The following is a 56,833-nucleotide window of genomic DNA, read 5'->3' on the forward strand; positions in this document are numbered from 1 at the left end:
CGCGACGGCCTCGTCGTGGCACGTCACCTTGCTGCAGGGTCGACCGTTCATCTGCCCGACAGACTATCGCGAGGGTCCTCGGGGCCGACCCGCGCCTCCTGGGCGGGCCTACGATGGGCTGATGAGCAGGCCCCGCCGCGCACGCGTCACCGACCGTTCCCGTCGGCGTGACCGCCATGGTCGCGGGCTGCGGTCGTCCGCCGCCGGGCCTCACCTGCCCTTCCTGCGGACGAGGGTCGACCTCTTCGACGACATCGTCGCCGCCACCGCCGACTACCTCCGCGAGGCGTGGCCCGACGAGCTCGCCGATACGTCGTTCGAGGTCGCCGGCCTCCCCGCCGAACCGGACCGCACCCGGGTCGAACGGTGGTCGGTCGACCGGGCCGCCGGCCGCGTCGTGCTGTACCGCCTGCCGATCGAACGGCTCGCCCCCTCGCACGACCGGCGGGGGGCCGCCGAGGACGAATGGAACCACCGGGTGCTCGTCGAGGGCTACGTGTTCCGGGCCGTCGCGGACCTCCTCGGCAAGGACCCGTGGGAGCTCGCTCCCGACCGCTGGCGCGACGGCTGACGCGCGACGGGGTCGTCGGGGCGTGTGCCCGCGACGTCAGGGGTACACGGTCACCGGGGTGGACGCCGGCAGCGGCGAGGTCACCGGCCAGGCGGCGACGGCTCCGGGGGCCGAGAAGCTGACGCCCGCGCGCAGGTCGTCGGCGTTCCCGAGCCGGACGGCGTCGCCCCGTTGCACGTCGACCCCGACCGTGGACCCACCGGGTACCTCGACGTCCCGCTCGTCGCCGTCGCCCACCGTGACCTCGGCCGTGACGGCGTCCTGGCCCGGGTTGGCGAGCCAGAGGCGTCCGCCCTCACCGTCGGGCACGACCACCTCGGTGTCACCGGAGAGACCGGGCGACGAGGCGGCCCAGCTGAGGTCGACGCCTCCCGCGTCCGCGGCGACCGTGGAGGTCCGGGCGGCCACGGCCACGGCCGTCGACGACCGGACGGTGGCCGTGTAGACGCCGTCCTCGAGCCCGTCGATCGGGACGTCGGTGACGCGCCCGCCTTCGACCCGGGTCTCGAACGAGGTGCCGGTGCCGTCGTCGGTGGCCAACGAGACGCTCAGCTGCGAGGGACCCTGGCCCGGGACGAGGACGCGCAGCACCGACTGGAGGTCGGAGGACGACGGGTCGGCGAGTGCTCCCTCGAGGTTGGCGGAGTCGCGGACGACGATCCCCGTGACGACCGACTCGCGAGACGGCGCGGCCGAGCCGGTCACGATGTCCACCCCACCCGGTTCGAGGGTGCGGACGACGCTCTGCTGGAGCGTGGCGACGATCTGCCCGCCGCGACTCGACACGTGGACGGCCGGCGAGACGAGTCCGGTCGCGAAGCCCGAGAGCGGGACCACTTTCTGGCTGCGGGGCGCGACGACGATCCCGTCGATTCCGGGGCCCTGCACCTCGCCGGTCTCGGAACGGATGTCGAGGTCGACGGTGGCGTTGACGTCGCTGGGGTTGACGAGGCTGATGAGCGACACGCGTCCCGTCTCGGTCGAGCCGCCGATCAGCCAGGTCGAGCTGGTGGGCTCGGTGCAGGGTGCCGAGGCGAAGCCGCGCAGGTCGCCCTCGTCGACCGATTGGCTCTGGGCGGCCGCGACGAGGGGCACGTCGGTGCCCTCGACGGGTGCCGTGACCACGGACGGTCGCGAGTCGCTGCCGTCGGCACCGGCGAGCTCGTCGACGTCGACGTCGCCCTCGCTCGATTTCCGGGCCACGGCCGCTCGACCCACCGAACTGGCGGTCGTGGCCTGCTGCCCCTCGGCGTCCGAGAGCTGCAACAGGGCACCGGTGCAGACCCGCTGCTGGTCGACGGGCACGGGCGTCACGAGCTGCCCCGCCGGCACCGTCTCGAAGGAGGGGAGGCGGACGACCGTGGCACCGCCGACGACCGCGGCGGCGACGGCCAGACCGACGACGCCGACCGCGACGCGTCCCGTCGTGGAGAAGACCGATCGCTTATTCATCTCGCTCCTCGTCGAAGGTCGTGGCGGGCTGCTCGGCCTCGGGCGTCCCGGCCCGGGATCGACGTCGTCGCGGCGACGTCGGGATGGCGAGCAACAGGGCGGAACCGAAGACGAGTCCCCAGCTGATCAGGACGATCGGTCGCAGCGGTCCCGCAGCCGGACGCGCCTCGCGCTCGTCCTGCGCCTCCACGTAACGCCAGAGGAGGCCGTTGGACGTGTCGCCCACCGGCAGGAAGTCGGCGTCGGCGTCGAGCGCCTCGCCCGCACGCTGGCCGAGTCGGTCGGCGTCGCCGTCGTCGTCGGTGGCCGTCAGCAACACGAACCCGACGCCCAGTCGACGCAGGTCGTCGGTCGGGTCGAAACCGCTGCGGCTGACGAGGTTGCCGGCCAGTACGGTGAGGTCCTCGTTGACCGAGGTGAGGCGTGGGGCGGTCGAGTCGAGCGTCGACTGGTCGTCGAGCGTCGCTCCTTGACCGTGCTCGAGGGACACGGCGAGCGAGCCGTCCGACTGGGGCGTGAGGACCAGCGTCCCGACGTCGGGTGTCGCCTCGGCCTCGGCGGTGACGTAGGCCGACAGGATGCGCCCCGAGCTCGGACGGACGTCGGCCACGGGGCCGAACGACGCGATCACGGTGGGGGCCGCTGCGGCGACCGCCAGCACGGCGACCAGGGTGCCGACCGGCGGGGCGACGCGGGGCAGCCGGTCGAGGGTCACGGCCGCGGCGCCGACGAGCCCCAACAGGTAGAGGCTCAGTCCGCTGCCGGCCCAGATCGTGGTCGTGTCGCTGCCGACGCCCGTGACGGACACGTGGGTCGCGGCGACGGCCGTCAGGTAGCCGAGCAGGGCGAGCGACAGGGCGGGGACCGCGCGGCGCTGCGAGCCGACGAACGGCGAGGCAACGGCGAGCAGCGCCAGCGGGGCGATCGCGACGGCGACCAGGACGGCGAGCGTGGCGGACGAGAAACCCGTCCCGGCGATCAGTGCCGTCCAGCCGTTGAGGCCCGTCTCGGGGGACGTGAGCAGCAGCTGCAGCGGTGAGGCCGGGTCCGACCTCGTGGGGACCCCGGGGTCGGCGAACACGGCCCACCAGGTGCCCCGCTGCAGCTGGGCGACGACGAGGGGCGCGAAGAGGGCCAGCGCGGGCAGCGGCACCGCCACGAGGCGATGGGTGCCGCGGGGGCGGCTGACGATCGACCCGAGCCAACCGACGAGGAGGGCCGGCACGAGCGAGGAGCGGCCGCCGCGACGACGGCGAACAGCAAGGAGGCGGTGGCCCCGGCCGTCCACGACCTCGCGGCCCCGATCATGGCCCAGACGAGGAACGGCAGCGCCACGTGCGCGAGGACGGCACCGAGGTGACCGGACTGCAGACCCGAGAGCAGCGGGGACGAGAGGGCGTAGAGCGCCGCGGCGACGGCCGGCACCCAGGTGCGGCGGGTCACGCGGCGGGTGGCGAACCACGCGCCCAGCGCGGAGAGCGGCAGGGCCACGAGGTAGACCCCGAGGACCGCGGTCGACGGCGACCAGGGCGTCAGGCTGCCGAGGACCGCGACGAGCGCGGCGAACGGGTCCGAGGGGCCGAGGAACCCGGTGCCGATCTCGCGCCAGCCGTAGCCCACCGACGACCAGAGCTGACCCACCGAGGTGCTGAGCGGCAGGAGTCCCCCACCCGTGACGGCCGGGTTGCCGAGCAGCGGCAGGAACGCCACCACACCGACGACGGCGGCGACCAGCACGACCCAGAGGCCGCCCGAGTGGACGAAGCTCGCCCGGGGGTCGGGTGCGTCCTCGACGCCGGCGACCTGTGCGTCACGTTCGGTGACCCGTCGTTCTCGGAGCATCGCGCGGGACGCGCGCAAGGGCTCCACCGAGCTCCAGCCGACGCTCTTGGTCCGGGCGAGGGCCCGACGAGCCGATCGCACGTGCGAGCCGCCGAAGGCAGCCCGGAACGCGCTGGCGAACTCGCCCACCACGGCTCCCGGGTTCTTGGTGAGCAGGTGCCAGACGCTGCGCACGACCGCCAGCGGCACCAGGCTGAGCCAGTGCAGCGGCAACAGGGCGGCCGCCGAGTAGACGAGGCGCCGGTGCAGTTGGGCGGCACGGTGCAGGCGCGCCCGGCGGGCGTGCCCGACGGGCCCGTGGCCGAACTCCTCCGGCGGCCCAGCACTGTCGACCTTCGCGTCGGGGACGAGGACCACCCGGTGACCGGCGAGGCGGGCACGGATCGAGAAGTCGAGTGCGGCGTCGACGTGCGGCAGCGCGGGGTCGAAGCCGCCCAGGGCGGTCCAGACCGTGCGACGGACGAGCATGCCCCCCGCCGCGACGCCGAGCACGTCGTCCGTGACGTCGTGCTGGCCCTGGTCGAGTTCGTTCTCGACGCGGGCGAGCGAGGCGCCGTACCGGGTGACGGTCTCGCCGAACTCGGCGATGACACCGGGCTGGCCCCACCGCATCAGCTTGGGGCCCGCGACCGCGACGGAGGGCGACACCTCGACGGTCGTCATGAGGCGCTCGAGCGCCTCGGGCGCGGGTGCGTTGTCGTGCCCGAGCAGCCAGACCCACTCGTCGGGATCTCCGTCGCCCGGGTCGGAGAGTCGCACGCCGTGCGCGGCGGCGGCACCGAACGTCTTCGCGTCGGGAAGCGAGGCCAACTGGGCGGCGCCGCTCAGCGACAGCCGACCCGCGGCCGAGTCCTTGCCGCCCGTGTCGACCACCACCAATGCCTCGGGGGGCCGCGTCTGACGCGACAGTCCGTCGAGGGTTCGGTCGAGGTAGGTCGCTCCACCAGGGGCGACGAGGATCGCTGTGACTCTCGGCTGCATGACTCGTGCAGCCTAGGTCGCACCGGCGCGGGCACCGGCTCGGCGCGCCGACGCGACGGGCGAGACGTGCCGACCCGCGCCTCCTGGTCCCCGCGGCCTCGGGCCATCACGACGGAACGGCACCGACCCGGAGGGGTCGATGCCGTCGGAAGCCGAGGAGGCGCGGGTCAGGCCCGCTTGCGGAGCTTGCGACGCTCGCGCTCGGACAGCCCGCCCCAGATGCCGAAGCGCTCGTCGTTCTGCAGGGCGTACTCGAGGCACTGGGCCCGGACGTCGCAGGAGGCGCAGATCTTCTTGGCGTCGCGCGTGGAGCCGCCCTTCTCGGGGAAGAACGCCTCGGGATCGGTCTGGGCGCAGAGCGAGTCCGCCTGCCAGGCCAGCTGGTTCTCGTCGTCGGCGACGATGGTGCGCGACGACGATCCGATGCCGGGGACGCCCAGCTGGATCGGGTCGACGTGCCAGTTGTCCGGGACGCCGGCGCGGTTCTCGTGGATGCCCACAGCGCATCTCCCCTCGTGTCGATCGCCCGTGAATGTACGCGACAAGGTAATTACACCGGTGTCATTACCCATCCGTCAAGTCGAGGGCCAATAAACCCTCCACCCCCCGATCAGGGGCAAGGGAGCCCCGGCGTGTCGGGGGACGTTTCGACGGGAACGGGTGATGTCGGGTACGTGGCGGACGGTCAACCGCGAGGCGCGGCCTGCCAGGCGCTGGTGACCATCTCGAGCAGCGTGTGCCGCATCTCCCAGTCGAGGTCGCGCGCCGCCAGGCTGCCGTCGGCGACGATGCGGTCGGGGTCGCCGGGACGACGCGGGGCGATCTCGGGCGTGAAGTCGATGCCGGTGCCCTCGCGCATCGCGGTCATGATCTCGGCGACCGAGACGCCGCCGCCCGAACCGAGGTTGTAGGCCGGCTCGACCGGCTCGCCCGCGTCCAGTCGGCGGGCCGCCGCGACGTGCGAGACCGCCAGGTCGGCGACGTGGACGTAGTCGCGGACGCACGTCCCGTCGGGGGTGTCGTAGTCGTCGCCGTTGATGCGCGGGACGCGGCCCTCGGCGAGCGCGGCGAAGACGAGCGGGAAGAGGTTGTGCGGGCTGGCGTCCCAGAGGTCGGGCCGACCCGAACCCACGACGTTGAAGTAGCGCAGGCTGGTGTGGCGCAGGCCTTCGGCCACCCCCTGGTCGCGCAGCAGCCACTCGCCGATCAGCTTGCTCTCGCCGTAGGGGGACGCGGGTGCCTTGGGCGTGTCCTCGGTGACGAGCTCGGTCGGCGGCGTGCCGTAGACGGCCGCGCTGGACGAGAACACGATCCGGTCGACGCCCCGGCTCGACATGGCCTCGAGGAGGCGGGCGGTCCCCGTGACGTTCTGGTCGTAGGTGTGCAACGGCCGCTGGACCGAGACCCCGGCGTACTTGTAGCCCGCGACGTGGACGACGCCGGTCACGCCGTGCCGGTCGATGGTCTGCTCGATCAGCTCGCGGTCGAGGAGGGAACCCCGGACGAACGGGACGTCGGCGGGCACGAAGGCCTCGAGGCCGGACGAGAGGTCGTCCAGGACGACCGCGTCGATGCCCGCCCCCGTGAGCTCGCGGACGACGTGAGAACCGATGTACCCGGCACCGCCGGTGACCAACCATGACATGGGGCCAACCTATCGGGTGCCCGACGGGTCACGGGTGCCAGCACGAGCGCCGGGTGGGGCGCGCGGAGCCGGACGTCACGCGGAGCGGACGGCTCCACCCGGCCGCTCGGCCCGGCTCAGGCCGGCGTCGCCACGTAGGCGGTGCCGCCGCCGGTCATCGCGAGTCGGACCTCGTCGGGGGTGACGAACGCGGACTCGCCACGACCGAGCCGGATGGTGCCGTCCTGACCCTTGACGTGGACCTCTCCGGCGGTGACCAGGACGATGCTCGGACCGCCGATCTCGACGACGGCCCCCGGACCCTCGGCGTCGACCCGCAGCATGGCGAAGCCCGTGCCGGGAGGCGCGAAGCGCTCGACCCCCCGGGCGACCGTGGTCGGGTCGAGACGGGGGACGGGCAGTGGTTCGAAGTCGAGCACCTTCAGCAGCTCGGGGACGTCCACGTGCTTGGGGGTCAAGCCGCCGCGCAGCACGTTGTCGGAGGGCGCCATGAGCTCGACGCCGAAGCCGCCCAGGTAGGCGTGCACGTTGCCGGCGGGCAGGAACAGCGCCTCCCCGGCACGCAGCGTCACCCGGTTGAGCAACAGCGAGACGACCACGCCGGGGTCGCCGGGGTAGCGCTCGGCCAGGTCGACGACCGTGGCGATGCCCGCGCCGTCCGCCCGGTGGGCGGCGGCGAGTTCGCTCACCGCCGCGATGGCCGCGGACGAGTCGTCGTCGCCCTGGAAGAGGAAGGCCAGGGTCGACCGCAGGGACTCGGCCAGGTGTCGGCGGAGCAGGTCGAGGCGCCCCGAGCCGTCGTCGAGGAGGTCGAGGTCGGCCAGGGTCCGGGCCGGCTCGCGGAACCCGCAGAGGGCGTCGAAGGTGTCGCTCAACGCCACGATGATCTCGGGCTTGGCCGAGGAGTCCTTGTAGTTGCGCTCGGGGGCGTCGAGCGGGATGCCCGCGGCGTCCTCGCGCGCGAAGCCCTCGCGGGCCTGCTCGGGGGTGGGGTGCGCCTGGATGGACAGCGGGCCGTCGGCCGCGAGCAACTTCAGCAGGAACGGCAGGTGGTCCCGGTCGCGGCCGAGCGCCCTGCCCGGCTCGGCGGCGAACCAGTCGGCGAGGGTGTCGGCACCACCCACGACCGCCGGGGCGACGACGACGCTCGGCGAACCCGGGTGCGCACCGAGCCACAGCTCGGCCTCGGGGCGGCCGCTCGGTCGACGACCGAGCAGGTCGGCGATGGCCGTCGTCGAGCCCCAGGCGTAGTCGCGGGGCGTGTTGGTGATGGCGAGGAACATGGCTTTACCTGCTTGTCGGAGGTCGTGCTTGGTCGCCCCCTACAAAGCGGTGAGGTCGACGACGCCGGGGCGTTGATCAAAGCTACCAACCCCTTGGCGGCGGCTGGGGCGCTGCCTAGGCTCCTGTCGTCCCGACACGAAGCAATGGAGCACGGATGTCATCAGCGACCCTCACCTCGTTCACCTCCCTCGTCAGCGACTTCTACGGTTACGAGGACCTCCTCTCGGACCGCGAGAAGGGCGTCCTGGCCGACCTTCGCCACTACCTCGAGACCGAGGTCAAGCCCGGGGTGAACCGCCACTGGGCCGACGCGACCTTCCCGCACGAGATCGTGAAGGGCCTCGCCGGCCTGGGCCTCTTCGGCATGCCGTGGGAGGAGACGCGCCCGTTCGAGAACTCCGCCGTCTTCCGCGGCTGGGTCGCGCTCGAGCTCGCGCGCGTGGACGCGTCCGTCGCGACCTTCGTCGGCGTGCAGAACGGACTCGCGATGGGCTCGATCGGCGTCGGCGGCTCGCCCGAACAGCGTGCCGAGTGGCTGCCCCGCATGGCGAGCGGTGACCTGGTGGGCGCCTTCGGCCTGACCGAACCGCTGTCGGGGTCCGACTCGGCCCAGGGACTCCGCACGATCGCCACCCGCGACGGCGACGACTGGGTGCTGAACGGCTCCAAGCGGTGGATCGGCAACGCCACGTTCAGCGACATCACGATCATCTGGGCCAAGAGCGCCGAGGACGGCCAGGTCAAGGGCTTCATCGTCCCGACCGACACCGCCGGCTACACGGCGACCAAGATCGAGGACAAGCAGAGCCTCCGCATCGTCCAGAACGCCGACATCACCCTCGAGGACGTGCGCGTGCCCGAGAGCCACCGACTGCAGCAGGCCGATTCGTTCCGCAGCACGGCGGCCGTGCTGCGCCTGACGCGGGCCGAGGTCGCCTGGGCGGCCGTGGGCAACTCGATCGGCGCCTACGAGGCCGCCCTGGCGTACGCCAACGAGCGCGTGCAGTTCGGCAAGCCCATCGCCAAGCACCAGCTGATCCAGGACCTGCTGGTGAAGTGCATCGGCAACATCACCGCCTCGATCGGCATGGTGGTGCGGTGCTCGCAGATGCTCGACGAGGGCACCCAGCGCGACGAGCACGCCTCGCTCGCCAAGGCGTTCACCACGGCCCGCATGCGCGAGACGGTGGGGTACGCCCGCGAGGTCATGGGCGGCAACGGCATCGTGCTCGAGTACGACGTGGCCCGGTTCTTCGCCGACGCCGAGGCGCTGTACAGCTACGAGGGCACCCGCGAGATGAACACCCTCATCGTGGGCCGCAGCATCACGGGCCAGGCGGCGTTCGTCTGATCCGGGAGGGGCGGCCCCCGGTCGCTCCTCCGCGCCTCCCCCGTCGTCTAGCCTGGTGCCCATGACCACGACGTTGCCCGCGCGGCCCGCCCGGACGGCGCCGACGCGCGGAGCCACGACGTTCGCGACGCTGGCGTTCCTCGTGTTGTTCGGTGGCGACGTCCTCCGCAACGGCACCGGCTGGTGGGGCTGGGGGGCGGCCTGCGTGGCGATGGTCGTCGCCGCCGTCGTCCTCGTCGTGCGGCATCCACCCCGGGTACGGACCCTCCCGCGCCTCCTCGTGCTCTTCCTGCTCTTCGCGGTCGTCTCGATCGCGTGGTCGCAGTACCCCGCCGGCTCCGCGATCGGCATCGTCCTCACGCTGATGACGAGCGTGGGCGCCCTGGCGGTCACCGTCGTCGCCTCGTGGCCGACCATCGTGACCGCCCTCGGACGGGCCTTGCGCATCCACGTCGTGGCCTCCCTGCTCTTCGAGGTCGTCGTCGGACTCGTCGTCCGCCAGCCGGTCTGCCCGGTGTACCTGGACTGCACGGATCGGCCCGCGGCGTGGTTCTGGTCGCGCGACGTGCTCTTCGAAGGCGGTCGCATCCAGGGGCTGCAGGGCAACAGCAACATCTTCGCGATCATCGCCCTGTTCGCCCTGATCGTCACGGCGGTCCAGGCGGCGGACCGGTCCATCGGTCGCGGCACGGCGGTGGTCGGTCTCGTCACCTCGCTGCTCGCGCTGGTGCTGACCCGGTCGGCGACCGTCGCGGTGGTCGCGGTGGCCGTCGGCCTCGTGTCGCTGCTGGTGGTGGCGACCCGACGCCGTGAGCCCGGCCGCCGGGGTCCCGTCTTCGGCGTGGCGGCGCTCGTCGTGCTGGCGGCCGTCACGGTGGTCGTCCTCGCCCGCGGCCCGCTGCTCGCGCTGCTGGGGAAGAGCGGCGACCTGACGGGTCGCACCGACATCTGGTCGGCCGTCTACGACCTCGGCGTCCAGCACCCCGTCGTGGGCTGGGGTTGGGTCAGCTACTGGTTCCCGTTCGTCGAACCGTTCACCGACCTCGCCGAGCGCAACGGCGTGGTCTACCTGCAGGCGCACGACGCGTACCTCGACGTCTGGTTCCAGCTGGGCTGGATCGGCCTCGCGTTGTTCGGGCTCACGATCGTCGGCGTCGTCCTGAGATCGTGGTGGTGGGCCGTCGACCGCCGCATGCTCTCGCGCGGGGTCGCGGCGCCGTGGTCGGCCCTCGACCTGTTGCCCTTGCTGCTCGTGACGGCCCTGCTCGTCCATGGGTTGACCGAGTCCCGGCTGATCGTCGAGTGGGGCTGGGCCACGTTCGTGGTCGTCGTGCTCGTGACGCGCCGCGACCCCTTCGGCTGGACGGGCCACGACCGGTGACGTCCGGCCACGGCCACGGGTTCGACCGCAGCCGCGATCCCCTGCGCCGGTACCTCTCGGCCTGGATCGGCTTCTCGGCGGGCGGGCACTTCTCGCAGGCACTCTCGGTCGCCATCGTGCTCTACGCGTTCTCGACCCAGTCGGTCCGCGCCCTGATGGGGTGGCCGGGCTCGCTCGCCGTCCTGGGCACCCTCGTGGTGCTCGCGACCCTCTCCCTGGTCGGTGGCCGACACCACATCGAGTGGCACGGCATCCTGCCGGTGTCGCTCATCGCCCTGTTCGGCTTCATGGCCCTCAGCGTCTTCTGGAGCGAGTACACCTGGGTCACCGTCGGCGGTGTGGCCTACGCGGTCGGGTTCGGCGCCCTCGGGCTGTACCTGGCCCTGGGCCGCGACCTGGTCCAGGTGGTGCGGGCCTTCGGGGACGCGCTCCGCATCCTGCTCGTCGTGTCGCTGTCGCTCGAGGTGCTGAGCGGGCTGCTGATCGACCAACCGATCGCGTTCCTCGGAATCCAGGGCAACCTCGCCGCGGGCGGTCCGATCCAGGGCATCTCGGGCACCCGCAACTACCTGGGCTTCCTGGCGACGCTCGCGGTCATCACGTTCGCCGTCGAGTTCCTCACCCGGTCGGTCCCTCGGCGGCAGGCCGTCGCCTCGGGCGTGCTCGCCCTCACGGCGCTCGGTTTCGCCCGCTCCCCCGCGACGGCGATCGCGGTCATCGTCCTGATCGTGGCGGGAGTGGCGCTCGACGCGCTGCGCCGGGCCCCCGAGTCGAGACGGTCGCTCCTGCAATCGGTCTTCGCGGTGATCGTGGTGCTGGGTGGTGCGCTGGCCTACGCGGGTCGCTCGCGCCTCCTGGACGCGGTGGACGCGACCAACGACCTGTCGGTGCGGTCGCTGCTCTGGGCGCGCATCCGCGAACTGGCCACGGTTCACGACATCGTCGGGTGGGGCTTCGTCGGGCAGTGGCCGACCGGGATCTTCCCGTACTCGACGATCATCGCGCCGAGCGGCCGACCGCACGAGACGGGGCTCAACGCGTTCTTCGACATCTGGCTGCAACTGGGCCTGGTCGGCGGGTTGCTCCTCGTCGTGGCCGGCACCCTGGCGTTCGTGCGCAGCTGGATCACGGCGTCGGGTCACCCGATCGTGGCGTACGTCTGGCCGGCGCTCGTCCTGGTGCTGATCGGGGTCACCGCCGTCGCCGAGAGCTTCGTGTTGTTCGAGGGAACCCTGATGACCTTCGTCGCCATCGCGACGATCGCCGCCCGCAAGCGGTCGTGGCGGTCACGGCTGCCGCAGGCGAACCGCCGGTAGGAGGCGCGGCTCGGTCGGGTGCCGTCGCGGACGTCGGTCGCCGGTCGCGACCCGGCGCGCCGCTTCAGTCCTCGACGACCCAGCGCGGCCCGGGGCGGTTGCCGAGCAGGGTCTGCAGGCGGCGTCGGAAGCCCCACTGCGTGACGCGCAGCATGGCCTCGACGACGATGGCCTGGCTCATCTTGGACTCGCCGAGCTCGCGTTCGCGGAACTCGATGGGCACCTCGACGACGCGCCCCCCGCCGTCGAGGACGCGGAGGGTCATGTCGACCTGGAAGCAGTACCCCTTCGAGTCGATGCCCGTGAGGTCCATCGCCTCGAGGGCCTCACGCGTGTAGGCCCGGAAACCGGCGGTGACGTCCTTGAGCTGCAACCCGAGGGCCAGGCGGGCGTAGAGGTTGCCGCCGCGGCTCAGGACCTGGCGCGACACCGGCCAGTTGATGACCGAGCCGCCGGGAACCCACCGCGAGCCGATCGCGAGGCTCGGCGTGCCGGGGCCGGACGCGCTGACCAGGGCGATCATCTCGGGCAGCTTCTCGGGCGGGTGCGAGCCGTCGGCATCCATCTCGACGACGACGTCGTAGCCCCGCTCGAGGCCCCAGCCGAAGCCCATGACGTAAGCGGAACCGAGCCCGAGCTTGCCCGTGCGGTGCATCACGTGGATGCGGGGATCGGTGGCGGCCATCGTCTCGGCCAACTCACCGGTGCCGTCGGGGCTGCCGTCGTCGACCACGAGCACGTCGATCTCGGGGGCCGCGGCGAACAGGCGCCCCAGGATGAGCGGGAGGTTCTCGACCTCGTCGTAGGTGGGGAGGACGACGAGGGCGCCGGCGCCGGTGTGCGCGGAGGAGGTCATGCGATCGGGTGGCTTTCGGTACGGGGGCGGCAGGGTGCGTCCATCATTCCACGGCTGCGCCAGGGCCTCATCCGCGCTCGTCGAGCGTCGAGCAGTCGGCTGCCACGAACCAGCCGGTCGGGGCGATCGGCACGAGGGCCTTGCCGTCGTCGAGCACGACGTCCCCGCTGCGGCACTGGTCGACGACCTGGTCGTAGTTCGACTGCCACGGGCCGTAGTCGCTGCGGAGCACGTGGTCGAGCTGTGGGTGCCACAGGACGGCCCCGGCGAAGGCGGCGAGGAGGACGGCGCCCGCGACCGTCGTCACGGCGCGGCGCCGCGCGAGGAACGCGTCCGCGGCGAGGGCGACGGCGGTCAGGAGCAGCATCGACGGCACGAGCGCGTACCTCAGGTAGCCGGACGTCGCCAGCCAGCCCGGGCCGTTCAGACCGTATTCGGTGAGCCCGCTCGCGTTCGCGACGATGCCGGCGGCCCAGAGGAGCGGTGCGTAGACGACGAGACCCAGGACCAGCCAGAGACGTCGACGCCGCCCCGCCACGGCGGCCCAGCCGGCGCAGAGGACGATGCCCGCCAGCACGAGTACCGCGATGCCCCAGGACGTCTCGACGAGCAGGTCGGAGGCCGTTCCGGATGACGCGACGAAGGTCGACATGACCGGCTGAGCCAGGAAGCTGAGGACGAGGTCGGTCAGATCGGGTGCGGGGTAGGTCGACGCCGGACGGGGGAAGGCCCACGAGGTCCACAGCTGCACCGCCACCCCCACGAGCAGGGCACCGGACACCGGCCACGAGCGTCGGTGCCGGACGGTGACGAGGACGAGGGGAACCAGCAGGAGCGACTGGACCTCGGTGAGCGCGCAGACGAGGACGACGCCCGCCTGCAGGCCGCTGCCCCACCAGGTGCGCGGCACGTGCAGCACCGCCCAGAACAAGAGCCAGAGCAGGTACCAGTGCAGGTTGGCCAGGTTGCCGGACACCTCGATCGGGGCGATCGGGGCGAGCACGGTCGCGGCGGCGATCGCCACCCGGGCGGCCGAGGACACGACGTACTGACGACTGAGGACGAAGACGAGCGCGGTCACGAGGCCGACCACCCCGCAGCAGACCGCAGCGATCACGTGGGCCACGTCCCCGAGATCGCCCACGAGAACCGCCAGGTCGGTCGCCAGGCGCGCGCCGAGGTGCTGATAGCCGGCGTAGGGGGTCACGAGGGACTCCCAGGGGCCCAGGTCGAGCCGCTGCGAGAGGAAGATCGGGCCGTCCTCCGCCCAGAGGGTCGACCTCGCCGCCTCGGGGAGGCGCCACCACGACACGAGGGCCGCCACGACACCCAGCGCGGCAGCCGTGCCGACGTCAAGGACGAGGCGGGGCGCTCGTCGCGCGTCGGCGGCATCGTCGTCGACGAAGTCCGCCGACCGGTCGGTCGTGGTGTTCGGAAGCGCTCGGGTCACCGGACGATTCTCCTGCATCCCCGTCCGGGCGCGCTCCCCCGGCGCGCCGGGTGCCGGCCGGGTCGACTGTTAGCATCACTGCATGGTCTCGTTGGAGAAGACGCTCATCGTCATGCCCGCCTTCAACGAAGAGGCCGCGGTCGGAGACGTCGTCCGAGAGGTGTTCGGCGCCCTGCCCGGCATCAGCGTGCTCGTCGTGAACGACGGATCGCGGGATCGCACCGTCGAGGTGGCCCGTGCCGCGGGCGCGACCGTCCTCGATCTGCCCTTCAACCTCGGTGTCGGGGGGGCCATGCGTGCCGGGTTCAAGTTCGCGCGGGCCAACGGCTTCGAGAACGTCGTGCAGGTGGACTCGGACGGGCAGCACGATCCGGCAGGGGTCCCGCTGCTGCTGAAGGCCCTGGAGTCCCACGACGTCGCCATCGGCGCCCGGTTCGCGGGCGAGGGCGACTACGAGGCGCGCGGGCCGCGCCGCTGGGCGATGGTCGTGCTCGCCACGGTCGTGAGCCGCATCGCCCACACGCCCTTGACCGACACCACCTCCGGATTCCGGGGGGCCGGCCCGCGGGCCGTCGAGATCTTCGCCGAGCACTACCCTGCCGAGTACCTCGGTGACACCGTCGAATCACTCGTGCTCGCCGCCCGGGCCGGCTGCCGCCTCACCCAGGTGCCGGTGTCCATGCGGGTCCGGGCCGGCGGCATCCCGTCACACGATCCCGCCAAGGCCGCCGTGTACCTCGGACGAGCGTGCCTCGCCCTCGTCATCGCGCTGTGGCGGCCGCCCCTGTCCCTGCGCAGCGACGCGGGGGTCGCCGCGTGAGCGTCACGACCTACGTCTTCGGCATCGTCTCGGCCCTCTTGGTGCTCGTCGTCGTCTTCGAGTTGTTGCGTCGTCGCCGCGTCCGCGAGCGCCACGCCCTGTGGTGGATGGTCGCGGGCACCCTCGCGCTGCTCATCGCCGTCTTCCCGCACGTCCTGACGGGCCTGGCCGGACTGCTCGGCATCGCCGTGCCCACGAACCTCGGGTTCTTCGTCTGCGTGGTCGTCCTCTTCCTCGTCTCGGTGCAACACAGCGCCGAGCTGACCATCCTCGAAGAGAAGTCGCGCACCCTGGCCGAACACGTGGCCCTCCTCGACGAGCGCGTCTCCCGTCTCGACCGCGCTGCGGACAGGAAGGCCTCGGCGGACGACGTGGGTGCCACCGGCCGTGGCGTGACGACGTCGCACCCCGAGGGCGATGCCACCGGGCACGAACCCGACGCGGGCCTGCGGACCGACGAGCCCACCGACCGGGCCGGCCGCTCATGACCGCGTCGCCCCGCGTCACGGTGGTGACGCTCGCCTATGGTGACGAGGCCGTGCTGGACCGAGCCGTCCGTTCGGTGCTCGACTCGACCGGCGTCGACGTCGACCTCGTGTTGGTCGACAACGGGTGCACGAGCGACGCCGTCCGCGACCTGCCCGATGATCCACGGCTGCGGATCGTGACCCCCCACGAGAACCTCGGCTTCGCAGGCGGTGTCAACCACGGTGCCCGCTTCGCGGAGGGCGAGTTCCTGGCCCTGGTCAACTCGGACGCCGAGGTCGCACCGGACGCCCTCGCCAAGCTCGTGGCGGTGGCCTCCCGCCCCGGCGTGGGCATCGCGACGGGCAGCATCCGGCTGGCATCCGATCCCGGACGCATGAACTCGGCAGGCAACCCCGTCCACGTCGTCGGCCTCAGCTGGGCCGGCGGCATGAACGAACCGGCGAGTGACCACGCCGCCCAGACCCTCGTGGCCTCCGCCTCCGGTGCAGGCCTCGCCCTGCGTCGCGACCTCTGGACGCGCCTGGAGGGATTCGCCGACGAGTACTTCGCCTACCACGAGGACGTCGATCTCAGCTGGCGCACCTGGCAGGCGGGACTGACCGTCGTCTACGTCCCTGACGCCGTGGTGATCCACCACTACGAGTTCAGCCGGAACCCCCTCAAGATGTTCCTGCTCGAGAAGAACCGACAGATCTTCCTGCGGACCGCCTACGGTCGACGCCTGCGCGTCGTGACCTGGCTGCCCGTCACCGCCCTCGGACTCGTCATGACCCTGGTGGCCCGGAGCCAGGGGTGGGCTGCCGAGAAGAAGCGGGCCGATGCCTGGGTACGTGACAACGCCGCGTGGATACGACAACGACGTCGGTGGGTGCAGAGCCGGAGGGTCGTGTCCGACCGAGACCTGGCCCCGCTGCTCTCGGCCACCCTGGACCAGCAGGTGTTCCCGCTCCCCGCCGGCGCCGGCCTCCTGCAGGCGTCGATGCGCCTCTACTGGAGGGTTGCGCGCTCGCTGCTCTGATCCACGTCCGGTGACGACGCCGACGGGCGACGGCCGACCGACAACAGGACGACGACCACGAGGTTGACCGTCGAGCCGACCAAGAAGCCGATGCTGCCGGACGACACTCCCGCCGTCGGGCCCGACGCGACCATCACCGTGACGCCCGCGACGAACCCGGCCACCGAACTGAGGGCCACCTCGCGGGACCGACCGGCGGCGAGCATGAGGGCCGCCGGGATGAGCGCGACGGTGAAGACGTAGACACCCAGCATCAGGAATCGCAACAGGGGTACCGCCGCGTCGCCCTCGGTCGGGTAGAACAGCGGCAGGTACCACGGAGCGAGCAGGACCATCGCTCCGAAGAGGAGAGCCGACCCCCCCGCGAATGCCAGGAACAACGACAACGGCCCACGGTGGCGGAGCGACGAACTCGTCGCCCGGTGGGCGAACGCGGGGATCACGATCTGACTGACGGCCTGGCCGAGCATGGACGCGGGAGTGGCCAGCGTGAAGGCTGCTGCGAAGAACCCGGCCGCGTCGCCCGGAGCCCAGACCTGGGCCGAGATCATGGCCAGTTGGAGCAGGCCGTTGGTCGTCAACCCGGCCACCACGTTCCATCGGGCGAAACCGAGGACGGGCGAGACCTCGAGCTCGGGTCCCGCCAGACGGTTGCCACGGGGCAGGCAGGCGACGGCGAAGACGAGGTAGCCGACGGTCAGGGGGACGAGCACCCAGGTGCCCTGACCGGTGAGGCAGACCACGATCAACAAGCCGAGCGCGCCTGCGGCCGAGACGGAGTCCCAGAGCGCGACACGGGCGGCGCCGTGACGCCCCAGCCGACCGCCGCGGGCGTAGGCGTAGAGCCCGTAGCCGACGACGAGCCCGGCGGCGGACACGGCCACGAGAGGAGAGTTGCCGAGAGCCATGGCGACGGGCACGGTGGCCGCGCCCAGGAGCAACGACGAGGCGAGCATGGTCCGTCCGAGGACACGGACGAGGGCGGCATCGGAGACGCGGCGGTGCAGGGCGAGGGCGAGGAAGCGCGAGGCGGTGTTCCCGGCCGCCGTCGGCCAGAGCAGGGCGACGAAGATCGACAGGGACAAGAGGGTCGAGGCGTGCCCGAGTGCTTCCGTGCCGAAGGTACGTCCGATCAACACCGTGTAGACGAGACGGCTGACGCCCTGAGCGCCGATCCCGACGGTCGAGAGAAGGGCCGCCGAGGCCATCGCACCGTTCTTCCGCTCCACCGTCGTCGCGGTCGCGCCCTTCACACTCATGGCGTCAGCCTACGGTCAGCCAGATCGAGGTAGCGCCCACCATCGATATCATCGTCGGGGCCGCCCGTGCAGTTCACGCCCTCGGGGTGCCTGCCGATCCCGCGATCTGAGGACCACATGAACGTCGACACCCGCACCGCCTCACAGCCCTCCCGTTCGAAGGGCAGGTCCCGGCGCCCCCTCACCACCTTCCTGCTCTCCTTCGTGGCGTTCTGCCTGCTCGGCGGTACCTGGGCCATGGCCAACCCCCTGATGTCGCTCCCCGACGAGCCGGCGCACACCATCCACGCCGCAGCCGTCGTTCGGGGTGAATGGTCCGGCACGCCCACCGGCAAGGGTGGATGGACAGACGTCGAAGTCCCCGAGTACATCGCGATAGCCCACGACCTGCCGTGCTTCGCCTTCCGCAACGCCGAGTCGGCCCAGTGCCAGATGCTCGTCCCGGACTCCGAGGTCGAGACCACCGTGACGACCTCGGCGGGTTCCTACGACCCCGCTTACTACGCCGTCGTGGGCCTCCCGTCTCTCGTCCTCGACGGGAAGGCCTCCTACTACGGCATGAGGGGCGTGAGCGTGATGCTCGTCTCCGCGTTCCTGGCCCTCGCCGTCGTCGCCCTGTCACAGCTCAGGCGACGGGGGTTCGCCCTCCTCGCCCTCGCCGTCGCGATCACCCCCAAGGTCCTCTTCCTGGCGAGCGGCATCAATCCCAACAGTCTCGAGATCGCCTCGGCCGTCATGCTGTTCTCCTGGCTGAGCCTGCTGGCCCAGAGATGGCGTGAGGACGGCGTCCCCCCGGTGCGCATCGCCATGGTCGCCGTCGCGGCCGTCGCCCTCGCGAACAGCCGCAGCATCGGCCCGCTCTACGTCCTGATCATCGTCCTGGCGACCCTGTTCGACCTCGAACTCGTCAAGCGCCTCCTCCGATCCCGCGCCTTCTGGGTCGGCGTCGTCGCGATCGGCGTCGGGACCGCCTTCAGCCTCGCCTGGACGGTCCTCTCGGCGAGCCTCAGCGTGTCGACCGAGAGCGCGGGCACAGGCACGGGCTTCGGTCTCGCCTTCCGGACCATGGCCTTCCTGACGTTCGAGAACCTGACCGGCTACGTCGGCATCTTCGGTTGGCAAGAGGTCCCCGCACCCTTCACCACCGTGGCCATCTGGGGCGGGCTGATGTTCGCCTTGGCCGTCGCCGGGCTGTTCCTCGGCCGGGGCCGACCGCGTCGCACCGTCCTGCTGCTCATCCTGGCGTTCCTGTTCATCCCGCCGCTCATGCAGGGCTACGCAGCGGCCGACTACGGCTACATCTGGCAGGCACGCTACCTGCTGGCGATCGTCTGCCCTCTCGTCATCGCCGGAGGAATCGCCCTCGACGACGCCTTCCCGACTGCGTTCACCCTGCCTGGTGCCCGCCGCCTCGCGGGCTTCGTCCTGGTCATCCTCGCCATCATGCAGTTCCACACCTACGTCTGGAATCTCCAGCGCTACGTGCTGGGAATGCCCGATGGCTGGTCGCGCATGTTCACCGATCCCGAGTGGCTGCCACCGGGCGGGTGGTACATCTGGGCTGCGGTCCTGCTCGTGACCCTCGTAGGCGGTGCCGTGCTCCTCGGCCGGGCGGCGTTCTCGCCGATGGACGACGTTCCAGCGACCGACGCCCCGTCGCTCGGAGCCTCGGATCGTGCCGACACGCGGCTGGCGGAACCCGCCGTCGATGATCGCGCCTCCTCGGTGGGGCCCCCCTCCGCCTGACGCCGCGAGGCGATCCACCCCGGCCGGGTGGAAGCACGAACGGGTGGCAGCCTCGTCGGCTGCCACCCGTTCGTGGTCTCGCCCCAGGGGGCCTCAGACGGTCAGGGAACGGTCACCGTCCGGCAGCCGAGGTTCAGCTGCCCCACGCCCGACGAGTCCTTGGCCGTGCCGCACACGGTCCGAGAACCGGGAGCGGCGGGGACGACCACCCCGAAGCCGTGCAACGGACCCGAGGTCGGGTACGACCGCGCGACGTCGGGACGGCTCTGGTCGGCGACGACCGTGGCGGCGGCGGCACCATCCACGGTGAACGCGACGGGCAACGGCGCAGCCGTGTCGGGATCGACCACCCAACCGTTCACCCGGACCCCTCCGGTCGTCCCGACGGCCGACTCGAAGTTGCCGACCGGCAGCGCGCCGCCGACCACGACGGTCCGGCATCCCAACGTCGTGTTGCTCGTGCCCGCGCCCTGGTTGATGGCGTAGACGCAGACCGAGTGGGACCCGGCCGACGCCGTCACGGTCGAGCTGAAACCGTGCGCTGCTCCGTAGGCGGGGTAGTTCCGGGCGATGTCCGGGCGAGCGTTCGACGCGGTCGTGACGCGTCCGACGCCGTCGACGTACACGTGGACGGGGATCGACGCAGTGGTGTCACCGTCGAGGGCCCATCCGGCGACCGTGATGGCGTTCGCCGAGGTCGAGACGACGTCGAGCGCTCCCACCGGTGTCGAGCCGACCGCCGTGACCGTCTTGCAGCCGAGGTTCGAGTTGCCCCCCGCGCCCTGGTTGATGGCGAAGAAGCACACCGAGCGCGCGCCCGCCGAGGCGGGCAGATCAGCCGTGAAACCGTGTGCCGCCCCGTTCGCCGGGTACGCGCGCCCGATGTCGGGTCGTTGCCCGGAGGCGCGTAGGGGGTACCCGACGCCGTCGACGTAGGCGTGGACGGCGATGGAGGCGGTGCTCTCGGGGTCGAGGGCCCATCCGTTGACGCGGACTCCGCCAGGAGCGGCGACGACCGAGTCGACGGCACCGACCGGGGACGCCGACGCGATCGTGACGGTCCGGCAACCGAGGGTCGTGTTGCCGTTGCCGCGCAGGCCGATGGCGTAGACGCAGACCTCGTGGACGCCGGGGGACGCCGGGACGGTGCCCTGGAAGCCGTGGTTGTTGCCCTTGGACGGGTACGCAGCACCCACGTCGGGTCGCGACCGGTCCGCCGTCAAGGGGTACCCGGTCTTGTCGACGTACACGTGCACCCCGATGGGCGCGGGCAGGTCGCGGTCGAAGGCCCACCCGTTGACCGAGACGGACTCGAGACCGGTCGTCAGCGAGTCGAGCGCGCCCTGCGGACCGTTGCCGCCGGTCGTCGAGCCGAACCAGTCGGTGAAGTACACCCAGAAGTTGCGGTTGCCGTAGGCGGAGCACGAGTCGCCCGTCCCGTTGAGGTTCGCAAGCGCCGGGGCATTGGGCGTGTAGGGCGTGTAGTAGTACAGGTTGGCGGTCGCCTGGTTCTTGATGAAGACGGACTTCGATCCGCAGGCGGCGTTGGGGTTGTAGAGCACGGTCCGATTGCCACCGGGTGCGTACTGCGTGAAGTAGTTGCTCGTCCCGGCCGGGTTGGCGTACCGCTTGAACTGCCACGACGCCTTGTAGAGCTGGTTGTAGACCCCGGCGAACGACGGATCGCAGCCACCGTTGGCACTGTCCGGGCAGGCGTACCCCATGGCACGCTCGAGCCGGGCATCGGACGGGGCCCTGGCGATCGAACCCGAGACCAGGCTCTGCTCCTTCTGCAGCGTCACCAGCAACACCTGCGGGTTGATGCCGCAGGCCTGGGCGACCTTGGCGATGATCCGCGAGACCGGCTCCTGGCTCGCCCCCTGATAGGCGTTGCACATGGCGTCGGCCGGACGCGACGCCGTGTCGAGGCGCTTCACGTTGAGGCAGTTCGAGTTCGAGCAGCTGCCGATCCGGGACGCGAGGAAGGACTGCACCTGCGATTCGGACATCGCCCCCGAATTGAAGAACACCTGGTCCGTGATGATGTTGCCCGGGTCGAAGTCCGCCCCCGAGAGAGCCTGGGCCGGCGGCGAGGACGCCCCCCATGACAAGCCGGTCAACAGACCGGCGGCGACGGCGACGGCCGCAGCCATCGCGATGATCCTTCTGGACACGGGTGGCCTCCCTGGGGCACGCGGTCGAGGCGCCTCCCCACCGCCGCCCCCTGGCGGCGTACCTCGTCGTTCGAGCGGGAGACCGGATGCGAAGCCCGACCAGTCCTCCGACTTTAGCCTCCCGTACCCCGACCGGAAGGCCCTGTCCCCCGAAGACGGGTCAGTGGTCGATCGACCTCAGCGACTGCTCGACACGCCGACGCTCACCCCTCGTCACGCCCGAGCGCCGACGCGAGACGAGCGCCCCGGCGACCGCCGACGGCAGCCCACGGCACACCGAGCCCCAGTCCCGACGTGACAGCTGGGCCCCGCGGGGGCGGGCCAGATCGATCAGGAGGCGCGCGAGGGTCCGCAGCGTCACCCGCGCCACGAACCCTGCCGAACCGTTGCGGACGACGACGAGCAGGCGGTTCCGCATGCTCTGTCGCCGCACGAGGGCACCGCTACCGGCCGAGCTCGCCGCGTGTCGATGGATCGTCCGGGCCGAGGCGGCGTGCACGATCTCGAGGCCCGCGAGCCGGAGCCGCCACGAGACGTCGAGGTCCTCGTAGTACATGAAGAGCCCCTCATCGAAGCCCCCGACGGCCTCGAGGGCCGTCCGCCGGACGAAGGCCGCCCCTCCCGAGAATCCGAAGGGGTCGGCAGGATGGTCGACGACGTCGTCGGAGGGCCGCAGCCAGTCTCGATCGCGACCGTTGCCGTCGGGGGCGAGTTCGACACCGGTTCCGTTCAGCAGGCCGACGGCCTCGGGAGCCGACGACCGGAGCCACGCCGTCCCGCGGCCGTCGACCAGCGCACCCTCGTCCCGAGCGGTGGCGCGTACGAAACCGCCCTCGAGCGTCACGGTGGCCGAGGCGGCGGCCACCCGAGGTCCGCCGGCGCGCAGGGCTGCGAGGCCCGCCTCCACGAAGCCGGGTTCGGCGACCGCGTCGTTGTTCAGCAGCACGACGACGTCACCGCGCGAGGCCTCGATGCCTCGACGCACCCCACCCGCGAAGCCGGCGTTGGTCGCCTCTTCCACCACGACGAGATCGGGAACGAGGCGCCGGAACGGTTCGGTGCCGCCAGGCGACGCCTCGTTCTCGACGAGGACGATCTCGAACGAGGCGCTCGCTCGCTGGCCGACGAGCGACTCGAGGCAGCGCAGCGTGAGTTCGGGTTGACGCCAGTTGACGACGATCACGGATGCGTCCATCCGACCATTCTGACAGCGCCGGGGGCGGGTGCCGGTGACGCCCTCGTATAGTGGGAGCGCACTCGCGGGGCCCACCGGCCCGCACCACCGTCCTTGGGAGTACCCACCGTGCCTGTTTCCACGTCGAGCGTCGTCTCGGTCGTCATCGTCAATTTCCGCGGGACGGACGACACCCTCGAGTGCGTCGCCCGCCTCACCGAGGTGGATTGGCCGACCGACCAGCTCGAGATCGTCGTGGTCGAGAACGGTTCGGGCGACGACAGCCGTCAGCGTCTCGAGGCCGAGCTCGGTGGCCACGCCAACGTCAAGATCGTCGTCTCGAAGGACAACCTCGGGTTCACCGGTGGCAGCAACCTCGGCGCCAAGAAGGCCAAGGGCGAGTTCGTGGCGTTCCTGAACAACGATGCCAAGCCCCACCCCGGATGGATCCGTGAGGCGCTCGACCAGTTCAACGTCAGTCCTCGGGTCGCGGCAGTCGGCAGCAAGGTCCTGGACTGGGACGGCAAGGCCATCGACTTCGTCCAGGGCAGCCTCACCTGGTTCGGCATGGGTTATAAGGACCGCGTCACCGAGGTCGACGACGGCCAGTTCGACACCCCGAAAGACCTGCTCTTCGGCACGGGCTCCGCCTTGTTCGTGCGCAAGTCCGTCTTCGAGCAAGTCGGTGGCTTCGACGAGAAGCTGTTCATGTTCTACGACGACGTCGACCTCGGCTGGCGACTGAACATCCTGGGCTACCGGGTCCGATTCGCACCGCAGTCGATCGTCTTCCACAAGCACCACGGCTCGATGAAGAGCTTCGGCGAGCACCGAGAGATGTACCTGCTCGAGCGCAACGCCCTGATGCTGCTCTTCAAGAACCTCTCGGACGAGAGCCTCGCGAAATTCCTGCCCGGCGCCCTCGCGTTGCTCGCCCGCCGCGCCGTGGCCAAGAGCGGCCTCGACTCCGAGATGTTCGACATCCGCCGCTTCGTCGGGGCGGCCGACGAGTTCGACCCCGAGACCCCCGTGTCGAAGGACACCATGGCGGGCCTCTTCGCACTCGACCAGTTCGTCGCCGAGCTGCCCGATCTGCAGGCCGCGCGAGACGACCTGCAGGCACGCCGGACCAAGACCGACGGAGAAGTCTTCCGGCTCTTCGGCGACATCTTCAAGCCGCTCTTCGGCGACCCCTACTACCTCGAGGGTTTCCGCTCCATCGTCGACGCCTTCGACATCCGCGAGCACACCCAGCGGACGAAGGTGCTCGTCATCACGGGTGATGCCATCGGCGACAAGATGGCCGGGCCGGCCATGCGGGCCTGGAAGATCAGCGAGGCCCTCTCCGAGCACAGCGACGTCCGGCTCCTCACCTGGAACGTCGCGGCCCGCAAGTCCGACCTCTTCGAGGTGGATCGCGTCCGCCTCCAGAACGAGCACGAGATGAAGGCGCACGAAGAGTGGGCCGACGTCATCGTCTTCCAGGGCCACGCCCTGCACCACTTCACGACCCTCAAGAGGTCGAAGAAGATCATGGTCGCGGACCTCTACGACCCGATGCACCTCGAACAGCTCGAACAGGGCCGAGAGTGGGGCCTCGCGCAGTGGAAGAACCAGGTCGCCTCGGCCACCGACGTCCTCAACGAGCAGCTGCTCCGAGCCGACTTCTTCCTCTGCGCCTCCGAGCGTCAGCGTCTCTTCTGGCTCGGGCAGCTGGCCGGCCTCGGGCGCATCAACCCCGAGAACTACGCGGCTGACGAAAACCTCGAGAAGCTCATCGCGATCGCCCCGTTCGGCATGGACTCCACTCCCCCTGCGCACACGCGCAAGGCCATCCGGGGCGTCGTCCCGGGCATCGGCGAAGACGACAAGGTCGTCATCTGGGGCGGCGGGATCTACAACTGGTTCGACACGCTCACCCTGATCCGTGCCATCGCCCTGCTCGCCGAACGGCGCCCGGACGTCCGCCTGTTCTTCCTCGGGGTGGCCCACCCCAACCCCGACGTGCCCGAGATGGCCATCGTCGCGCGGACCCGCCAGCTCGCCGCCGAGCTGGGAGTCGCCGGCAAGAACGTGTTCTTCAACGAGCAGTGGGTCGCCCTCGACGACCGCGCCAACTACCTGCTCGAGGCCGACGCCGGCGTCAGCACGCACTACGACCACATCGAGACGACGTTCTCCTTCCGGACGCGCATCCTCGACTACATGTGGGCGAACCTGCCCATCGTCACGACCCGGGGTGACAGCTTCGGCGATCTCGTCGGCGCCGAGGGGATGGGTGTGGCCGTCCCCGAGCGTGACGTCGAAGCACTCGCCGACGCGCTCGAGTCCGTTCTTTACGATCCCGAGGTGACGGCGGCGACCCGGGACGCGGTGTCCCGGGTTCGCGAGGACTTCACCTGGGAGAAAGCGCTCTCCCCGCTCGTGGAGTTCTGCCGTGACCCGCACGTCGCACCGGACCGTGCCCTCGAGAGCACGGCGGTCACGACCGTCAAGGCGCTGCGCGGCAAGGTCGCCAGGTCGAGCGAGGAGAAGTTCCACGAGATCGCCAACCGCCGTCACGGCGTCGCGCGCGACATCGCGCTCGCCCGCCACTACGTGACCGACGGAGGCGGCATCGAGGTGCTGCGCAGCAAGGTGCAGAACCGTCTGGCGACCATGCGCGCCAGCAAGTACGGCAAGTAGGCTCCCGCCCTCCCGTGAACCGGTCCGCCTCAGCCGACCGGGGTATAGTGCTTCAGTTTTGACCACGAAGGGGTCCACGCCCATGACCACCACGACACCGAGCAGTACGTCGGGCGAGCGCTTCGAGCGCCTCGCGAAAGAGCCCATGGTCGTCGCGGGCCAGCCGTCGAAGGTCTTCGGCGGCACCTTCGGCATCGTGCGTGAGATCTACTCGCACCGGCAGCTCCTCGACCTGCTGATCCGACGCGACCTCAAGTCGCGCTACAAGGACAGCGCGCTGGGGTTCCTCTGGACCCTCATCCGCCCCATCACCCAGCTGATCATCTACTACGTCGTCCTCGGGCAGATCCTCGGCGCCGCGCGCAACATCCCCGAATTCGCGGTCTACATCTTCTCTGGCCTCACGATCTACGGGTTGTTCAGTGAGATCATCGCGGGCTCGACGTCGTCGATCGTCAGCAACGGTGGCCTGATCAAGAAGGTCTACACGCCTCGAGAGATCTACCCCCTGGCGAGCATCGGCTCGGCCCTCTTCAACTTCGGCATCCAGATGGTGGTACTGGTCGGGGCCACGATCGTCACGGGCAGCTTCCCGGCGCACCTCGACATCCTGTACTTCTTCCCGTCGGTGCTCCTCATCCTGATCTATGGCACGGCGTTCGGACTCCTGCTCGCCGCGTTGAACGTCTACCTGCGCGACATGCAGTACCTGGTCGAGGTGTTGTTAATGCTCGCGATGTGGGCATCACCCATCGTCTACGCCTGGACGATGGTCTCGAACGCCCTGACGGGTGGCCGTGAATGGCTGCTCGGTCTCTACACCGACAATCCGATCACCCTCGCGGTGCTCGGATTCCACCGTGCCTTCTGGATCGCCGGCGACGACTCGTCGTACCCGGCCGACCTGTTGCTGCGCATGGGCGTCGCCGCCTTGATCGGGCTGGTGCTCGTGTACGCGTTCCACCGCGTCTTCGCCCGCCTGCAGGGCAACTTCGCCCAAGAGCTCTAGACCCGAACGGACGTCCCGCACCCATGAGCACCGATCAGTTGTCGACCCCTCTGGCCTCACCCGATTCCCCCGCCGGCTCGCCCACCGTGGTGTCGATCGAGAACGTGTCGAAGAAGTTCGTCATCCGCAAGGACAACTCGCTGAAAGAGCGTCTCGTCACCCTCGGACGCGCCGGTCGTCGGCACAGCGAGGAGTTCTGGGCGTTGAAGGACGTCTCGCTCGAGATCCCCGCCGGCAGCACCATCGGTCTCCTCGGCCCCAACGGCTCCGGCAAGAGCACCCTGCTGAAAGCCATCGGCGGCATCATCGAGCCCACGTCCGGGTCGATCAAACGTCGTGGTCGACTCGCCGCCCTGCTCGAGTTGGGCGCCGGCTTCCACCCCGACCTGACCGGCCGGGAGAACGTCTTCCTGAACGCCTCCATCCTGGGTCTCAGCCAGGCCGAGACCGAGGACCGCTTCGACGACATCCTCGCCTTCTCGGGCATCGGCGACTTCATCGACACCCAGGTCAAGTTCTATTCGTCGGGCATGTACGTGCGGCTGGCCTTCGCGGTCGCCATCCACACCGATCCCGACGTCCTGCTCGTCGACGAGGTGCTGGCCGTCGGTGACGAAGCCTTCCAACGCAAATGCCTCGACAAGATCCGCGAGTTCCAGCGACAGGGCCGCACGATCATCCTCGTCAGCCACTCGCTCGGGCAGGTGCAAGAGCTCTGCGACCGGGCGGTCGTCCTCTCCCGAGGTGAGGTCAAGTTCGCCGGGTCGGCAGCGGACGCGGTCAAGAACTTCCGCGACATCCTCGAGGGTCGGCGAATCGCCGAGGCAGAAGCCGCCGAACCCGAGGTCGAGGCGGCGCCCGGCCGCGTCACCGCGACCGAGGTCTTCGTCGAGGGACGCGCCGCCGGCGAAGAGCTTCAGCCCGGAGACACCCTCGTGGTCCGCATGCACTACAGCCACAGCACGCCCCTGCAGACGTGGCATTCGGGGTTCAAGATCGAGACGAACCTGGGCACGCAGGTCTACGGAACCGACAGTCGTCGGATGGGTCTCCGACACGCCCCCCTCGACGGGACGGCCAGCGTCGAGTACCGCCTCGACGACATCCAGTTCGGAGGCGGGCCCTACTTCGTCCACAGCTTCCTCGCCGCGGCCGACGGGTCACACATCGCCATCCAGCGTCAGGCCGCGCGGTTCGTCATGGCCGACGACGAGTACGCGGCCGGAGTCGTCCGCATCCCGGCCACCGTCCGAGAGCTCGAATCCTGAGCGGACGCGGCCCGGGGACGGTCCTGCTCGACGCGACGTCCATCCCTCCGACCAAGGGCGGCGTCGCGCGATACATCGCCGGGCTCCTGACGGGTCTCGGCGAGACGGGAACGGTCGTCACGGTCGTGGTCAAGCCCGACGATCTCGACTGGCTCCGCGAGCAGGCACCGACCCACCGCTACGTCGCGGCTCCGTCGCTGGTGTCCCGTCGGCCGATGCGGCTCGCCTGGGAACAGATCGCCCTCCCGGTCCTGGCCCACCGCCTCGGCGTCCAGACCCTCCACTCGCCCCACTACACGTTCCCGATTGTCCTCAGCCGACGCACGGTGGTCACCCTGCACGACGCGACCTTCTTCAGCAGCCCCGGCGACCACTCCATGGGCAAGCGGCGTTTCTTCTCCGTGTGGACGAAGGCTGCTCGACGTCGGGCACGTGCGGTCGTCGTGCCCAGCGCCAGCACGGCGGCCGAACTCGACCGTCACGTCGGCCCGTCGAGGGCACCCGTCGTCGTCGCGCACCACGGGGTCGACCGGGCGGTCTTCCACGCTCCGTCGACCGACCAGGTCCGGGCGTTCGCCGAGGTGAACGGGCTGACGACCGACCCGGGGTGGATCGCCTTCCTCGGGACGGTGGAACCCCGCAAGAGCGTGCCGTCCCTCATCGAGGCCCACCGCCTCCTCGGGCCCGACGCTCCTCCGCTCCTCGTCGCCGGTGGTCTGGGCTGGGACGCGGACGCCGCGCGGACCTTGACCGAGGCGGGCAACCGTCCCGGAGCAGCGCTCCGGCACCTCGGCTACCTCCCCCTCGACGACCTCTCCGCCTTCCTGGGCGGGGCGAGCGTCGTGGCGTACCCCAGCACGGGCGAAGGGTTCGGGTTGCCCGTGCTCGAGGCGATGGCTACGGGCGCTGCCGTCCTGACGACGCGGTCGACGGCTCTGCCCGAGGTCGGTGGCGACGCCGTCGCCTACGCCGAGGCGACCGTCACCTCGCTCAGGACGGCGTTGTCGGCGTTGCTCTCCTCACCCGACGAGCGGTCCCGCCTCGGTGCCCTGGCACGAGAACGTGCCACACTCTTCACCTGGGCGCGGTGCGCGCTCGCGCACGACGAGGCCTACACGACACCATGACCACCCCCACCCGTTCCGACGAGCCCACCGTGGCGATCGTCACGGTCAGCTACAACTCCGGCCGCTACCTGAGCGCTTTCCTCGCGTCGACCGAGTCCGCCTCGGCGGAGCCGACCCGTCTGGTCGTCGCCGACAACGCGTCGAACGACGTCGAAGCGGCCCGGACGACGACCGAGGGCGCCGGTGGTCGTTTCGTCGAGGTCGGGGCGAATCGCGGCTACGGCACGGCGGTCAACCGGGCCGTCACCCACCTGCCGAGTTCGGTCCACCACGTCCTGATCTCGAATCCCGACGTCGTCCTCGCCCCCGGCGTCGTCGACGTCCTGCTCGACACCCTCCGCTCCGGCGACGACATCGCCGCGGTCGGCCCGGCGATCGTCGAAGCCGACGGTGAGCCCTACCCCTCCGCTCGACAGATCCCCTCGTTGCGAACAGGCCTCGGTCACGCGCTGTTCGCGAACCTCTGGCCGACGAACCCCTGGTCTCGCTCGTACCGGCGCGAAGGCGAGCACGAGGCCCGGCGCGACACCGGCTGGCTCTCCGGTGCCTGCCTACTCGTGCGTCGCGACGTGTTCGACGAGTTAGGAGGGTTCGACGAGCGCTACTTCATGTACTTCGAAGACGTCGACCTGGGCTATCGCATCGGCCTCTCCGGCCGCCGGAGCGTCTACGAGCCCGCCGCCACCGTCGTCCACGTCGGCGCCCACTCGACGCGCGAGTCGTCGGACGCGATGCGACGTGAGCACCACCGCAGCGCCTACCGTTTCCTCGCGTCGAAGTACCGCGCGTGGTACCTCTGGCCCGTCCGCGCCGCACTCCGCGTCGCTCTCGAGGCTCGCTTCCGGCTCGGCGGGCTCCCCCGCCGGGCGTCCACCCCGAACCCGACGGGAAAACGATGACGCTGGCAGTCACCGCCATGGTCCGCGACGAGGCGGACATCATCCGCCGATGGGTCGATTACCACGTGGCTCAGGGCGTCGACGTGATCATCGTCACCGACAACGCCTCGACCGACGGCACCACAGAGATCCTCACCGAATTCGAGGCCGCAGGAACGATCGTCCTGCACCACGACCCCGAGCACCGGAAACAACAGGGTGCCGTCGTGACGCGCATGGCCCGAGAAGCCGCGACCGTCCACGGTGCCGACTGGGTCGTCAACGCCGACGCCGACGAGTTCCTGATCCCCCGGGACCGCTCGCTGCGGTTGGCCGACGTGTTCGCGCGACTCGACACCGGCCTGGGCTCGTTCTCGGTGCCGGTCGTCAACATGGTCGGGCCCGTCGCGCTCGACGGTCCCGGCATCGACCGGCTCGTGTGGCGTGACGAACGCACCAACGACGAACTCCGGGCGGTCGGCGTGCTCGCCCAGCCGACCACCAACGCGGTCCACGTCGCCGACGCCGACGTCACCGTCGCACAGGGCAACCACGTGGTGAGCATCGCCAGCACAGGTGCACCTGCGCAGGGGCTCGAACTCGAGGTGCTCCACCTTCCGTGGCGCTCCTGGACGCAGTTCCGGCGCAAGGTCGAGAGCGCAGGACTCGGGTACCTCGCCAGCCCTCATCTGACCCCCAGTCCCAATCACCACGGCATGCGCGACTACCGTCGCCTGCTCGACGGCACGCTCCTGTCCTACTACGCCGCCCGGCACGTGACGGATGCCGAGGCCGCCGAGGGTCCGTTCCGCCTCGATCGCTCGCTCGTCGAGTTCCTCGCGGTGGTGCCGCCCTCCGGCCCCTACCCGCCCGACGTCCCGTTCACCGAGCCGGTCGACCGGTACCTCGGCGGGCTCGGCCGTTCGCTCGTCGGCCGCGACGAACAGATCTCCCGGCAGGAGGCGCGGCTCGACCAGGCCGCGCAGGCCCTCTCGGACGCCGAGGACGAGGCCGCTCGACTCCGTCGACACGCCGCCGGGTTGGAGGACGAGCTCGCTCGCACGCGTGCGGAGGTCGGGGCGATGAAGAACCGCCGGATCGTCAAGCTCGTCGACGGAGTCCGCGAACGAACCCGACGCACGAGATGAACCGTCGGTTCCGCCGCGCGTCCCGAGCGGTCGCCCGGATGCTGCGCGTCGAGCGCGTCTACGACCGTGGCCTCCGATCCGCACGCGTGGCGGCCGAACGACGACGGGACAGCCGTTGGCAGGCCGTCATCGGCGAGTTCCTGCGAACGGGCGTCTCGGTGTCGACCAGTGGCGCCTGGGGCCGCCCCGACTCGGCCGGCATCCCGATGGTCATGTGCCTGTGGAACCGACCGGACCGGCTGCCTCACGTGCTCGACATGCTCGCGGCACTCGACGCCGAGCGTCCGGTCCGCCTCCTCCTGTGGAACAACAACGCGGCCGACGCGGCTCGCTACGCAGAAGCCGTCCGTGGCGCCGCGACTGGGAGCCTGGTCAGCGTGGATCTGGTCCAGAGCCCGGTGAACATCGGCGGTCTCGCCCGCTTCGTCGCCGCCCGTCTGTTGTGGAACGCCGGGTACCGCGGACCGGTCGTGATGTTGGACGACGACCAGGACGTCTCATCCCGTTTCGTCACGGATCTCCTGGCGGACTACGAGTCCCGATCCGTGGTCTCCTGGTGGGCCTTCAGTCAGCACGGATCGTACTGGGCCCGCGCCGAGATCGCTCCGGGCTCCCCCGCCGACCACGCCGGCACGGGCGGCACGGTGTACGACTGCGAACTGGTGTCGGACGACGCGTTCTTCGCTCGCCTCCCCCGCCGGTTCGCGTTCCTCGAGGATCAGTGGATGTCGTTCTTCGCACACGCCAAGGGCTGGCGTGTCGTCAAGGCGCGTACCGACATCAGCCTCGTGTCCGAGGAGTTGAACCAGTACCACGCCCTCAAACCCTTGAAGGACGTCTTCTACCATTTCCAACGACAGGTGGGACCGGCCTACGTCGTGGGCAGCGTCCGTCGGTCCGGCTGGGGCGACGGTCGGCTCCGGTCAGGTGGAGCGGCTCCGTCTCGAGCCAGCTGAGGCGTGAGGCCGGCCACACGACGACCGACGACACGAGACCGACCGGAACCCTCCGGTCGGTCTCGTGTCGTCGGTGGTCGGCGAGCCGACGTCAGTCGGCGAGGAGCTTCTGCAAGTAGAGACCGTATCCGCTCTTGGCGAGCGGAGCAGCCAACGCGGCCAGGTGCTCGTCGTCGATCCACCCGTTGCGCCAGGCGATCTCCTCGATGCAGCCGATCTTGTGACCCTGGCGATCCTCGATCACCCTGACGTATTCGGACGCCTGCATCATCGACTCGAAGGTGCCGGTGTCGAGCCACGCGGTGCCGCGGTCGAGGACCTGTACCTGCAGTTCGCCGGCCTCGAGGTAACGCTCGTTGACGGTCGAGATCTCGAGCTCTCCCCGAGCACTCGGCTCGATGGTCTTCGCGATCCCGACGACGGCGTTGTCGTAGAAGTAGAGACCGGGGACGGCGAAGTTGCTCTTCGGTGCCAGGGGCTTCTCCTCGATGGAGACGGCCTTGAACGCCTCGTCGAACTCGACGACCCCATAGGCCTTGGGATCGGCGACGTGGTAGGCGAAGATCGTCGCGCCCTGGACGTCGGCGTTCTTCTTGAGGTTCGAGCCGAGTCCGACGCCGTGGAAGATGTTGTCGCCGAGGACCAGGGCGACGCTGTCGTCGCCGATGAAGTCCTCGCCGATGACGAATGCCTGGGCCAGGCCGTCGGGCGATGGCTGAACGGCGTACTCGATGGTCATGCCCAGCTGCGACCCGTCGCCGAGCAGTGCCCGGAACTGGTCGTTGTACTCGGGCGTGGTGATGACGAGCACCTCGTGGATGCCTGCCATCATCAGGGTCGACAAGGGGTAGTAGACCATCGGCTTGTCGTAGATGGGCATGAGCTGCTTGGAGATGCCCTTGGTGATCGGCCAGAGACGCGTGCCGGACCCGCCGGCGAGGATGATGCCCTTCATGTCATTCGCCCTCTCCGGCGGCGTGTGCCGCATCCAAGGACGCATAGTAGGCGCGCATGTCGTCCCACGTCGGCAGGAGCCCGGCGACCGCCGCCTCGGCCAGCGTCGGCGCAGAGGTGTCCTTCGGTGAGAGCAGGGGCTCACCGGCACCCTCGGGGAAGACGAGGCCGATCTCGGGGTCGAGGGGGTCGATCCCGTGTTCGCGCTCGGCGTGGAACGTGTCGGAGACCAGGTAGCTGACCGTCGCATCGTCGGTCAGCGCGACGAACGCGTGCCCCAGGCCCTCGGACAGGTAGATGGCGCGCCGGTCGACGTCGTCGAGGAGCACGGAGTCCCATTGGCCGTAGGTGGCGGAGCCCACCCGGATGTCGATCACGTAGTCGAGGACCGCACCATGCGTCGCGGTGACGTACTTGGCCTGGCCGAGCGGGACGTCGGCGAAGTGGATGCCTCGGACGACACCGCGCTTCGAGACGGAGGTGTTGGCTTGACGAAGCTGGACGGGGTGCCCGACCACCTCGGCGAGCTTGTCGAAGCGGTACCACTCGAGGAAGACGCCCCGGTCGTCACCGAACTGCTTCGGGGTGATCTCGTAGCTGTCTGGGATCTTCAGTTCGCGGATCTGCACCGGGGCAGCTTACCAAGAGCCGGCGCGGGGCACGGAAGCGCCGATCGCGGCTCGCGCACTGCAGCCCCGGTCACCGCCGCGAGTAGTCCGCGTTGGTCTTGAGCTCGGAGCGTGGGATGGACAACGACGCGAGGATGTCGTAGAACCCCTGGCCGTTGATGTCTCGTGGTGCCATGCCGACGGCACGCAGGGCGGTGACCGTCGACTCGGTGGTCACGTGCCGCAGCATGCGTGGCGCCACGACGCAGACGTAGCCCCGGCCGACCTCGGGCAGGTTGTCGTAGCAGTGCAGGACGAGCATGTTTTCTCCTAGAGGTCAGGGACGCCAGTAGTCGGCGTTGGTCGTGAGCGCAGAACGTGGGATGGACATCGCGTCGAGCAAGCCCTCGAAGTCTCGTCGGGAGACCACGTCGAAGTAGGGGATGCCGACGGCTCGGACGGCGTTCACCTGCCCGATCGTGGTGAAGTGACGCAAGGACCGCATGCCCAGGAGAGCCGTGTAGCTCGTCCCGACCCCGGGCATGGACTCCGGGACGCGGACCGCGACGAGCCCGGACGTGTCGCGGACCGCCGATGCAGGACCCGGGTACGCCGCCACGTAGTCGAAGTGCCAGGCCTCGGGCCGGGAGAACGTGTTGCCCGTCGGCGCCCAGCCGTATCGCCCGCAGTTCGCGTCCATCCACCGCTTCGCCGACGACCCCGCCGCGTCGACCCCGGCGCCGAAGTCGCAGGAGATGCCCCAACCGTGGTTCGAGGTGCCCGGATAGGCGGCCAGGTTGCCGGTGCCCGCCTGGTAGCGGTTCCAGTAGTCGACCTGACGGTCGTACGAGCGGTAGCCCTCGGTGATCTGCAGGGGACGGCCGACGGCCGCCTGGAAGGCGAGGCCCATCGCGAAGTACTGCCGAGCGGCGTCGTCCCGCAGGAAGCCCGATCCGCCTACCGACGCGGGCACGGGGACCAGGAGGCCCGACGGGATGCGGCCGTTGGCCTGGCCTCCCCACGCCTGGGTCGCGGCCTGCGCGAGAGCCGACTCGATCGTCTGGACGCCGTCGGACGTCTCGCCGAGCGTCGTGGCGGCCCGACCGGACTGGGTCGAGAGCAGTCCCGAGGCACCCGCACCGGCGACGGCCGCGAGGCTCAGGAGCCCCCGGCGGCCGAGGACGGGGCCCAGGTCACGTGCCGAGGGCACAGAGGTTTCAGGGCGCATGGAACGACGTTTGCACGCCGGCCTGCCATCGGTCTACCCCCAGAGGCAGGGGGCACGTCCGCGTCGAGGGCCTCCGGACCACTCGGTCAGCCGTCCCCGTCGGCTAAGATCGACCGACTCTTCCGCGACCGACCTGCAAGGAACACCTGTGAAAATCCTCGTCACCGGCGGAGCCGGCTTCATCGGCTCCAACTTCGTCCGCCGCACGCTCGAAGACGCCTACCCGGGCCTCGAAGGGGCCGAGGTCGTCGTCCTCGACGCGCTCACCTACTCGGGCAACGAGGCCAACCTGGTGAGTGTCGCCGACTCCCCCCGTTACACGTTCGTCAAGGGCGACATCCGTGACGGCGCCCTGCTCGACACGCTCTTCCCCGAGGTCGACGCCGTCGTCCACTTCGCCGCAGAATCCCACGTCGACCGCTCGGTCCGCGACGCCTCGATCTTCGTCGAGACGAACGTGCTGGGAACGCAGCAGCTGCTCGACGCCGCCCTGCGCAACGACCTGAAGCGCTTCGTGCACGTCTCGACCGACGAGGTCTACGGCTCCATCGCCGAGGGCTCCTGGGCCGAGGACCGTCCGCTCGAACCCAACTCGCCCTACTCCGCCTCGAAGGCCGGGAGCGACCTGCTCGCCCGCAGCTACCACCGCACCCACGGCCTCAACGTCTCCATCACGCGCTGCAGCAACAACTACGGCCCGTACCACTTCCCCGAGAAGGTCATCCCGCTCTTCGTCACGAACCTGATCGACGACGTCCACGTGCCGCTCTACGGCGAGGGCAACAACATCCGCGACTGGCTGCACGTCGACGACCACACCCGTGGCATCGCCATGGTGCTCGTCGGTGGTCGCGCCGGAGAGATCTACAACATCGGCGGCGGCACCGAGCTCACCAACAAAGAACTCACCGAGATGCTGCTCGAGGCAACCGGCAAGGACTGGTCCTACGTCGACCGCGTCCAGGACCGTCTGGGCCACGACCTGAGGTACTCCGTCGACATCTCGAAGATCCGCGACGAGCTCGGCTACGAGCCCCAGGTGCCCTTCGAGAAGGGTCTCGCCGAGGTCGTCCAGTGGTACCGCGACAACCGCGAGTGGTGGCAGCCGCTCAAAGAGCGCGCCGCTCTCTGATGGCCGCCGCCCAGAACTCCAAGTACCTCGGTCACCGGGGCCCGGGGCATGCTCGGCACCGACCTGCTCGAAGCGCTCTTCGGGCGAGACGTCACGGTCCTCGGCCGTGCCGACCTCGACGTGACCGACCGGGATGCCGTCTTCGCCGCCGTCCAGGGACACGACGTCGTCATCAACGCCGCCGCGTACACCGCCGTGGACGCGGCCGAGACCGACGAAGAAACCGCATTGGCCGTCAACGGCACCGCCGCCGGTCTGTTGGCCGAGGCGACGGCATCCGTCGGGGCGAAGCTCGTCCAGGTCTCGACCGACTACGTCTTCGACGGCGACGCCGCATCGCCCTATGCCGAGGACGCCACGATCGCGCCGGTCAGCGCCTACGGCCGCACCAAGGCCGAGGGAGAGAAGCTCGCCCTCGCCGCCAACCCGGAGGGCACCTTCATCGTGCGCACGGCGTGGCTGTACGGTGCCCACGGGGGCAACTTCGCGAAGACGATGGTCAAGCTCGCGGGCTCACACGACACCGTCAAGGTCGTCGACGACCAACTCGGCCAGCCGACCTGGACGGCCGACCTCGCGGCCCAGATCGTCGCGCTGCTCGACTCCGACGCTCCGGCCGGCGTGTACCACGGCACCAACTCCGGCAGTACGAGCTGGTTCGAGTTCGCCCGGGCCGTCTTCGACGAAGCCGGACTCGATCCGGCCAGGGTCCTGCCGACGGACAGCTCCACCTTCGTCCGTCCCGCACCGAGACCGAGCTACAGCGTCCTCGGCCACGACGCGTGGGCACGGGCCGGCTTGACGCCCATGCGTCCGTGGAGAGAAGCGCTGGCCGAGGCCGCGAGCAGGGGAGTGTTGCAGACCGATGACCACGCTGCGAGTAGTCGTTGACCAGATCCTGGCTCCCATCCCCGGAGGCATCGGGCGCTACACGGAAGAGTTGACCCGAGCCCTCGTCGAGACGGCCCCCCGCGGCTGCGACGTCGAGGGTGTCGTGGCGGCCCACCCACAGACCGACTACGACCGGTTGACGGATCTGCTCCCGGGGCTGTCCCGTGTCGCCAAGTCGCCACTCGGTCGCCGTGAGTTGTCGCTGGCGTGGCAGGGCGGCGTCGTCGGCCTTCCCGGCCGGGGGATGGTCCACGCGACCAGCCTGCTCGCTCCCCTCTACCGTCACGACCGCGCACTCGACCCGGGAACGCAGACCGTCGTCACGATCCACGACACGGTGCCGTGGACCCACCCCGAGACCCTCACCCCTCGTGGCGTCCGCTGGCACAAGGCGATGACCAAGCGGGCCTTCAAGCACGCCGACGGCGTCGTCGTACCGACGCACAGCGTCGCTCGCGAGCTCTCCGAGCTGTTCCCCTTCGGCGACCGCCTGCGCGTCATCGGCGGCGCCGTGAGCCCCAAGCTCGCCGTCCCCGCGGACGCCGACGAGGTCGCCGATGCCCTGGACCTTCCCGAACGGTACGCCCTCAGCGTCGGCACCCTCGAACCGCGCAAGGGCCTCGAGCCCCTCATCCGGGCCCTCGCACACCCCGACGCCCCCGACCTGCCTCTGCTGATCGTCGGCCCCGAAGGATGGGGAGACGTCAAGGTGGCCGACCTGGTCGCCGCGGCAGGGCTCCCCGCCGACAAGGTCCGCACGATGGGCTTCGTGTCGGACGAGCAGCTCGCCGTCCTGTTGCAGCGCGCGTCCGTCTTCGTGTTCCCCAGTCTCGCCGAGGGGTTCGGGCTGCCCGTCGTCGAGGCGTTCAGCCTGGGCACGCCCACCATCGTCTCGGATGCCCCCGCCCTCCTCGAGGTCGCAGCGGACGCGGCAGTCAGCGTGCCGCGGGAAGACTCCGCCGGCTACCCGGAGCGTCTCGCCCAGGCCATGTTCCAGGTCGTCTCCGACGTCGAACTGTCGACCCGTCTCGGCATCGCCGGGATCGACCGAGCGCGCGCCTTCAGCTGGCGGGACTCGGCCGACAAGGTGTGGCAGCTGCACGCCGACCTCTGAGCAACCCTGAGGCCCGGGTCACGACGCGCGTGACCCGCGCCGCAGGTGGGCGCCTCCTCACCCGGTCGGCTTCCGCCGATCGGCCTCGACGCACGGCCTGAGACGGGTCGTCAGGGTGCGGTGACGGACGTCGTGGCCTGCGCCACCGCGGTGCGCATCGCGTCGTAGTCCGGGTAGACGTTGTCGTAGGTGGGCGGCACGAGTTCGAGGCTCGTGATCTGCTGCGACTTCGCCTCGACGGCCAGGTCGACGAAGGCGGCCAGGGCACCCTGCGGGATGTCGGTGTCGACGGTCTGCACACCGGCCGACGCGACCGCCTGGAACTTCGACAGCACCGTCGCCGGCTGGAACTGGGACAGGAGCGCCTGCTGCACCTCGCGCTGACGAGCCATGCGGTCGTAGTCGCTGGTACCGTGCCGTGCCCTGGCGTACCAGAGGGCGTGGTACCCGTCGAGCTTCTGATCACCGGGCTCGATCCAGCCGTCGACGTTGATCGGCTGACCGTTGCCGTCGACGCCTCCGTTGATCGGGATGCGCTGCTGCACGTCGACCTGGATGCCACCGAGCGCGTCAATGAGGTCGACGAAGCCCTGCATGTCGATGAGGGCGTAGTACTGCACCGTCAGGCCCGTGATGCCCTCGACGGCGTCGCGCATCGCCTCGACCCCGGCGTTGCTGCCCCTCGACTCGGCATCGGGGTAGAGGTCGGGATGCTCTTCCCCGTAGGTGTACAGGAAGCTCACGAGGCAGTCGTCGCCGCAGTCGTAGCCGTCGGGGTAGTCGCCGTACAGCGGTGATCCCGCGACGAAGGGCGCGTCGTACAGGTTCCGCGGGATTCCCACGATGGTGGTCGCACCGGTCTCGGCGTCGATGCTGGCGACCGAGATGCTGTCGGGACGCAGCCCCGTGCGGTCGGCCCCCGCATCACCGCCGAGCAACATGATGTTGTAGCGACCGTCCACAGGAGGTGCGGCGTCGGCCCTCGAGGTGAAGAGACTGTTCAGCAGACCGTGCTGCACCCCGGCGAGGTAGGCCCCGTAGGCGGCGGGCCCGACGGTCAGCACCATCAAGAGCACCATCGCTCCGGCGAGGAATCCCCGCGCCGAGGGGGCCGTCCGGACGATGCGGGCCAAGCGCAACGTGTCGACGGTCAGCACCACCCACAACACCGCGTAGTACGCGAGGAAGACCTGGACGATCGTCAGGGCGACGACGTTGGTCGCGATCTCGATCAGGGGCGAGCGGAAGGCGAACGCCAGGACGATGACGACGACCGCGACCGCCCAGAAGACGAGGGTGGAGGCGAGCCCCCATCGCCCGAGTCGGCGGTTGCCCGCGAGCACCTGGGCCGAGCCGGGCACGACCACGTTCAACAGGACGAGCACCCACGCTCGCTTCGTCATGAAGGGCTCGGAGGTGGCGTCGGGGTGACGCACGGGCAGGGACGTGCTCACAGTGATCGGCGCAGGTCGGCGTTCTTCTGCTCGACCAGACCGGCGAGGGACTCGGCGTGGCGGGCCAAGCGCTCGGCGACGGCCGGGTCGTGCGTGCCGATGATGCGGGCCGCGAGCAGGCCGGCGTTGACCGAGCCACCGATCGACACGGTCGCGACAGGGATGCCCGCCGGCATCTGCACGATCGAGAGCAACGAGTCCAGACCGTCGAGCTTGGCCAGCGCGACCGGCACGCCGACCACGGGAAGGGTCGTCACCGAGGCGATCATGCCGGGCAGGTGCGCTGCTCCCCCGGCCCCGGCGATGACGACGGACAGTCCTCGACCGGCGGCGTCTCGACCGAAGGCGATCATCTTGTCGGGCGTGCGGTGCGCCGAGACGACCTCGACCTCGTGCGGGATGCCCAGCTCGGACAAGATCGTCGACGCGCCCTGCATGGTGGGCCAGTCGCTGTCGGAGCCCATGACGATGGCGACCTTCGCGGGTACGGCGGGGTCGTTCGGGCGCACGTCGGTGCTCTTCGGGTCGGACACGGACTAGAGGATAGCCGTCAGTCGGTGAAGAACTCGACAGCGGCGCGCGCCCGGAAGACGGCCTCGTCGAGGTCGTCGCCGACCACGGTGACGTGACCGACCTTCCGCCCGGGCCGCGGCTCCTTGCCGTAGTCGTGGACCTTGACCGCCGGCTGGTCGGCCATGAGAGCGGGGAGTCGGTCGGCCATCGACCCGGTCGCCGGTCCGCCGAGCACGTTCAGCATGACGCTCCACGGGCGGTGGCAGCCCGTGTCGCCCAGGGGCAGGTCGAGCACGGCCCGGAGGTGCTGTTCGAACTGGCTGGTGGTCGCCCCGTCGATCGTCCAGTGGCCGGTGTTGTGCGGCCGCATGGCGAGTTCGTTGATCAGCAGGCGCTCGTCGGTCGTCTCGAAGAGCTCGACGGCCAGGACCCCGGTGACGTCGAGCCGCTCGGCCACCGTCCGGGCGATCTCGTCGGCCAGGTCGGCCAGGCGACCGGCACTCGAGGGCGCCGGGGCGAAGACCTCGGAGCAGACCCCGTCGCGTTGGACGGTCTCGACGAGAGGCCACGGGACGATGTCGCCGCTCGGCCGACGGGCCACGAGCTGCGACAGCTCACGCCGGAACTCGACGAGCTCCTCGACGAGGAGCGCGCCTCCGTTGCCGTCCTCGGCCAGGGCTCCGAACCAGTCGTCGGCTTCGTGCGCGGCCGAGACCACGCGCACGCCTTTGCCGTCGTAACCGCCCCGCGCGGTCTTGACGACCGCCCGGCCTCCGTGGTCGGCGAGGAACGCCTCGAGCTCGGAGGCATCGTGGACGGCCGCCCAGTCCGGGACGGGCAGCCCGAGCTCGGTGAGCCGCTGACGCATGACGATCTTGTCCTGCGCGACGGCCAGCGCGGACGGCCCGGGGTGCACGGGCACACCCGCGTCGACGAGGGCGGCCAGGACCTGCTGGGGGACGTGCTCGTGGTCGAAGGTGACCACGTCGACCGTGCGGGCGAAATCGAGGACGACGTCGACGTCGTGGTAGTCACCCACCTGTGTCGCCGCCAGCCTGGCCGAACTGCCCTCGGCCTCGGCGAGGACGCTGATCTCGATGCCGAGGTGGACGGCGGGCGGGATCATCATGCGGGCGAGCTGGCCGCCACCGATCACGCCGACACGAAGAGCCGTCATCGGACGACCGTCCCGCTCAACTGCGGTGAGTCCGGAGTTCCACCGACCGTGCACCGGTACGTGACGTTGGCGACACCGACGTCGCCTCCTGTGTAGAGCCCGGCGACGTCGATGGTGCGCCCCCCGGGCCCCTGCACGAGGGTCTGCGACGAACGGTCGTTCCAGGTGTAGTCCGCGCCCTGCGACCTCGTGGCCTCGTTCCGACAGGCGTCGTAGGCGCGGGCGTCGGTCCAGCCGTCCGCCTGGTCGGACGGCACGGGGACAGGCGTCTCGACGGTGTCGTTCGGGTCGTCCGTCGGCGCCGTGGGGGCGACCGTCTCGGCCCCCGTGTCGGGAGCCGACGGTGATGCGGTCGACGTCGGGCTGAAGCTCGACACCGTCGGCGTCGGGTCGTCGTCGCCGCTCGTGCACGCGGAGAGGGTGAGGGCCAGGGCCCCGGCGGTCAGCATGGCGATGAGGGCCCGGTTCGTCATGCGGTCATCGTATCGGTGGCATCCGGCCGGGCGGCGTCGACCTGCCGGACGGGGCCCGGCACCGGCACGAGATCGCGCACCCACAGCTCGTCGCGAGGCTACGGTCGCCCGAGCCCCCGGAACTCGAACCCGGCCTCGCGCCACTCGGCGGGGTCGAACACGTTGCGCGCGTCGACGATGCGTCGCCGGGAGACGAGGGCGGCGACGTCGGCCGGACGCAGCGCCTTGAACTGCGTCCATTCGGTGAGGACCAACACGAGCTCGGCGTCGCGGAGGGCGGTGGGGACGTCCCCGACGTAGGTGAGGTCGGGAGCCAGCCGGGCGGCGGTCTCGTTGGCCTCGGGGTCGTGGACGACCACGTCGGCCCCGGCGGCGTGCAGTCGTCGGGCGACGTCGAGGGCCGGCGAGTCGCGGACGTCGTCGCTGTCGGGCTTGAACGCCACCCCGAGGACGGCGACGCGCGCACCGCGCACCTCGCCGAGCAACTCGCCCGCGAGCTCGACGACGCGGTCGCGGCGGCGCAGGTTGACGGCGTCGACGTCGGCGAGGAAGTCCAGGGACTCGAGCCCCAACTCGCGCGATCGGGCCCGGAACGCCCGGATGTCCTTCGGCAGGCACCCGCCGCCGAAGCCGAGGCCGGCGTTGAGGAACCGGCGGCCGATGCGGGCGTCGTGCCCGATCGCGTCGGCCAGCTGCGTCACGTCCGCACCGGTGGCCTCGGCGATCTCGGCCATCGCGTTGATGAACGAGATCTTCGTCGCGAGGAACGCGTTGGCCGAGACCTTCACCAGTTCGGCCGTCGCGTACCCGGTCACGAGCCGGGGCGTGCCCGTCGCCAGAGCCGTCGCGTAGACCTCGTCGAGCACGGCCGTCGCCCGCTCACCGGCGTCACCCTCGGGCACTCCGTAGACGAAGCGGTCGGGCGCGACGGTGTCGGCCACGGCGAAGCCCTCGCGGAGGAACTCGGGGTTCCAGGCCAGGTCGGCCCCGGAGGAGGCGCGGACCAGGTCGGCGAGTCGGCTCGCGGTGCCGACGGGAACGGTGGACTTGCCCACCACGAGGTCGCCGTCGGCGAGGTGGGGCAAGAGCCCCTGGACCGCGGCGTCGACGTAGGTGAGGTCGGCCGCGTCGCTGCCCGGGGTCTGCGGGGTGCCGACGGCGACGAAGTGGACCTGCGAACCGGCGGCGTCGGCCGGGTCGGTCGAGAACCGCAGTCGCCCCGAGTCGAGGGCCCGGCGGAGCGCCTCGGGCAGTCCGGGTTCGAAGAACGGGGCGTGACCCGACGAGAGCAGGGCGATCTTGCCCGGGTCGACGTCGATGCCGACCACGTCGTGCCCGAGGTCGGCCATGCACGCGGCGTGCACGGCTCCGAGGTAACCGCAACCGATGACTGAGATTCGCATTGTAATATCCTATATCACGCGAGCCGGATCAGATGACCCGGTCGTCGCCCCATGGGGTGGTGTCGGTGTGTCCGACGGACTGCTCGTGCTGGCGACGCTGCGCGACGCTGTTGAGGTTCGACTCCATCAGGTCGTGCAGGGTCGATTGGACGAGGTCGGCCGACGGCACGTCCCAGAGGACGAGCGGACGGTCGAGGCCGGTGTTGATCAGGACGTCTCCGCTGCGGAAGGCGCTCTGCACCGAGTTCTTGCGCACCGTGAGGTCGTAGCCGCGGCTGTGGAGCAACTCTTGACGAGTGCGCACGAACAGCCCCTTGCGCACGACGAGGCGACGCGAGGTGATGACGTAGCGCTTGCCGAGCCAGATCAGCACGGGCACCAACCAGAGCAGAACGATGAGGGCGACGGCCGCGCCCAGCACGACGTAGTTCTGCCAGGCGACGTCGAAGCGACCGCCGAAGTAGCCGGTCGCGGCGCAGATGCCGACGAGCCCGAGGGACGGCCAGAACAGCACGCGGGCGTGGGGACGCAGCCGCGCGACGACGTACTCGGTCGGCTGTGGTCCGTCGCTGCTCACAGGCTCATTCATACCGCAGATGCGTGACGTCACCCGAAGCGACGGCCGTCAGCCCGCCGGTCGAGGCGGAACGCACGACCAACCGGCCCGCCTCGTCGACGTCGACGGCCTCGCCCACGAGAGCCGCGCCTCCGGGGAGTTCGACGCGGACGTCGCGCCCCAGCGTCGCGCAGTGCGTGCGCACCAGCGACAGGGCGCCGCTCGCCACGGCGTCGCCCCGGGCAGCGGCGAGGTCGGCGACGAACCGGGCCAGACCGGAGACCCAGGCCGACAGCACGGCGTCGGCGAGCTCGTGAGCCGTGCCCCGCGCACCGTGCAGACCGAGCGACGTCGAGGTCGGCGTCGGCAGCTCACCGGCCGGCACCGTGAGGTTGACCCCGGCCCCCACGACCACGGCGCTCGCGTCGGGCCTCAGCTCGGCGAGCAGGCCGCAGACCTTTCCGCCGGCCACCTGCACGTCGTTGGGCCACTTCAGCGTGACGTCGCCACCCGGGAGCAGGCCCCGGACGGAGGCGCGCATCGCGACGCCGGCGAGGAGCGGCACCCAGCCGAGCGAGTCGACCGGCAGGTCGCCGCGGCGCAGCAGGACGCTCGCCGCGAGGGAACGACCGGGCGCGGTCTCCCACCGTCGACCGAGCCGGCCCCTCCCGGCGGACTGGTCGAGGGTCAGCCAGGTCGCCAGGTGCGGCTCGTCGACGGCGGCCAGCAGGTCGGCGTTGGTCGATCCGGTGGACTCGAGCACCACGAGACGGGGGCTGACGGACGCGCTGAGGGGGAAGTCCATCGGGTCAGCCTAGGCGGCCTCGGTTGACGACTCCTACGACGTACGACGGCGTCCACGCGTGGAAACCTCCAACGGATGGCTGCGGGTCGGTCAGTAGAGTGAAGCGCGTGACTCCTGACTCCGCGCCACCCACCGACGCCGCGCCCGACCTGCACACCACCGCGGGCAAGCTCGCCGACCTCAAGGCCCGCTATCACGAGGCCGTGACGGCCAGCGGCGAGGCCGCGATCGCGAAGCAGCACGCCAAGGGCAAGAAGACGGCCCGCGAACGGATCGACGAGTTGCTCGACCCGGGCTCGTTCGTCGAACTCGACGAGTTCGTCCGACACCGCACCCACGCCTTCGGCATGGAGGCCAAACGGCCCTACGGCGACGCGGTCGTCACGGGAACGGGCACGATCCACGGCCGCCAGGTCGCGGTCTACTCGCAGGACTTCACCATCTTCGGCGGCTCGCTCGGCGAGGTGGCGGGTGAGAAGATCATCAAGGTCATGCAGCTGGCCCTCAAGACCGGGGTGCCCATCATCGGCATCCTCGACTCGGGCGGAGCGCGCATCCAGGAGGGCGTCGTCGCCCTGGGCAAGTACGGCGAGATCTTCCGACTGAACACGGCCGCCTCGGGCGTCATCCCCCAGATCTCGCTGATCATGGGCCCCGCGGCCGGAGGCGCGGTGTACTCCCCCGCGCTGACCGACTTCGTGATCATGGTCGACAAGACCAGCCACATGTTCGTCACCGGCCCGGACGTCATCAAGACCGTGACGGGCGAGGACGTGGGCTTCGAAGAGCTCGGCGGAGCCCTGACCCACAACAAGGTCTCGGGCGTGTCGCACTACCTGGCGAGCGACGAGGACGACGCCCTCGACTACGCCCGCGCGCTGCTCTCGTACCTGCCCGACAACAACCTGGCCGACCCGCACGTCTTCGACGTGCCGGTCGAACTCGAGACCACCGACCACGACCGCCAGCTGAACACGCTGATCCCGGACAGCCCGAACCAGCCCTACGACGTCATGACCGTCATCGACCACGTCGTCGACGACGGCGAGTTCCTCGAGGTCCAGCCGCTGTTCGCGCCCAACATCGTCGTGGGCTTCGGCCGGGTGGAGGGCCGTCCGGTGGGCGTGATCGCCAACCAGCCGTCCGCCATGGCCGGCACCCTCAACATCGAGGCCGGTGAGAAGGCCAGTCGTTTCGTGCGCTTCTGCGACGCGTTCAACATCCCCATCCTCACCCTGGTCGACGTGCCCGGATACCTGCCCGGCACGGACCAGGAGTGGACCGGTGTCATCCGTCGCGGAGCCAAGCTGCTCTACGCCTACGCCGAGGCCACGGTCCCGCTCGTGACGGTGATCACCCGCAAGGCGTACGGCGGTGCCTACATCGTCATGGGGTCGAAGCAGCTGGGTGCCGACATCAACCTCGCGTGGCCCACGGCCGAGATCGCCGTGATGGGCGGCCAGGGCGCCGTCAACATCCTCTACCGCAACGAGATCAAGGCGGCGGCCGAGGCGGGCGAAGACGTGGCGGCGGTGCGCACGCGACTGGCCAACGAGTACACCTACAACGTGGCGAGTCCCTTCCTCGCCGCGGAGCGGGGCGAGCTCGACGGTGTCGTCGAACCGGCCGCGACCCGCGTCGCCGTCATCAAGGCACTGCGCGCCCTCAAGACCAAGCGGGCGACCCTGCCGCCGAAGAAGCACGGGAACATCCCCCTGTGAGTGGTCGCCACGCCGCCGCCTCCCCCGACCCGGCGGACTCCCCCACCGACCCGGACGAGCAGCCGTCGGCTCCCCTCATCAGGGTCGTCGCCGGGGACCCGACGCCCGACGAACTGGCGGCCGTCACGGCGCTGCTCGCCGCCGTCGCGGCCGGCCGGGCCGGATCGGCGACGACGACGTCCTCCCGACCCACGACGTCGGGCTGGACGCGATCGGCCCGGGCACCGCGTCCCGTCATCACGGCCGGAGAAGGCCGCTGGCGGGGTTTCGAGGGCTGACGCCCCCGGAACGGGGGTAGACGCAGTCATCTTCCCCCGCCTGTCCCCCTAAATGACGACTGCACCCGCGGCCCCGACCCACCATGCTTGCTCTTGCTAGGTGTCTCTCTCGGAGTCACACCACCAGCAGGACCACATGGGTAGTGGATTCCTGCCGGGGGGAGTCAGGGCGACATTCGGGTTGCCGCCCTGACTCAGGGTCTCGGAAGGGCCGGACGATCGTCCGGCCCTTCCTTCTTCCCCGGCCCTGCCGTGAGGCTGCCCGGTGGATGATCAGGGGGCCGAGCGGGGGATCTGCAGCCAGAGCTGCACCTCGTCGGCGTCGTCGTCCTCGTCCGCGTCGGCCGAGACGCCCCGGCCGAGGGCGCTCGACGACAGGTCCGGCGAACCGAGCCCGACGACCGTGACGGCGTCGTCTCCCCCGCCCTGGACGGTCCGGACGATGATGCGATCGGCGAGCGAGCCGCGGAGGGCCTCGGCGAGCACGGCATGGACCCGCCGCAGATCCGTTGGCCCGAGGTCGTCGAGGCCTCCCTCGTCGAGGAGGCTGACGACGGCCCCCCGACGACGCGCCGCCATGACCTCGTGACGCACGTCGTCGTCGAGGAGGCGGCGTCCCCGGATCTCGTCCCGGATGGCCCCCTCGAGGTTCAGGCACTCCTGTCGCTCGGCCGCGGTCAGGTCGCCGTGTCGATCGACGATGGTCTGGAGCATCGGCCGTGCCGTCCGGCCCGTCTGCAGCAGCCGGTACTGCCGCTCGTTCACGTGGGCTTCCTGCGCGGCCTGCCAGTCCGCCGCCTCGTGCTCGGCGAGGATGAACTCACGCGTCTCGCGCCCGGCACGCGTCAGCGTGCTCGACATCGCGTGACTGAAGGCGACCCAGACCACGCTGCCGACGATGCCGAGGTCGGCGATCTGTTCGGCCCCGGCCCAGAGCACCCCGTGAGCCGCCATGAATCCGACCCCGAGCCAGGCGAACCCCTGGCGGCGTCTCGTCGACACGATCACCATGAGCGTGCCCACGGCCGCCACGTACCACGTGGCATAGCCGTTCTTCACCGAGCTGTCGAGCTCGGAGGTCACGACCAGCGGGAGGACGATGCTTACGGCGAGGCAGAACGAGGCCAGCCACACGGGCATGATGACGGTGGCGGCTGGGCCACAGCACGGCCACGGTCGCCGCGGCGTACAACACCATGCACGCGACGACGGGAAGCGGATCGGTGAACCGGTCCAACGAGGCCACGGCGAGGACCAGATGGTAGGCCGAGAAGACGGCGGCGAGCGAGACGATCAGCCACCGCGGCACGGAGACCCTCACGCGACGCCCTCCGGGATGCCCGTCTCGTCGGCGCGGTCGGGCGAGGGACGGGGAGCCGATCCCCCCTCGAGGAGGGCGCCGACCGGCCACTGCAGTCGCACGAGGGTTCCGCGCCCCGGTGCCGAGTCGATGGTCGCGAGTCCGCCGGCGTTGTTCAGCCTCTCGTGGATCGACACCCGGACACCCAGACGCTCGGTCGGCACCGTCGCCGGCTCGAAGCCCTTGCCCGTGTCGCCGACCTCGACGGTCGTGAGGCCGGTCGCCTCGCGGGTGACGTCGACCCACCGCCGGACACCGGGCGCGTCCCCGGCGTGCTGGGAACTGTTCACCAGGGCCTGCACGGCGGCCGAGTAGAGGGCCTCCGCGGCGGTGGACGGGATGCCCTCGCCCTCGATCGGGCCCCGGCGCAGCTCGACCGAGACGCCCAGGTCCGACACGGCGGCCGCGATGCGGTCGACCATGCCCGTGACCGTCGTGTCGGACTCGTCGAACGGAGTCGTGCTCGCCGCCGCCGAGAGGTGGGACATCGCGTTCCGGGCCATGTTGGTCGACAGCTCACGCTCTTCGGGTGACCAGGCCCTGGCCGCCTGGATGAAGGTCGTGAGGACGCTGTCGTGCACGATGGCGTCGACCTGCACCCGTTCGAGCTCGGTGGCGTGCTCGCGGATCGCCTCGGAGTACCGCGCGACCGCGGTCGCCTGGGCCTGGTCGACGTTCGCGGCCGCCTGGCGCAGGATCACCACGAGGATCAGGACCGCACCGCCGAGCAGGATCGCGTAGACGGAGTCGAGGGTCGCGCGCTGCGGGGAGACCGCTCCGCCCGACGGCGTCAGGCGGATGAAGCCGTAGACGGCGGGGGCGACGAAGAGGTAGCCGGTCGCGATCCAGGTGGAGAACGCCGACGCGGCCGAGGCCGTGGCGACGGTGCACAGGTACCAGAGCCAGGGCACGCTCGCCTGGACCTCGCTGGGGTCGTCGACGGCGAGGGGCCAGGTGACCAGCGCGATCAGGTAGGCGATCGCGACGAAGGCCTCGACCGTGGTCACGCCGCGCTGCACGAGGCTCGCCACGACCAACGCCAGGAACCCGCCGAACATGGCCAGGCCGATCACCCAGGCCCAGGCGAGCTGCATGCTCCCGACCTGACCGATCATCCCGGGCAGGGCCTGCAGGCCGAACACGAGACCGGCCGCGGCGATGATGCGCCCCAGCACCTTGTCGAGCAGGGCACGACTGATCGGGTTGCGCGGGGGCCGCAGGGGCCCGAGCGGGAGCGGGCCGGTCAGCCGACCCTCACCGGCCATCGCCACCGTCCGCGTCGAGCCCCGGCAGGATGCCGTCCTCGACGGCGCGACGGAGGAGGTCGACCTTGGTGGGTGCCGGGCGTCCGACCTCGACGTACTTGACGCGGATGCGGTCGAGGTACTCGCGGGCCGTCGAGTAGCCGATGCCGAGCTGCTGGGCGGCCAGCTTCAGCGGCAGACCCGAGGCGTAGAGGTGCAGGATCTCGCGCTCGCGACGACCCAACTGGGCCTTGGCGAAGTCGCGGTCGGCATCGATCGCGCTCGCCCACTCGAGGTTGTTGAGCACGTCGCCGCGGGCGACCGTGGCGACCGCGGCCATGACGGTCTTCGTGGCGGAGGACTTCGGGATGACGCCGGCCGCCCCCGCGGCGAGCGCCTCACGGACCGAGGCGACCCGGTCGGCGATGCTGTGCACGAGGACGGCCGACCCCGTCGCCTGGACGCGCTTGACGTTCTCGGTGACGGTCGAGCCGTCGCCGAGCGACAGGTCGAGGACGACGACGTCGACCTCGCGACCCGCGAGGTTCTCGACGAACTCCTGCACGCCGGCGGCGGTGAGGATCACCTCGAAGCCCTCGTTCTGGCACGCGGCCTGGATGCCGAGCCGCACCGACTCGTGGTCGTCGACGACGGCGACCCGCACGGGTGCTGTCTGGCGGGTGGCGATGGGGGTCTCGGTCGTGATGTCTGACACGGTGATCCTTCGGTCGGCGTGTGCCCTGGTCCCTGAATCCCGGGCGTGCACGGGGTACATCGTAACCGGACGGCGGCTCAGGCCGGCAGCAGGCGCACCACCGTCTCGACGTGGTGCGTGTTCGGGAAGAGGTCGTACGCCTGCAGGGCGTCGAGCGCGTAGCCCCGCTCGGCGAAGAGGGCCACGTCCCGGGCGAGGGCGACCGGGTCGCACGCGACGTAGACGACCTGGGCCGGGCGGAGGGCCGCGATCTCGGACACCACGTCGCGCCCGGCGCCCGAGCGGGGCGGGTCGAGCACGACCGTCGCGGCGGCGAGGCGCTCGCGCTCGGCGTCGCTCGCCTGCGACGCGGTCTGGCGCAACCAGCGCTCGACGCGTCCTGTCACGGCCGACGCGCCGATCCACTCGGCCAGGTTCTCGGACGCGTGCTCGGTGGCCCGCTCGTCGCTCTCGACGCTCGTGATGCGCGTCCCCGCACCGAAGCGGTCCCCCACGGCGGCGGCGAGGAGTCCGACCCCGCCGTACAGGTCGAGGTTGGCGCCCTTCGGGTCGAAGCGCTCGGGGTCGATCATGGTCTGCACGGCGGCGGTGAGCGTGGCCGCTGCCTCGCGGTGCACCTGCCAGAAGCCGCCGTCGTCGAGCCGGAACTCGCGGTCGCCGACGACCTCGGTGATGGTCGAGCGGGCCTGCCGCCCGATGATCAGACGCGCGCCTCCGCCGCTCGGGGCGACGACGTCGACGTGTTCCTCGCCGGGGAAGGCGTCACCCAGCGGCGCCACCTCGGCGACCTCCGGCGACGCGAGCGGCAGGTCGGGCACGTGCACGACCCGGTGCGACCGAGCCGCGTACTGACCGGGACGCCCCTCGGCGTCGAGGTGCAGGCGCAGCCGCGTGCGCCACCCGGTGCCGCCGCGCTCGTCGTCGCCGGGCAGGGCCTCGACCGAGACGCGGCCGTCGGCGTCGGCGATCCCGCCCATGCGGGTCAGCGCGTCGACCACCACGCGTCGCTTCAGCTCGCGCTGGTGGCCGAGCTCGACGTGCCCGAACTCGGCGCCGCCGGCACGGTCGGTCGGATCGACCTCGAGGGCGGCCGCGCCCCACACGTGGGGCCGACGGTGCTCGCTCGCCTCGAGGACGCGCACCGTGTCGGCCCGCCAGAACGCCTTCTTGCGGTCGTCGGTGATGCGCGCCACGACCTTCTCGCCGGGCAGGGTGTCGGTCACGAACACGACCCGCCCGTCGAGTCTGGCCACCGAGATGCCCCCGTGTGCGATGCCCGTCACGTCCAGTTCGACCTCGCGGCCCAGCATGTCTCCCATGCGTCGAGTCTGACAGGCTGGGCGGCATGACCGTCCCGCTCTACCTGGCCAGCACCTCCCCCGCCCGTCTCGCCCTGCTGCGCGCCGCCGGCGTCGAGCCGGTGCTGATCAGTCCCGGTGTCGACGAAGAGGCCGCGGTCGCGGTCGAGTCGACACGCCTCGGCCGCGCGCTCACGGCGGCCGAGACGGTGCAGCACCTCGCCAGGCTCAAGGCCGAGGCCGTGCTCGACACGGTCGTCGACGGCCGCCCGCCCGACGGGTTGGTCCTCGGGGGCGACAGCGCCTTCGAGTTCGACGGCGAGGTGCACGGCAAACCCCACGAGCCCGCCCTGGCGCTCGACCGGTGGCGCCGCATGGCCGAGATCGGCCACGGCACCCTCTGGTCGGGTCACTGGCTGGTCGACCACCGCGGTGGCGCTCCGCGCGTCACCGCCGAGACCCCTTCGGGAGGCGCGGGCCGGGTCGCGAGCGCGTCCCTCACCTTCGCCGACGACCTCGACCCGCGCGAGCTCGCGGCCTACGTCGAGACGGGCGAGCCGCTCGAGGTCGCGGGGGCCTTCACGATCGATGGTCGGGCATCCGCGTTCATCACGCACATCGAGGGCACCCCGAGCGCCGTCGTCGGACTCTCGGTGCCCGTGCTGCGGTCGCTCGTCCGGGGCTTCGGCGTGCCGTGGCACGAGCTGTGGACCTCGCCGACCGCCGGCTCCTTGTAGGTTCTGCCTCGCGCCTCCTCGTCCTTTTTGTGCACGTCAGCCAAAGGCGGACGGGGAGGGCGCAATAGGGTGGGGAACTATGCCGCGTATCAGCAAGGTCCTCATCGCCAATCGTGGAGAGATCGCCGTCCGCGTGATCCGGGCCGCGCGTGACGCCGGAATCGGCTCGGTGGCGGTCTACGCCGACCAGGACCGCGACGCCCAACACGCCCGCCTCGCCGACGAGGCCTACGCCCTGGGCGGGACGACGAGCGCCGAGACCTACCTGGTCATCGACAAGATCCTCTCGATCGCCCGTCGCTCGGGTGCCGACGCCGTGCACCCCGGCTACGGCTTCCTCGCCGAGAACGCGGACTTCGCCCGGGCCGTCCAGGCCGCGGGCCTGGTCTGGATCGGCCCGTCGCCCGAGGCCATCGAGCAGCTGGGCGACAAGGTCTCGGCCCGGCACATCGCCGAGCGCGTCGGCGCCCCGCTCGCCCCCGGCACCCTCAACCCCGTCTCGGGCGCCGACGAGGTGCTCGAGTTCGTCGACCAGCACGGCCTCCCCGTCGCGATCAAGGCGGCCTTCGGCGGCGGCGGACGCGGTCTCAAGGTCGCCCGCACCCGCGAAGAGGTCCCCGAGCTGTTCGACTCGGCCACCCGCGAGGCCGTCGCGGCCTTCGGACGCGGCGAGTGCTTCGTCGAGAAGTACCTCGACCAGCCCCGCCACGTCGAGACCCAGTGCCTGGCCGACGCACACGGGAACGTCGTCGTCGTGTCGACCCGCGACTGCTCGCTGCAGCGCCGTCACCAGAAGCTCGTCGAAGAGGCCCCCGCACCGTTCCTCACCGACGAGCAGACCACGAAGCTGTACGAGTCGTCGAAGGCCATCCTCCGCGAGGTCGGCTACGTCGGTGCCGGCACCTGCGAGTTCCTGATCGGCAAGGACGGCACCGTCTCGTTCCTCGAGGTCAACACGCGCCTCCAGGTCGAACACCCCGTGTCCGAAGAGGTCACCGGCATCGACCTCGTCCGCGAACAGTTCCGCCTCGCCGAGGGCGGCGTGCTCGACTACGACGACCCCGAGGCCCGCGGCCACTCGTTCGAGTTCCGCATCAACGGCGAGGACGCCGGTCGGGGCTTCATGCCCGCCCCCGGTCCGATCCACGTCTTCAAGGCCCCGGGCGGTCCCGGCGTCCGCGTCGACAGCGGCGTCCAGGCCGGCGACGAGATCAGCGGGTCGTTCGACTCGCTTCTCGCCAAGCTGATCGTCACGGGTTCTTCGCGCGAGGACGCCCTCGAGCGTTCCCGTCGCGCCCTGGCCGAGTTCGAGGTCGCCGGCCTGCCGACCGTGCTGCCGTTCCACCGTGCCATCGTCGACGACCCCGCCTTCGCGCCGGCCGACGGTGCAGCGTTCTCCATCTACACCCGCTGGATCGAGACCGAGTTCGACAACACCATCCCCGCGTGGAGCGGCGAGGCCGAGGCCCCCCGGCCGGCCGACGAACGCGACACCGTCGTGGTCGAGGTGGGCGGAAAGCGCCTCGAGGTCTCGCTGCCGGCGGGCCTCGGGTCGCGCACCGCGCCTCCTGCGGTCGCGCCCAAGCGCCGGGGCGCGCCCCGGTCGTCGGTCGTCACCGCGACCGGTGCCGAGGTCAAGGCTCCGATGCAGGCCACCGTCGTCAAGCTCGCGGTCGAGGCCGGTCAGCAGGTCGTCAAGGGCGACCTGGTGCTCGTCCTCGAGGCCATGAAGATGGAGCAGCCCGTCGCCGCCCACCGCGACGGCACCGTCTCGGGCATCGCGGCCGTCGTCGGCGAGACGGTCTCGTCGGGTCACGTCCTGCTCAGCATCGACTGACCCCCGCGCCGGGCCCGGCGGCGACCGGGGACGCGCGTCGGCAGACCCTAGAGTGGACGCCATGTCTGAGACCACCACGCACCCGCTCGACGACCGCGCCGCCGACCCCTTCGAGGTCGCCCGCACCGCCGCCGCCGAGATCGCCGAGAAGACCGGCGTCGCCCGACACGACATCGCCCTGACGCTGGGCAGCGGTTGGGCCAAGGCCGCCGACCTGATCGGTGAGACCGTCGCCGAGGTCCCCGCGACCGAGATCACCGGCTTCGCCGCGTCGGCCGTCGTCGGCCACACGAGCTCGATCCGCAGCATCGCACTGCCCTCGGGCAAGCAGGCCCTCGTCATGGGCGCCCGCACCCACTACTACGAGGGCCACGGCGTGCGTCGGGTCGTGCACGGCGTGCGCACGGCCGCCGCCACGGGCGCGACGACCATGATCCTGACGAACGGTGCCGGGGGCATCAAGGAGACCTGGAAGCCCGGCACGCCGGTGCTGATCAGCGACCACATCAACCTCACGGCGGACTCGCCCCTCGAGGGCGCGACGTTCATCGACCTGACCGACCTCTACTCGACGCGCCTCCGCGACGTCGCCCGCGGCATCGATCCCGAGCTCGACGAGGGCGTCTACACGCAGTTCCGCGGCCCGCACTACGAGACGCCGGCCGAGGTGCAGATGGCCAAGGCCATCGGCGGGCACATCGTGGGCATGTCGACGGCCCTCGAGGCCATCGCCGCGCGCCAGTCCGGCATGGAGGTGCTCGGCATGTCGCTGATCACCAACCTGGCCGCGGGCATCCAGAAGACGCCGCTCAGCCACGCCGAGGTGCTCGAGGCCGGGCGCGAGGCCGAGGCCAAGATCAGCGACCTGCTCGCCCGCATCGTGGCGGCCCTGTGAGCGGCGACGTGACGGGGTCCGGCAGCGACGGCTCCCCGGTCTCGTCCGACCTCGAGCGGTTGATCGCGTCGGCCACCGCCTGGCGCGACCAGGACCCCGACGACGAGACGCGCGACGAGCTCGACCGACTGCTGACCCGGGCCGGCTCCGACGACGCCGACGCCTCGTCCGAACTCGCCGACCGCTTCGCCGGTCGCCTGCAGTTCGGCACGGCCGGCCTGCGCGGCGCCCTCGGCTCGGGTCCGAACCGCATGAACCGCGTGCTCGTGGCGCAGGCCGCGGCCGGCTTCGCGGCCTTCCTGCGGGGCCGCGAGTCGAGCCCCTCCATCGTCATCGGCTACGACGGGCGCAAGAACTCCGACGTCTTCGCGCGGGACACGGCCGAGATCATGGCCGCCGCGGGCGTCGCGGCCACGATCCTGCCCCGCGCCCTCCCGACCCCGGTGCTGGCCTTCGCCGTGCGCCACCTCGACGTCAGCGCAGGCGTCATGGTGACCGCGAGCCACAACCCGGCGCAGGACAACGGCTACAAGGTCTACCTCGGCGGTGTCGACGCCGGCTCGCAGATCGTGTCCCCGGTCGACGGCGAGATCGCCGCCGAGATCGAGGAGGCCGCGCAGTCCCCCGTCACGCGACTGGCCCGTTCCGACGACTACCGCGAGGCCGGTGACGACCTCGTCATGGAGTACGTCCGTCGCACCGCCGCGGTGGCCGGCACGGCGGCGAACGGTCGTCAGCCACGGGTCGTCTACACCGCGATGCACGGCGTCGGGTGGGAGGTCGCACGCCGCGTGTTCGCGACCGCCGGCTTCACCGAGCCGATCCCGGTCGGCGAGCAGAGCGCCCCCGACCCGGCGTTCCCGACCGTGGCCTTCCCCAACCCGGAAGAGCCCGGCGCCCTGGACCTCGCGTACGCCACGGCCGGCCGCGTCGAGGCCGACCTGGTCATCGCCAACGATCCCGACGCCGACCGGCTCGCGGTCGCGATCCCCGTCGACGGCGGCTGGCGTCGACTCAGCGGCAACGAGGTCGGCTCGCTGCTCGGCTGGCGCGCCGCAGAACGGGCACGACGGGACGACCGCGACGGCACCCTGGCCGCGAGCATCGTCTCGTCGCCCGCCCTGCGCGAGATCGCCCGGGTACACGGACTCGACTACGTCGACACGCTCACGGGATTCAAGTGGGTCTCCCGCGTCGGAGGGCTGCTCTACGGCTACGAAGAGGCACTCGGCTACCTCGTCGACCCCGACGTCGTCCGCGACAAGGACGGGATCTCGGCCGCGGTCGACCTCCTCGCCCTCGCCACGGAGCTGCACACGGCCGGGTCGAGCCTGGCCGAGCACCTCGTCGCCTTCGACGAGCGGTTCGGCGCCTACGCCTCCTCGCAGATCTCGATCCGGGTCGAGGACCTCGCCACCATCACGGACCTCACCGACGGTCTCCGCCGGCGCCCGCCGTCGACGATCGGCTCGCACCGCGTCGACCGGGTGGACGACTTCCGGGACGGGTTCGGAGCCTTCCCCGCGGGCGACATCCTCCGCTACTGGCTCACCGACGGCTCACGCGTCATCGTCCGCCCGAGCGGCACCGAGCCGAAGCTCAAGGTCTACATCGACGCGTCGAGCACCGAGGGCGACGCCGTCGCCCGTCGAGCCGCCGCCGAGGCGGCCGTGGCCGATCTCGACGCGGGCATGCGCGACCTCCTGGCCTGACGGTCGGGGCGGTGACCGCCCGGACGACGAGAGAGACCCCGGAGGCGCGAGCTGCGCCTCCGGGGTCTCTCTCGTCGTGGCCGGTGAGGTTCGCCCCGGTGCCGCACGCCGCGGTCAGCCGAGCGACTTCTGCAGCTTCTCGGTGAGCTCCGCCTGGTCGAAGTGGTTCTGGATGACGATGACGTCGGCGAACGTGGAGCCGATGGCCTCGACGAACTCGGCCGACGTGAGGATCACCTGCGCATCGTCACCGACCGTCGCGATCGAGCCGATGTCGGCTGCGACCACGTCGGCCTCGATGTCGAGCTTGGCCAGGACCCGCTCGGCGTTGACCTTGAGGATTCCGCTGCTGCCGATGCCGGCGCCGCAGATGGTGACGATCTTCATTGTGGGGAGGTCTCGATCCGTGGGAGGGCGATCAGGCGGGGACGCCCATGAGCCGCCGCACCTCGTCGACCGAGGAGGCGGCCGCGAGGGCGGGGATGACGGAGGCCTCGTTGAAGACGTTCGCCAGGTCGGCGATCGACTCGAGGTGGCCGCCGACGGTGACGATCGCGAGGCCGAGGACCACGCTGACCGGGTCGTTGTGCGGGTGCCCGAACGGAACGGGCTCGGCCAGGGTCACGACGGCCAGGCCGTCGCGGACGACGTCGTCACCGGGCCGTGCGTGGGCCAGGGCGAGACCGGGGGCGATGACCACGTAGGGGCCGTGTTCGTCGATCATGCGGACCATCTCGTCGCCGTAGCCCTCGCGGGCGGCACCGGAGTCGACCAGGGCACGACCGGCCACTCGGACGGCCTCACGCCAGTCGACGACCTGGGCGCCGATGACGACGGCCTCGTCCGGC

51 protein-coding genes and 1 pseudogene (2 of these 52 cut by a window edge) are annotated in these 56,833 nt (G+C 70.8%); 24 read left to right on the forward strand and 28 right to left on the reverse strand.

Going from position 1 to position 56,833, the window contains the following annotated elements:
* Window positions 1–51, reverse strand: the start of a protein-coding gene (locus OVA02_RS14190; protein ID WP_056046306.1) for a DUF3499 family protein. The gene continues 162 nt to the left of window position 1, outside the view; 51 of the gene's 213 nt are visible here — the first part of the coding sequence; its start codon is at window positions 49–51; its stop codon lies beyond the left edge, outside the window.
* A 70-nt stretch (window positions 52–121) separates the two neighbouring features.
* Between OVA02_RS14190 and OVA02_RS14195 the strand changes: the two genes are divergently transcribed.
* Window positions 122–571, forward strand: a complete 450-nt coding sequence (locus OVA02_RS14195; RefSeq protein ID WP_056046308.1) for a metallopeptidase family protein — start codon at window positions 122–124, stop codon at window positions 569–571.
* Between the two features lie 36 nt (window positions 572–607).
* On the opposite strand, the gene OVA02_RS14200 is transcribed toward OVA02_RS14195, so the two are convergent.
* From OVA02_RS14200 to manA, 5 genes are all read right to left on the reverse strand, one after another.
* A complete protein-coding gene (locus OVA02_RS14200; protein ID WP_267658720.1) occupies window positions 608–2,023 on the reverse strand; it encodes a DUF5719 family protein in 1,416 nt (471 codons plus the stop codon).
* 978 nt (window positions 2,024–3,001) lie between these two features.
* Window positions 3,002–4,846, reverse strand: a complete 1,845-nt coding sequence (locus OVA02_RS14205) for a glycosyltransferase family 2 protein (protein WP_267658721.1) — start codon at window positions 4,844–4,846, stop codon at window positions 3,002–3,004.
* Between the two features lie 167 nt (window positions 4,847–5,013).
* Window positions 5,014–5,346, reverse strand: a complete 333-nt coding sequence (locus OVA02_RS14210; RefSeq protein WP_200922579.1) for a WhiB family transcriptional regulator — start codon at window positions 5,344–5,346, stop codon at window positions 5,014–5,016.
* A 185-nt stretch (window positions 5,347–5,531) separates the two neighbouring features.
* Window positions 5,532–6,491, reverse strand: coding sequence for a UDP-glucose 4-epimerase GalE (galE, locus tag OVA02_RS14215; RefSeq protein WP_056046313.1), 960 nt, complete (start codon window positions 6,489–6,491; stop codon window positions 5,532–5,534).
* Between the two features lie 116 nt (window positions 6,492–6,607).
* Complete coding sequence (manA, locus tag OVA02_RS14220) at window positions 6,608–7,774, reverse strand: mannose-6-phosphate isomerase, class I (protein ID WP_056046315.1); 1,167 nt, start codon at window positions 7,772–7,774, stop codon at window positions 6,608–6,610.
* A 155-nt stretch (window positions 7,775–7,929) separates the two neighbouring features.
* On the opposite strand from manA, the gene OVA02_RS14225 reads away from it, so the two are divergent.
* The 3 genes from OVA02_RS14225 (at window position 7,930) to OVA02_RS14235 (ending at window position 11,823) form a co-directional block, all read left to right on the forward strand.
* On the forward strand, window positions 7,930–9,126 hold the full coding sequence (locus tag OVA02_RS14225; protein WP_056046317.1) for an acyl-CoA dehydrogenase family protein: 1,197 nt from the start codon (window positions 7,930–7,932) through the stop codon (window positions 9,124–9,126).
* A 61-nt stretch (window positions 9,127–9,187) separates the two neighbouring features.
* Window positions 9,188–10,507: an O-antigen ligase family protein gene (locus OVA02_RS14230; protein WP_056046320.1), complete on the forward strand. Its 1,320-nt coding sequence runs from the start codon at window positions 9,188–9,190 to the stop codon at window positions 10,505–10,507.
* The gene (locus tag OVA02_RS14235; protein WP_056046321.1) at window positions 10,504–11,823 is read left to right on the forward strand and encodes a hypothetical protein; all 1,320 of its coding nucleotides are present in this window, start codon (window positions 10,504–10,506) and stop codon (window positions 11,821–11,823) included. The genes OVA02_RS14230 and OVA02_RS14235 overlap by 4 nt, the downstream gene beginning before the upstream one ends.
* A 64-nt stretch (window positions 11,824–11,887) precedes the next feature.
* Here OVA02_RS14235 and OVA02_RS14240 read toward each other — a convergent pair whose 3' ends face one another.
* Together OVA02_RS14240 and OVA02_RS14245 are read right to left on the reverse strand one after the other, a co-directional pair.
* Window positions 11,888–12,679 carry a polyprenol monophosphomannose synthase gene (locus OVA02_RS14240; protein WP_056046323.1) on the reverse strand — a complete coding sequence of 264 codons (792 nt, stop codon included), beginning with the start codon at window positions 12,677–12,679 and terminating at the stop codon, window positions 11,888–11,890.
* A 67-nt stretch (window positions 12,680–12,746) separates the two neighbouring features.
* Window positions 12,747–14,129, reverse strand: a complete 1,383-nt coding sequence (locus OVA02_RS14245; protein ID WP_056046325.1) for a hypothetical protein — start codon at window positions 14,127–14,129, stop codon at window positions 12,747–12,749.
* A gap of 82 nt (window positions 14,130–14,211) precedes the next feature.
* Between OVA02_RS14245 and OVA02_RS14250 the strand changes: the two genes are divergently transcribed.
* From OVA02_RS14250 to OVA02_RS14260, 3 genes are read left to right on the forward strand one after another with little or no spacing between them, the layout of a single operon-like run.
* The gene (locus tag OVA02_RS14250) at window positions 14,212–14,949 is read left to right on the forward strand and encodes a glycosyltransferase family 2 protein (RefSeq protein WP_192123187.1); all 738 of its coding nucleotides are present in this window, start codon (window positions 14,212–14,214) and stop codon (window positions 14,947–14,949) included.
* Window positions 14,946–15,437, forward strand: a complete 492-nt coding sequence (locus OVA02_RS14255) for a DUF2304 domain-containing protein (protein ID WP_082460294.1) — start codon at window positions 14,946–14,948, stop codon at window positions 15,435–15,437. The genes OVA02_RS14250 and OVA02_RS14255 overlap by 4 nt, the downstream gene beginning before the upstream one ends.
* Window positions 15,434–16,456: a glycosyltransferase family 2 protein gene (locus tag OVA02_RS14260; RefSeq protein ID WP_056046328.1), complete on the forward strand. Its 1,023-nt coding sequence runs from the start codon at window positions 15,434–15,436 to the stop codon at window positions 16,454–16,456. The genes OVA02_RS14255 and OVA02_RS14260 overlap by 4 nt, the downstream gene beginning before the upstream one ends.
* Here the strand turns inward: OVA02_RS14260 and OVA02_RS14265 are convergent.
* Complete coding sequence (locus OVA02_RS14265) at window positions 16,426–17,715, reverse strand: lipopolysaccharide biosynthesis protein (protein WP_157485340.1); 1,290 nt, start codon at window positions 17,713–17,715, stop codon at window positions 16,426–16,428. The genes OVA02_RS14260 and OVA02_RS14265 overlap by 31 nt on opposite strands.
* A 117-nt stretch (window positions 17,716–17,832) precedes the next feature.
* Between OVA02_RS14265 and OVA02_RS14270 the strand changes: the two genes are divergently transcribed.
* Entirely contained in the window at window positions 17,833–19,461 is a 1,629-nt protein-coding gene (locus OVA02_RS14270; protein WP_056046334.1) for a DUF2142 domain-containing protein, read from the forward strand.
* Window positions 19,462–19,562: 101 nt separating this feature from the next.
* On the opposite strand, the gene OVA02_RS14275 is transcribed toward OVA02_RS14270, so the two are convergent.
* A complete protein-coding gene (locus tag OVA02_RS14275) occupies window positions 19,563–21,614 on the reverse strand; it encodes a hypothetical protein (RefSeq protein WP_056046337.1) in 2,052 nt (683 codons plus the stop codon).
* Window positions 21,615–21,795: 181 nt separating this feature from the next.
* The gene (locus OVA02_RS14280) at window positions 21,796–22,830 is read right to left on the reverse strand and encodes a glycosyltransferase family 2 protein (RefSeq protein WP_056046340.1); all 1,035 of its coding nucleotides are present in this window, start codon (window positions 22,828–22,830) and stop codon (window positions 21,796–21,798) included.
* A 108-nt stretch (window positions 22,831–22,938) separates the two neighbouring features.
* On the opposite strand from OVA02_RS14280, the gene OVA02_RS14285 reads away from it, so the two are divergent.
* From OVA02_RS14285 to OVA02_RS14315, 7 genes are all read left to right on the forward strand, one after another.
* Window positions 22,939–25,494, forward strand: a complete 2,556-nt coding sequence (locus OVA02_RS14285) for a glycosyltransferase (RefSeq protein ID WP_056046341.1) — start codon at window positions 22,939–22,941, stop codon at window positions 25,492–25,494.
* Window positions 25,495–25,576: 82 nt separating this feature from the next.
* Entirely contained in the window at window positions 25,577–26,503 is a 927-nt protein-coding gene (locus OVA02_RS14290) for an ABC transporter permease (RefSeq protein ID WP_056046344.1), read from the forward strand.
* A 23-nt stretch (window positions 26,504–26,526) separates the two neighbouring features.
* On the forward strand, window positions 26,527–27,771 hold the full coding sequence (locus tag OVA02_RS14295) for an ABC transporter ATP-binding protein (RefSeq protein WP_056046345.1): 1,245 nt from the start codon (window positions 26,527–26,529) through the stop codon (window positions 27,769–27,771).
* A gap of 41 nt (window positions 27,772–27,812) precedes the next feature.
* A complete protein-coding gene (locus tag OVA02_RS14300; protein ID WP_255350797.1) occupies window positions 27,813–28,898 on the forward strand; it encodes a glycosyltransferase family 4 protein in 1,086 nt (361 codons plus the stop codon).
* Window positions 28,895–29,797: a glycosyltransferase family 2 protein gene (locus OVA02_RS14305; protein WP_082460295.1), complete on the forward strand. Its 903-nt coding sequence runs from the start codon at window positions 28,895–28,897 to the stop codon at window positions 29,795–29,797. The genes OVA02_RS14300 and OVA02_RS14305 overlap by 4 nt, the downstream gene beginning before the upstream one ends.
* Entirely contained in the window at window positions 29,794–30,924 is a 1,131-nt protein-coding gene (locus OVA02_RS14310) for a glycosyltransferase family 2 protein (protein WP_056046347.1), read from the forward strand. The genes OVA02_RS14305 and OVA02_RS14310 overlap by 4 nt, the downstream gene beginning before the upstream one ends.
* A complete protein-coding gene (locus OVA02_RS14315) occupies window positions 30,921–31,880 on the forward strand; it encodes a hypothetical protein (protein WP_056046349.1) in 960 nt (319 codons plus the stop codon). The genes OVA02_RS14310 and OVA02_RS14315 overlap by 4 nt, the downstream gene beginning before the upstream one ends.
* 91 nt (window positions 31,881–31,971) lie before the next feature.
* On the opposite strand, the gene rfbA is transcribed toward OVA02_RS14315, so the two are convergent.
* The 4 genes from rfbA to OVA02_RS14335 form a co-directional block, all read right to left on the reverse strand.
* Window positions 31,972–32,835 carry a glucose-1-phosphate thymidylyltransferase RfbA gene (gene rfbA / locus OVA02_RS14320; protein WP_056046351.1) on the reverse strand — a complete coding sequence of 288 codons (864 nt, stop codon included), beginning with the start codon at window positions 32,833–32,835 and terminating at the stop codon, window positions 31,972–31,974.
* A gap of 1 nt (window position 32,836) precedes the next feature.
* Window positions 32,837–33,463 (reverse strand): dTDP-4-dehydrorhamnose 3,5-epimerase family protein, encoded by a 627-nt coding sequence (locus tag OVA02_RS14325; protein WP_056046354.1) that lies wholly within the window; start codon window positions 33,461–33,463, stop codon window positions 32,837–32,839.
* Between the two features lie 70 nt (window positions 33,464–33,533).
* Window positions 33,534–33,764: a hypothetical protein gene (locus OVA02_RS14330; RefSeq protein WP_056046357.1), complete on the reverse strand. Its 231-nt coding sequence runs from the start codon at window positions 33,762–33,764 to the stop codon at window positions 33,534–33,536.
* A 15-nt stretch (window positions 33,765–33,779) separates the two neighbouring features.
* Window positions 33,780–34,670: a M15 family metallopeptidase gene (locus tag OVA02_RS14335; protein ID WP_082460296.1), complete on the reverse strand. Its 891-nt coding sequence runs from the start codon at window positions 34,668–34,670 to the stop codon at window positions 33,780–33,782.
* Window positions 34,671–34,818: 148 nt separating this feature from the next.
* Between OVA02_RS14335 and rfbB the strand changes: the two genes are divergently transcribed.
* From rfbB to OVA02_RS14350, 3 genes and pseudogenes are all read left to right on the forward strand, one after another.
* On the forward strand, window positions 34,819–35,802 hold the full coding sequence (gene rfbB / locus OVA02_RS14340; protein ID WP_056046361.1) for a dTDP-glucose 4,6-dehydratase: 984 nt from the start codon (window positions 34,819–34,821) through the stop codon (window positions 35,800–35,802).
* A gap of 30 nt (window positions 35,803–35,832) precedes the next feature.
* Window positions 35,833–36,693 (forward strand): annotated as a pseudogene (gene rfbD, locus OVA02_RS14345) (dTDP-4-dehydrorhamnose reductase); the annotation flags it as partial.
* Window positions 36,668–37,807: a glycosyltransferase family 4 protein gene (locus OVA02_RS14350; protein WP_056046366.1), complete on the forward strand. Its 1,140-nt coding sequence runs from the start codon at window positions 36,668–36,670 to the stop codon at window positions 37,805–37,807. The pseudogene rfbD and the gene OVA02_RS14350, both read left to right, overlap by 26 nt.
* 110 nt (window positions 37,808–37,917) lie before the next feature.
* Here OVA02_RS14350 and OVA02_RS14355 read toward each other — a convergent pair whose 3' ends face one another.
* From OVA02_RS14355 to OVA02_RS14385, 7 genes are all read right to left on the reverse strand, one after another.
* The gene (locus OVA02_RS14355) at window positions 37,918–39,210 is read right to left on the reverse strand and encodes an LCP family protein (protein WP_192123163.1); all 1,293 of its coding nucleotides are present in this window, start codon (window positions 39,208–39,210) and stop codon (window positions 37,918–37,920) included.
* A gap of 47 nt (window positions 39,211–39,257) precedes the next feature.
* Entirely contained in the window at window positions 39,258–39,725 is a 468-nt protein-coding gene (gene purE / locus OVA02_RS14360) for a 5-(carboxyamino)imidazole ribonucleotide mutase (RefSeq protein WP_200412284.1), read from the reverse strand.
* An 86-nt stretch (window positions 39,726–39,811) separates the two neighbouring features.
* On the reverse strand, window positions 39,812–40,951 hold the full coding sequence (locus tag OVA02_RS14365) for a 5-(carboxyamino)imidazole ribonucleotide synthase (RefSeq protein WP_056046370.1): 1,140 nt from the start codon (window positions 40,949–40,951) through the stop codon (window positions 39,812–39,814).
* Window positions 40,948–41,424: a hypothetical protein gene (locus OVA02_RS14370; protein ID WP_056046371.1), complete on the reverse strand. Its 477-nt coding sequence runs from the start codon at window positions 41,422–41,424 to the stop codon at window positions 40,948–40,950. Before OVA02_RS14370 ends, OVA02_RS14365 begins: the two co-directional genes overlap by 4 nt.
* A gap of 98 nt (window positions 41,425–41,522) precedes the next feature.
* Window positions 41,523–42,827, reverse strand: a complete 1,305-nt coding sequence (locus OVA02_RS14375) for a UDP-glucose dehydrogenase family protein (RefSeq protein ID WP_123570451.1) — start codon at window positions 42,825–42,827, stop codon at window positions 41,523–41,525.
* A gap of 28 nt (window positions 42,828–42,855) precedes the next feature.
* On the reverse strand, window positions 42,856–43,404 hold the full coding sequence (locus OVA02_RS14380) for a PH domain-containing protein (protein WP_267658722.1): 549 nt from the start codon (window positions 43,402–43,404) through the stop codon (window positions 42,856–42,858).
* A 4-nt stretch (window positions 43,405–43,408) separates the two neighbouring features.
* Window positions 43,409–44,188: a biotin--[acetyl-CoA-carboxylase] ligase gene (locus tag OVA02_RS14385; protein ID WP_267658723.1), complete on the reverse strand. Its 780-nt coding sequence runs from the start codon at window positions 44,186–44,188 to the stop codon at window positions 43,409–43,411.
* A gap of 107 nt (window positions 44,189–44,295) precedes the next feature.
* Between OVA02_RS14385 and OVA02_RS14390 the strand changes: the two genes are divergently transcribed.
* Window positions 44,296–45,909: an acyl-CoA carboxylase subunit beta gene (locus tag OVA02_RS14390; RefSeq protein ID WP_200412272.1), complete on the forward strand. Its 1,614-nt coding sequence runs from the start codon at window positions 44,296–44,298 to the stop codon at window positions 45,907–45,909.
* Complete coding sequence (locus tag OVA02_RS14395) at window positions 45,906–46,187, forward strand: acyl-CoA carboxylase epsilon subunit (RefSeq protein WP_123570454.1); 282 nt, start codon at window positions 45,906–45,908, stop codon at window positions 46,185–46,187. The genes OVA02_RS14390 and OVA02_RS14395 overlap by 4 nt, the downstream gene beginning before the upstream one ends.
* 273 nt (window positions 46,188–46,460) lie before the next feature.
* On the opposite strand, the gene OVA02_RS14400 is transcribed toward OVA02_RS14395, so the two are convergent.
* From OVA02_RS14400 to OVA02_RS14415, 4 genes are all read right to left on the reverse strand, one after another.
* A complete protein-coding gene (locus tag OVA02_RS14400; protein WP_267658724.1) occupies window positions 46,461–47,327 on the reverse strand; it encodes a hypothetical protein in 867 nt (288 codons plus the stop codon).
* 177 nt (window positions 47,328–47,504) lie between these two features.
* On the reverse strand, window positions 47,505–48,812 hold the full coding sequence (locus OVA02_RS14405) for a sensor histidine kinase (protein WP_148053629.1): 1,308 nt from the start codon (window positions 48,810–48,812) through the stop codon (window positions 47,505–47,507).
* Window positions 48,802–49,506: a response regulator transcription factor gene (locus OVA02_RS14410; RefSeq protein WP_123570456.1), complete on the reverse strand. Its 705-nt coding sequence runs from the start codon at window positions 49,504–49,506 to the stop codon at window positions 48,802–48,804. The genes OVA02_RS14405 and OVA02_RS14410 overlap by 11 nt, the downstream gene beginning before the upstream one ends.
* A 77-nt stretch (window positions 49,507–49,583) precedes the next feature.
* Window positions 49,584–50,825: a class I SAM-dependent RNA methyltransferase gene (locus tag OVA02_RS14415; protein WP_056046386.1), complete on the reverse strand. Its 1,242-nt coding sequence runs from the start codon at window positions 50,823–50,825 to the stop codon at window positions 49,584–49,586.
* Between the two features lie 26 nt (window positions 50,826–50,851).
* Here OVA02_RS14415 and OVA02_RS14420 point away from each other — a divergent pair, with 26 nt between their 5' ends.
* From OVA02_RS14420 to OVA02_RS14435, 4 genes are all read left to right on the forward strand, one after another.
* Complete coding sequence (locus OVA02_RS14420; protein ID WP_267658725.1) at window positions 50,852–51,541, forward strand: Maf family protein; 690 nt, start codon at window positions 50,852–50,854, stop codon at window positions 51,539–51,541.
* A gap of 79 nt (window positions 51,542–51,620) precedes the next feature.
* Entirely contained in the window at window positions 51,621–53,378 is a 1,758-nt protein-coding gene (locus OVA02_RS14425) for an acetyl/propionyl/methylcrotonyl-CoA carboxylase subunit alpha (RefSeq protein ID WP_056046390.1), read from the forward strand.
* A gap of 61 nt (window positions 53,379–53,439) precedes the next feature.
* The gene (locus tag OVA02_RS14430; protein WP_056046393.1) at window positions 53,440–54,273 is read left to right on the forward strand and encodes a purine-nucleoside phosphorylase; all 834 of its coding nucleotides are present in this window, start codon (window positions 53,440–53,442) and stop codon (window positions 54,271–54,273) included.
* 8 nt (window positions 54,274–54,281) lie between these two features.
* A complete protein-coding gene (locus OVA02_RS14435) occupies window positions 54,282–55,985 on the forward strand; it encodes a phospho-sugar mutase (RefSeq protein ID WP_200922602.1) in 1,704 nt (567 codons plus the stop codon).
* A 114-nt stretch (window positions 55,986–56,099) separates the two neighbouring features.
* On the opposite strand, the gene OVA02_RS14440 is transcribed toward OVA02_RS14435, so the two are convergent.
* Window positions 56,100–56,372 (reverse strand): PTS sugar transporter subunit IIB, encoded by a 273-nt coding sequence (locus tag OVA02_RS14440; RefSeq protein WP_056046395.1) that lies wholly within the window; start codon window positions 56,370–56,372, stop codon window positions 56,100–56,102.
* A 31-nt stretch (window positions 56,373–56,403) separates the two neighbouring features.
* Window positions 56,404–56,833, reverse strand: partial view of a PTS sugar transporter subunit IIA gene (locus OVA02_RS14445; protein ID WP_056046397.1) — the 3' portion only. It continues 17 nt past the right edge of the window; only the last 430 of its 447 coding nucleotides appear in the window; its start codon lies beyond the right edge, outside the window; its stop codon occupies window positions 56,404–56,406.

It is taken from the genome of Frigoribacterium sp. SL97, from assembly GCF_026625765.1.
In the GTDB taxonomy this organism is placed as follows: domain Bacteria; phylum Actinomycetota; class Actinomycetes; order Actinomycetales; family Microbacteriaceae; genus Frigoribacterium.

Coding starts and splice junctions, on each gene's coding strand:
- OVA02_RS14195 (WP_056046308.1), top strand. CDS start 122: ATGAGCAGGCCCCGCCGCGCACGCGTCACCGACCGTTCCCGTCGGCGT.
- OVA02_RS14200 (WP_267658720.1), bottom strand. CDS start 2,023: ATGAATAAGCGATCGGTCTTCTCCACGACGGGACGCGTCGCGGTCGGC.
- OVA02_RS14205 (WP_267658721.1), bottom strand. CDS start 4,846: ATGCAGCCGAGAGTCACAGCGATCCTCGTCGCCCCTGGTGGAGCGACC.
- galE (WP_056046313.1), bottom strand. CDS start 6,491: ATGTCATGGTTGGTCACCGGCGGTGCCGGGTACATCGGTTCTCACGTC.
- manA (WP_056046315.1), bottom strand. CDS start 7,774: ATGTTCCTCGCCATCACCAACACGCCCCGCGACTACGCCTGGGGCTCG.
- OVA02_RS14225 (WP_056046317.1), top strand. CDS start 7,930: ATGTCATCAGCGACCCTCACCTCGTTCACCTCCCTCGTCAGCGACTTC.
- OVA02_RS14230 (WP_056046320.1), top strand. CDS start 9,188: ATGACCACGACGTTGCCCGCGCGGCCCGCCCGGACGGCGCCGACGCGC.
- OVA02_RS14240 (WP_056046323.1), bottom strand. CDS start 12,679: ATGACCTCCTCCGCGCACACCGGCGCCGGCGCCCTCGTCGTCCTCCCC.
- OVA02_RS14250 (WP_192123187.1), top strand. CDS start 14,212: ATGGTCTCGTTGGAGAAGACGCTCATCGTCATGCCCGCCTTCAACGAA.
- OVA02_RS14260 (WP_056046328.1), top strand. CDS start 15,434: ATGACCGCGTCGCCCCGCGTCACGGTGGTGACGCTCGCCTATGGTGAC.
- OVA02_RS14265 (WP_157485340.1), bottom strand. CDS start 17,715: ATGAGTGTGAAGGGCGCGACCGCGACGACGGTGGAGCGGAAGAACGGT.
- OVA02_RS14270 (WP_056046334.1), top strand. CDS start 17,833: ATGAACGTCGACACCCGCACCGCCTCACAGCCCTCCCGTTCGAAGGGC.
- OVA02_RS14275 (WP_056046337.1), bottom strand. CDS start 21,614: ATGGCTGCGGCCGTCGCCGTCGCCGCCGGTCTGTTGACCGGCTTGTCA.
- OVA02_RS14280 (WP_056046340.1), bottom strand. CDS start 22,830: ATGGACGCATCCGTGATCGTCGTCAACTGGCGTCAACCCGAACTCACG.
- OVA02_RS14290 (WP_056046344.1), top strand. CDS start 25,577: ATGACCACCACGACACCGAGCAGTACGTCGGGCGAGCGCTTCGAGCGC.
- OVA02_RS14295 (WP_056046345.1), top strand. CDS start 26,527: ATGAGCACCGATCAGTTGTCGACCCCTCTGGCCTCACCCGATTCCCCC.
- OVA02_RS14305 (WP_082460295.1), top strand. CDS start 28,895: ATGACCACCCCCACCCGTTCCGACGAGCCCACCGTGGCGATCGTCACG.
- OVA02_RS14310 (WP_056046347.1), top strand. CDS start 29,794: ATGACGCTGGCAGTCACCGCCATGGTCCGCGACGAGGCGGACATCATC.
- OVA02_RS14315 (WP_056046349.1), top strand. CDS start 30,921: ATGAACCGTCGGTTCCGCCGCGCGTCCCGAGCGGTCGCCCGGATGCTG.
- rfbA (WP_056046351.1), bottom strand. CDS start 32,835: ATGAAGGGCATCATCCTCGCCGGCGGGTCCGGCACGCGTCTCTGGCCG.
- OVA02_RS14330 (WP_056046357.1), bottom strand. CDS start 33,764: ATGCTCGTCCTGCACTGCTACGACAACCTGCCCGAGGTCGGCCGGGGC.
- OVA02_RS14335 (WP_082460296.1), bottom strand. CDS start 34,670: ATGCGCCCTGAAACCTCTGTGCCCTCGGCACGTGACCTGGGCCCCGTC.
- OVA02_RS14350 (WP_056046366.1), top strand. CDS start 36,668: ATGACCACGCTGCGAGTAGTCGTTGACCAGATCCTGGCTCCCATCCCC.
- OVA02_RS14355 (WP_192123163.1), bottom strand. CDS start 39,210: ATGACGAAGCGAGCGTGGGTGCTCGTCCTGTTGAACGTGGTCGTGCCC.
- purE (WP_200412284.1), bottom strand. CDS start 39,725: ATGGGCTCCGACAGCGACTGGCCCACCATGCAGGGCGCGTCGACGATC.
- OVA02_RS14365 (WP_056046370.1), bottom strand. CDS start 40,951: ATGACGGCTCTTCGTGTCGGCGTGATCGGTGGCGGCCAGCTCGCCCGC.
- OVA02_RS14370 (WP_056046371.1), bottom strand. CDS start 41,424: ATGACGAACCGGGCCCTCATCGCCATGCTGACCGCCGGGGCCCTGGCC.
- OVA02_RS14375 (WP_123570451.1), bottom strand. CDS start 42,827: ATGCGAATCTCAGTCATCGGTTGCGGTTACCTCGGAGCCGTGCACGCC.
- OVA02_RS14385 (WP_267658723.1), bottom strand. CDS start 44,188: ATGGACTTCCCCCTCAGCGCGTCCGTCAGCCCCCGTCTCGTGGTGCTC.
- OVA02_RS14400 (WP_267658724.1), bottom strand. CDS start 47,327: ATGCCCGTGTGGCTGGCCTCGTTCTGCCTCGCCGTAAGCATCGTCCTC.
- OVA02_RS14405 (WP_148053629.1), bottom strand. CDS start 48,812: ATGGCCGGTGAGGGTCGGCTGACCGGCCCGCTCCCGCTCGGGCCCCTG.
- OVA02_RS14415 (WP_056046386.1), bottom strand. CDS start 50,825: ATGGGAGACATGCTGGGCCGCGAGGTCGAACTGGACGTGACGGGCATC.
- OVA02_RS14420 (WP_267658725.1), top strand. CDS start 50,852: ATGACCGTCCCGCTCTACCTGGCCAGCACCTCCCCCGCCCGTCTCGCC.
- OVA02_RS14425 (WP_056046390.1), top strand. CDS start 51,621: ATGCCGCGTATCAGCAAGGTCCTCATCGCCAATCGTGGAGAGATCGCC.
- OVA02_RS14430 (WP_056046393.1), top strand. CDS start 53,440: ATGTCTGAGACCACCACGCACCCGCTCGACGACCGCGCCGCCGACCCC.
- OVA02_RS14440 (WP_056046395.1), bottom strand. CDS start 56,372: ATGAAGATCGTCACCATCTGCGGCGCCGGCATCGGCAGCAGCGGAATC.